The organism is Ruegeria sp. AL3 (assembly GCF_056536065.1).
The window spans coordinates 1-57,671 of sequence record NZ_JBQFJG010000001.1 but is presented as its reverse complement, the minus strand read 5'-3'; the positions used below and the strand labels follow the sequence as shown (position 1 = coordinate 57,671).

Annotated in this window: 48 protein-coding genes and 5 pseudogenes (1 of these 53 running past the window's edge); 35 read left to right on the top strand and 18 right to left on the bottom strand. The window is 59.7% G+C overall.

From position 1 onward, the window contains the following. From pepT to pepN, 5 genes are all read right to left on the bottom strand, one after another. Positions 1–508, bottom strand: partial view of a peptidase T gene (pepT, locus tag ACR3E6_RS00265; RefSeq protein ID WP_480485236.1) — the 5' end (the start) only. The gene continues 749 nt to the left of window position 1, outside the view; 508 of the gene's 1,257 nt are visible here — the first part of the coding sequence; the start codon lies at positions 506–508; the stop codon falls past the left edge of the window. A gap of 147 nt (positions 509–655) precedes the next feature. Continuing rightward, positions 656–2,167, bottom strand: coding sequence for an Asp-tRNA(Asn)/Glu-tRNA(Gln) amidotransferase subunit GatB (gene gatB, locus ACR3E6_RS00260; protein WP_480485234.1), 1,512 nt, complete (start codon positions 2,165–2,167; stop codon positions 656–658). Between the two features lie 81 nt (positions 2,168–2,248). Next, positions 2,249–3,508: a hypothetical protein gene (locus ACR3E6_RS00255; protein ID WP_245217960.1), complete on the bottom strand. Its 1,260-nt coding sequence runs from the start codon at positions 3,506–3,508 to the stop codon at positions 2,249–2,251. Between the two features lie 129 nt (positions 3,509–3,637). After that, the gene (locus ACR3E6_RS00250) at positions 3,638–4,066 is read right to left on the bottom strand and encodes a hypothetical protein (protein WP_171722931.1); all 429 of its coding nucleotides are present in this window, start codon (positions 4,064–4,066) and stop codon (positions 3,638–3,640) included. Beyond that, entirely contained in the window at positions 4,063–6,615 is a 2,553-nt protein-coding gene (gene pepN / locus ACR3E6_RS00245; protein ID WP_480485232.1) for an aminopeptidase N, read from the bottom strand. Before pepN ends, ACR3E6_RS00250 begins: the two co-directional genes overlap by 4 nt. A 206-nt stretch (positions 6,616–6,821) precedes the next feature. Here pepN and ACR3E6_RS00240 point away from each other — a divergent pair, with 206 nt between their 5' ends. The 3 genes from ACR3E6_RS00240 to ACR3E6_RS00230 all read left to right on the top strand — a co-directional run bounded on the left by ACR3E6_RS00240 (position 6,822) and on the right by ACR3E6_RS00230 (position 10,454). Continuing rightward, entirely contained in the window at positions 6,822–8,957 is a 2,136-nt protein-coding gene (locus tag ACR3E6_RS00240) for a malate synthase G (protein WP_480485230.1), read from the top strand. A 71-nt stretch (positions 8,958–9,028) separates the two neighbouring features. Then, positions 9,029–9,454, top strand: a complete 426-nt coding sequence (locus ACR3E6_RS00235; protein ID WP_152458631.1) for a GlcG/HbpS family heme-binding protein — start codon at positions 9,029–9,031, stop codon at positions 9,452–9,454. A gap of 220 nt (positions 9,455–9,674) precedes the next feature. Beyond that, entirely contained in the window at positions 9,675–10,454 is a 780-nt protein-coding gene (locus ACR3E6_RS00230; RefSeq protein ID WP_171631058.1) for a gamma-glutamyl-gamma-aminobutyrate hydrolase family protein, read from the top strand. Between the two features lie 46 nt (positions 10,455–10,500). Here the strand turns inward: ACR3E6_RS00230 and ACR3E6_RS00225 are convergent, their stop codons facing one another. Both ACR3E6_RS00225 and ACR3E6_RS00220 read right to left on the bottom strand, forming a co-directional pair. After that, entirely contained in the window at positions 10,501–12,741 is a 2,241-nt protein-coding gene (locus tag ACR3E6_RS00225) for a xanthine dehydrogenase family protein molybdopterin-binding subunit (protein WP_480485228.1), read from the bottom strand. Between the two features lie 3 nt (positions 12,742–12,744). Next, on the bottom strand, positions 12,745–13,209 hold the full coding sequence (locus ACR3E6_RS00220; RefSeq protein WP_152458626.1) for a (2Fe-2S)-binding protein: 465 nt from the start codon (positions 13,207–13,209) through the stop codon (positions 12,745–12,747). Between the two features lie 99 nt (positions 13,210–13,308). On the opposite strand from ACR3E6_RS00220, the gene ACR3E6_RS00215 reads away from it, so the two are divergent. Continuing rightward, positions 13,309–13,887, top strand: a complete 579-nt coding sequence (locus ACR3E6_RS00215) for a TetR/AcrR family transcriptional regulator (protein ID WP_171631064.1) — start codon at positions 13,309–13,311, stop codon at positions 13,885–13,887. Here the strand turns inward: ACR3E6_RS00215 and kynU are convergent. After that, a complete protein-coding gene (gene kynU / locus ACR3E6_RS00210) occupies positions 13,880–15,073 on the bottom strand; it encodes a kynureninase (protein WP_480485226.1) in 1,194 nt (397 codons plus the stop codon). The two genes, ACR3E6_RS00215 and kynU, sit on opposite strands and share 8 nt — an antisense overlap. 174 nt (positions 15,074–15,247) lie before the next feature. Between kynU and ACR3E6_RS00205 the strand changes: the two genes are divergently transcribed. From ACR3E6_RS00205 to ACR3E6_RS00180, 6 genes are all read left to right on the top strand, one after another. Beyond that, positions 15,248–15,697: a methyltransferase family protein gene (locus ACR3E6_RS00205; RefSeq protein WP_171722937.1), complete on the top strand. Its 450-nt coding sequence runs from the start codon at positions 15,248–15,250 to the stop codon at positions 15,695–15,697. A 129-nt stretch (positions 15,698–15,826) separates the two neighbouring features. After that, positions 15,827–17,398 carry a Re/Si-specific NAD(P)(+) transhydrogenase subunit alpha gene (locus tag ACR3E6_RS00200; RefSeq protein ID WP_171631071.1) on the top strand — a complete coding sequence of 524 codons (1,572 nt, stop codon included), beginning with the start codon at positions 15,827–15,829 and terminating at the stop codon, positions 17,396–17,398. Positions 17,399–17,411: 13 nt separating this feature from the next. Further along, entirely contained in the window at positions 17,412–18,866 is a 1,455-nt protein-coding gene (locus tag ACR3E6_RS00195; protein ID WP_171631073.1) for an NAD(P)(+) transhydrogenase (Re/Si-specific) subunit beta, read from the top strand. Positions 18,867–19,028: 162 nt separating this feature from the next. Beyond that, a complete protein-coding gene (locus tag ACR3E6_RS00190; protein WP_171631075.1) occupies positions 19,029–19,385 on the top strand; it encodes a VOC family protein in 357 nt (118 codons plus the stop codon). A gap of 107 nt (positions 19,386–19,492) precedes the next feature. Next, complete coding sequence (locus tag ACR3E6_RS00185) at positions 19,493–20,770, top strand: DUF3422 family protein (RefSeq protein WP_209832565.1); 1,278 nt, start codon at positions 19,493–19,495, stop codon at positions 20,768–20,770. Positions 20,771–20,838: 68 nt separating this feature from the next. After that, positions 20,839–21,975, top strand: a complete 1,137-nt coding sequence (locus ACR3E6_RS00180; RefSeq protein WP_480485223.1) for an MFS transporter — start codon at positions 20,839–20,841, stop codon at positions 21,973–21,975. A gap of 7 nt (positions 21,976–21,982) precedes the next feature. Here the strand turns inward: ACR3E6_RS00180 and ACR3E6_RS00175 are convergent, their stop codons facing one another. From ACR3E6_RS00175 to ACR3E6_RS00165, 3 genes are all read right to left on the bottom strand, one after another. After that, positions 21,983–22,963: an ABC transporter permease gene (locus ACR3E6_RS00175; RefSeq protein WP_171631083.1), complete on the bottom strand. Its 981-nt coding sequence runs from the start codon at positions 22,961–22,963 to the stop codon at positions 21,983–21,985. Further along, positions 22,956–23,963: an ABC transporter permease gene (locus ACR3E6_RS00170; protein ID WP_171114986.1), complete on the bottom strand. Its 1,008-nt coding sequence runs from the start codon at positions 23,961–23,963 to the stop codon at positions 22,956–22,958. The genes ACR3E6_RS00175 and ACR3E6_RS00170 overlap by 8 nt, the downstream gene beginning before the upstream one ends. A gap of 94 nt (positions 23,964–24,057) precedes the next feature. Further along, positions 24,058–25,764, bottom strand: coding sequence for a peptide ABC transporter substrate-binding protein (locus ACR3E6_RS00165; RefSeq protein ID WP_171631085.1), 1,707 nt, complete (start codon positions 25,762–25,764; stop codon positions 24,058–24,060). A gap of 285 nt (positions 25,765–26,049) precedes the next feature. Between ACR3E6_RS00165 and ACR3E6_RS00160 the strand changes: the two genes are divergently transcribed. From ACR3E6_RS00160 to ACR3E6_RS00140, 5 genes are read left to right on the top strand one after another with little or no spacing between them, the layout of a single operon-like run. After that, entirely contained in the window at positions 26,050–27,870 is a 1,821-nt protein-coding gene (locus ACR3E6_RS00160) for a dipeptide ABC transporter ATP-binding protein (protein ID WP_171631087.1), read from the top strand. A 5-nt stretch (positions 27,871–27,875) separates the two neighbouring features. Then, on the top strand, positions 27,876–29,045 hold the full coding sequence (argE, locus tag ACR3E6_RS00155; RefSeq protein WP_480485220.1) for an acetylornithine deacetylase: 1,170 nt from the start codon (positions 27,876–27,878) through the stop codon (positions 29,043–29,045). Positions 29,046–29,085: 40 nt separating this feature from the next. After that, entirely contained in the window at positions 29,086–30,252 is a 1,167-nt protein-coding gene (locus tag ACR3E6_RS00150) for a M20 aminoacylase family protein (RefSeq protein WP_171722942.1), read from the top strand. A gap of 16 nt (positions 30,253–30,268) precedes the next feature. Then, positions 30,269–31,432, top strand: coding sequence for a M20 aminoacylase family protein (locus ACR3E6_RS00145; protein WP_480485218.1), 1,164 nt, complete (start codon positions 30,269–30,271; stop codon positions 31,430–31,432). A 22-nt stretch (positions 31,433–31,454) separates the two neighbouring features. Next, on the top strand, positions 31,455–32,618 hold the full coding sequence (locus tag ACR3E6_RS00140) for a M20 aminoacylase family protein (protein WP_171631096.1): 1,164 nt from the start codon (positions 31,455–31,457) through the stop codon (positions 32,616–32,618). 71 nt (positions 32,619–32,689) lie between these two features. Here the strand turns inward: ACR3E6_RS00140 and ACR3E6_RS00135 are convergent, their stop codons facing one another. Continuing rightward, positions 32,690–33,988 carry a 3-deoxy-D-manno-octulosonic acid transferase gene (locus ACR3E6_RS00135; RefSeq protein WP_480485216.1) on the bottom strand — a complete coding sequence of 433 codons (1,299 nt, stop codon included), beginning with the start codon at positions 33,986–33,988 and terminating at the stop codon, positions 32,690–32,692. 1 nt (position 33,989) lies between these two features. Continuing rightward, positions 33,990–34,997, bottom strand: a complete 1,008-nt coding sequence (moaA, locus tag ACR3E6_RS00130; protein ID WP_171631101.1) for a GTP 3',8-cyclase MoaA — start codon at positions 34,995–34,997, stop codon at positions 33,990–33,992. Positions 34,998–35,139: 142 nt separating this feature from the next. On the opposite strand from moaA, the gene ACR3E6_RS00125 reads away from it, so the two are divergent. Next, entirely contained in the window at positions 35,140–35,520 is a 381-nt protein-coding gene (locus tag ACR3E6_RS00125) for a hypothetical protein (protein WP_371732209.1), read from the top strand. On the opposite strand, the gene ACR3E6_RS00120 is transcribed toward ACR3E6_RS00125, so the two are convergent. From ACR3E6_RS00120 to glmU, 4 genes are read right to left on the bottom strand one after another with little or no spacing between them, the layout of a single operon-like run. Next, the gene (locus ACR3E6_RS00120; protein WP_480485214.1) at positions 35,508–36,194 is read right to left on the bottom strand and encodes a DNA alkylation repair protein; all 687 of its coding nucleotides are present in this window, start codon (positions 36,192–36,194) and stop codon (positions 35,508–35,510) included. The two genes, ACR3E6_RS00125 and ACR3E6_RS00120, sit on opposite strands and share 13 nt — an antisense overlap. A gap of 5 nt (positions 36,195–36,199) precedes the next feature. After that, a complete protein-coding gene (locus tag ACR3E6_RS00115) occupies positions 36,200–36,742 on the bottom strand; it encodes a pyridoxamine 5'-phosphate oxidase family protein (RefSeq protein ID WP_171631107.1) in 543 nt (180 codons plus the stop codon). Between the two features lie 3 nt (positions 36,743–36,745). Continuing rightward, the gene (gene glmS, locus ACR3E6_RS00110) at positions 36,746–38,569 is read right to left on the bottom strand and encodes a glutamine--fructose-6-phosphate transaminase (isomerizing) (protein WP_171722947.1); all 1,824 of its coding nucleotides are present in this window, start codon (positions 38,567–38,569) and stop codon (positions 36,746–36,748) included. Positions 38,570–38,572: 3 nt separating this feature from the next. Beyond that, the gene (glmU, locus tag ACR3E6_RS00105) at positions 38,573–39,925 is read right to left on the bottom strand and encodes a bifunctional UDP-N-acetylglucosamine diphosphorylase/glucosamine-1-phosphate N-acetyltransferase GlmU (protein WP_480485212.1); all 1,353 of its coding nucleotides are present in this window, start codon (positions 39,923–39,925) and stop codon (positions 38,573–38,575) included. Positions 39,926–40,059: 134 nt separating this feature from the next. On the opposite strand from glmU, the gene ACR3E6_RS00100 reads away from it, so the two are divergent. From ACR3E6_RS00100 to ACR3E6_RS00090, 3 genes are all read left to right on the top strand, one after another. Further along, entirely contained in the window at positions 40,060–40,731 is a 672-nt protein-coding gene (locus ACR3E6_RS00100; protein WP_209832581.1) for an HAD-IA family hydrolase, read from the top strand. 39 nt (positions 40,732–40,770) lie between these two features. Then, a complete protein-coding gene (locus ACR3E6_RS00095) occupies positions 40,771–41,961 on the top strand; it encodes a DegT/DnrJ/EryC1/StrS family aminotransferase (RefSeq protein WP_480485210.1) in 1,191 nt (396 codons plus the stop codon). Positions 41,962–42,125: 164 nt separating this feature from the next. Further along, complete coding sequence (locus tag ACR3E6_RS00090; protein WP_210092591.1) at positions 42,126–43,289, top strand: isovaleryl-CoA dehydrogenase; 1,164 nt, start codon at positions 42,126–42,128, stop codon at positions 43,287–43,289. 52 nt (positions 43,290–43,341) lie between these two features. On the opposite strand, the gene ACR3E6_RS00085 is transcribed toward ACR3E6_RS00090, so the two are convergent. Beyond that, the gene (locus ACR3E6_RS00085) at positions 43,342–43,944 is read right to left on the bottom strand and encodes an OmpW/AlkL family protein (RefSeq protein WP_171227945.1); all 603 of its coding nucleotides are present in this window, start codon (positions 43,942–43,944) and stop codon (positions 43,342–43,344) included. A gap of 136 nt (positions 43,945–44,080) precedes the next feature. On the opposite strand from ACR3E6_RS00085, the pseudogene ACR3E6_RS00080 reads away from it, so the two are divergent. The 16 genes and pseudogenes from ACR3E6_RS00080 to nuoF all read left to right on the top strand — a co-directional run. Next, positions 44,081–45,609, top strand: a pseudogene (locus ACR3E6_RS00080) (AMP-binding protein). Between the two features lie 358 nt (positions 45,610–45,967). Continuing rightward, positions 45,968–47,572 carry a carboxyl transferase domain-containing protein gene (locus ACR3E6_RS00075; RefSeq protein WP_480485208.1) on the top strand — a complete coding sequence of 535 codons (1,605 nt, stop codon included), beginning with the start codon at positions 45,968–45,970 and terminating at the stop codon, positions 47,570–47,572. Between the two features lies 1 nt (position 47,573). Next, the gene (locus ACR3E6_RS00070) at positions 47,574–47,999 is read left to right on the top strand and encodes an ASCH domain-containing protein (protein WP_480485206.1); all 426 of its coding nucleotides are present in this window, start codon (positions 47,574–47,576) and stop codon (positions 47,997–47,999) included. A 5-nt stretch (positions 48,000–48,004) separates the two neighbouring features. Then, positions 48,005–49,939: an acetyl/propionyl/methylcrotonyl-CoA carboxylase subunit alpha gene (locus ACR3E6_RS00065; RefSeq protein ID WP_480485204.1), complete on the top strand. Its 1,935-nt coding sequence runs from the start codon at positions 48,005–48,007 to the stop codon at positions 49,937–49,939. Between the two features lie 78 nt (positions 49,940–50,017). After that, positions 50,018–50,869 (top strand): hydroxymethylglutaryl-CoA lyase, encoded by an 852-nt coding sequence (locus ACR3E6_RS00060; protein WP_480485202.1) that lies wholly within the window; start codon positions 50,018–50,020, stop codon positions 50,867–50,869. Position 50,870: 1 nt separating this feature from the next. Then, positions 50,871–51,653, top strand: a complete 783-nt coding sequence (locus ACR3E6_RS00055) for a crotonase/enoyl-CoA hydratase family protein (RefSeq protein WP_171631133.1) — start codon at positions 50,871–50,873, stop codon at positions 51,651–51,653. Between the two features lie 194 nt (positions 51,654–51,847). After that, positions 51,848–52,212: pseudogene (locus ACR3E6_RS00050) on the top strand (NADH-quinone oxidoreductase subunit A). Beyond that, positions 52,203–52,736, top strand: coding sequence for a NuoB/complex I 20 kDa subunit family protein (locus ACR3E6_RS00045; RefSeq protein WP_010442777.1), 534 nt, complete (start codon positions 52,203–52,205; stop codon positions 52,734–52,736). The pseudogene ACR3E6_RS00050 and the gene ACR3E6_RS00045 overlap by 10 nt, the downstream one beginning before the upstream one ends. Positions 52,737–52,747: 11 nt before the next feature. Continuing rightward, entirely contained in the window at positions 52,748–53,353 is a 606-nt protein-coding gene (locus ACR3E6_RS00040) for an NADH-quinone oxidoreductase subunit C (protein ID WP_171631137.1), read from the top strand. Continuing rightward, positions 53,353–53,526 (top strand): hypothetical protein, encoded by a 174-nt coding sequence (locus ACR3E6_RS00035; protein WP_010442775.1) that lies wholly within the window; start codon positions 53,353–53,355, stop codon positions 53,524–53,526. The genes ACR3E6_RS00040 and ACR3E6_RS00035 overlap by 1 nt, the downstream gene beginning before the upstream one ends. Further along, positions 53,526–53,651, top strand: coding sequence for a hypothetical protein (locus ACR3E6_RS00030; protein WP_256368965.1), 126 nt, complete (start codon positions 53,526–53,528; stop codon positions 53,649–53,651). The genes ACR3E6_RS00035 and ACR3E6_RS00030 overlap by 1 nt, the downstream gene beginning before the upstream one ends. Next, positions 53,651–54,873: pseudogene (locus ACR3E6_RS00025) on the top strand (NADH-quinone oxidoreductase subunit D). Before ACR3E6_RS00030 ends, ACR3E6_RS00025 begins: the two are co-directional and overlap by 1 nt. Beyond that, positions 54,870–55,346, top strand: coding sequence for a hypothetical protein (locus ACR3E6_RS00020; protein WP_480485199.1), 477 nt, complete (start codon positions 54,870–54,872; stop codon positions 55,344–55,346). The pseudogene ACR3E6_RS00025 and the gene ACR3E6_RS00020 overlap by 4 nt, the downstream one beginning before the upstream one ends. Then, positions 55,346–56,502: pseudogene (locus ACR3E6_RS00015) on the top strand (NADH-quinone oxidoreductase subunit E). Before ACR3E6_RS00020 ends, ACR3E6_RS00015 begins: the two are co-directional and overlap by 1 nt. Positions 56,503–56,532: 30 nt before the next feature. After that, positions 56,533–56,754, top strand: coding sequence for a DUF5337 domain-containing protein (locus tag ACR3E6_RS00010; protein WP_480485197.1), 222 nt, complete (start codon positions 56,533–56,535; stop codon positions 56,752–56,754). Positions 56,755–56,766: 12 nt separating this feature from the next. Further along, positions 56,767–57,671, top strand: a pseudogene (gene nuoF / locus ACR3E6_RS00005) (NADH-quinone oxidoreductase subunit NuoF); the annotation flags it as partial.

The window sequence follows — 57,671 nt, the reverse complement described above, 5'->3', positions numbered from 1 at the left end:
TCGGACCATGTGGAACATCCTGATTTTCGATCAGGTGCCGCGCCATCGTCATCAGAATCGATACACCGGCCTTGTCGTCCGCGCCCAGCAGGGTTGTGCCCGACGCAGTGATCAGGTCGTGGCCGATCTTTTCGGCCAGATAGGGGTGGTCTTCCGGAGAAAGAACCAGATCCGGGTTGTCGGGGAAGGTGATGTCGCCACCGTTGTAGCCCTTGATCACCCGCGGCTTGACGCCGGTTGCGTTGAACTGAGGGGCTGTATCGACATGGGCCAGAAAGCCCACGGTCGGCCCCGGCACCGTTCCGGGAATGGTTGCGACGACAACACTGTCGCCCGTCATCTCAACATCCTGCGCGCCGATCTGGATCAGCTCATCGCGCAACAGGTTCAGCATGTCGAACTGAATCTGAGTGCTCGGGGTCGTCGGGGATGTCTCGTCACTTTGACTGTCGATGGCGGCATAGCGCACCAGCCGGTCTTCGAGTTCCTGATCAAATCTGCTTTGCATAATACCTCACCTCTCTGTTGCGGAGGAAAGGGCCCAAACAGCAGGAAGTCAAGCCGATGGCTTGACCCCAAGTCTTAAGATTTTGTGAGAAACCGGATAGTACAAACCCGCCAAAGATTGCCGGCAGGCTTGTACAAAACGAAAGGTTTACGAGCCCAGCTTCTTGCTGACCAGTTCGTTGACGGCTTTCGGGTTCGCCTTGCCGCCGGTGGCTTTCATGACCTGACCCACGAACCAGCCCGCCAGTTTCGGGTTCACCTTGGCCTTCTCGACCTGCGCCGGGTTGGCGGCGATGATCTCGTCCAGCGCGGCCTCGATCGCGCCGGTGTCGGTCACCTGTTTCATGCCGCGATCCTCGACGATCTGCGCCGGGTCGCCGCCTTCGGTATAGACGATCTCGAACAGCTCTTTGGCGATCTTGCCCGAAATCGCGTCCGAGGCGATCAGGTCGATGATCCCGCCCAGCTGCGCGGGCGAAACCGGCGAGTCGGTGATGTCGCGGTCGTCTTTCTTCAGGCGGCCGAACAGCTCGTTGATGACCCAGTTCGCCGCCAGTTTTCCGTTACGGCCCTTGGCCACTTCCTGGAAATAGGCGGCGGATTCGACCTCGGAGGTCAGCACTGATGCGTCATAGTCGGTCAGGCCGAACTCATTGATGAAGCGCGCCTTTTTCTCGTCCGGCAGCTCGGGCAGCCTGGCGGCGATATCATCGACCCATGCTTGTTCGATCTCCAGCGGCAGCAGGTCGGGGTCGGGGAAATAGCGGTAATCATGCGCTTCTTCCTTGGACCGCATCGAACGGGTTTCACCCTTGTCCGGATCGTACAGGCGGGTTTCCTGCTCGACCTTGCCACCACCTTCGACGATGGCGATCTGACGGCGGGCTTCGACCTCGATCGCTTGCTGGATGAAGCGCATCGAGTTCATGTTCTTGATCTCGCAGCGCGTGCCCAGATGCGAAAAATCCTGTGTTTCCTGATACTTCTCATAAGCACCCGGCAAACAGATCGAGACGTTCACATCGGCCCGCAGGTTGCCGTTCTGCATGTTGCCGTCGCAGGTGCCCAGGTAACGCATGATCTGACGCAGCTTGGCGATATAGGCCGCGGCCTCTTCCGGCCCGCGGATGTCGGGGCGGCTCACGATCTCCATTAGGCAGACACCGGTGCGGTTCAGGTCGACGAAGGACATATGCGGATCCATGTCGTGAATCGACTTGCCCGCGTCTTGTTCCATGTGGATACGCTCGATCCGCACCTTGCGCGCGGTACCGTCGCCCAGTTCGACCAGCACTTCGCCTTCGCCCACGATCGGGTGATACAACTGGGAAATCTGATACCCTTGCGGCAGGTCGGGGTAGAAATAATTCTTGCGGTCAAAGGCCGATTTCAGATTGATATCCGCCTTCAGGCCCAGCCCTGTGCGCACAGCTTGCTCAACGCAGTATTCGTTGATCACCGGCAGCATCCCCGGCATCGCCGCGTCCACGAAAGCCACGTTTGAATTCGGTTCCGCCCCGAATTGGGTGGATGCACCCGAAAACAGCTTGGCATTGGATGAGACCTGAGCATGCACCTCCATCCCGATCACCAGTTCCCAATCGTGCTTGGCCCCGGCAATGGTTTTGGGTTTGGGCATTTCGTATGTCAGATCGAGCATGGCGCGCCTCATTTCCGCAGAAGTCTAAGCCTGCGTATTAGGCCCGGCAGGGCTTAGGGGCAAGGGGGAATCCTGTCGTGTTCAGTTCTGGGAAAACCGCAGGCCCGACGGTGTGAATGTCACATCCATACCGCTGCGCAGTTCTTCCCGGAACAGATCCGAGATGGCGCGCAAGGCATCGCGCTGACCGCGCGCTGCAAATCGTTCGGGCGAGTTTATGCGGACGGAATTGTTGAAACCGTTGGCCGCATGCGCCCAGATCAACGGGTGCAATTCAGTCAGGTGATCGCGGATAAGCCGGTTTGCCGTGTCACGCATCTGCGAACGGACAAGGTCGGCCTGATCGTTCAGGCCAAATCCGTTCTGGACAGTGATCGCGCAGTAGGATGACAGCATGTTGATCATCTGCTGATCAGGCCGCAGGCGCAGGATATCGCGCAGGCCTTCAAGGAAATACTCGATATCGACGCGGGCACAGGCCTCTTCGTCCAATGCGATGGCGTCGAACTGAACCCATGTGTATCCGCCCGCGCCCCAGATATCCTGTGTCCTGGCGGCTGTACGCAAGGCTTGCAGCTCCAGCTCTTCGTAGCTGCCGAACCACCGGGGCAGAAGATGGCTGCCCATCGCGCGCATGTGGCGCTGATTGCATGGATCCAGCGTGATCAGCCGTTCATATTCTTCGGCCACCCGCGCGTTGGATTTGCGCTGGCCAGCCAGCAGCGCACATCCGGTCGCTGCAATCAGGGGGCTGTCGGGGGCATCCTTCCTGCATTTGGGCAGGATTGCCGCGGCCCGGTCGAAATGCGCGGCGCAGCGTGACCGGTGCAAAGGTGGCAGCGTCGCGTCCGAGGCCGTTCCGCGCCATGCCCACGCCAGATCGATATGGGCAAGGGCAACAACGGTGGCGATCATCGGGTCATAGGGGTTGTCCGCCATCTCGCCTTCAAGTTCCGAGATGCCCCCCAACAGGTCGTAATCCGAGATGGCCGCGCCATCCGAGAGCGCATGTTCAGCGGCCAGAACAACGTCAGACCTTGCACCGAACGCCAGCAGATCGGCCACCGGCATACCATCCGCAACGGCGGCGCGATCCTGATCAGCTACGCGCATTTCCTGCGACAGCTCTGCCCAGCGGTCCTGCCGGGCGAGATAGCGGCCATGTTCGATCGTGGAATGTCCGATCAGATCATCGCGGTCGGATTTTGCGACGGGAATATTCAGCTGACCCTGCTCGGGCAAGGCAGCCGCAAGCGCGGATTTTGTCGCGCACAGATCTGCTGAAACATTTGTAGGAGTAGCTGTGGATGGGGCGAACAGTGCCCTTAGCGACCGAAACATGGCGATACTCAAAACTGTAAAAACGTATAACTGACACCGAAGTCTGGCGGGATATCGGGTTCAAATCAAGTAAATTGCCGATTAATTTCTTCTTTTCGTGTCCAATTCACCATTCAAGGGTCCAGTGTTTCAGAAAACAGTGAAATGATGCCGTTCTACGCGAAATCCGGCTTGTTTCAGAAGGGTTTCCAAATCCAGATGCGCCGGCAGCGACTCATCCGGCAGACGGATTCGTTTGCCGGAATGCAAAACGATCGACACTCGAACCGAGAAATCCCAACGGGTGTCAAAGCGGAAATGGTCGATGTCGCGCAGCGCGACCTCTGCCTGCCGGTTCCCCGTGAACCAGCTTAGCGCATCCTGATCCAATTGCATGCCTGCGCTGGTGTTCTGAACCACGTCCCAAAGTGCGGGCAGGGTGGCCAAAGACAGCAGCCCCGTGATCCACCAGGCCGCGTCAAACAGGACAACCAGCGTCAGCAACGCCGCATAAACGCCGGCCAGGATGGCCAGCGTTCGCAAATTCCGGTTGCTGCGGGCAAAGCTGTAAGGCGTCATGCGCCGAGGATGCGGGACACCATTTCGGTCGTGTCCCGCGACAGGTTCGGTGTTTCCGCGATGCGGGAAAGCTGCGCACGCATCAGGGCCTGACGATCCGGATCATACCGTTTCCAGGTCTGGAACGCCGAGCACATTCGGGCCGTGGTCTGTGGGTTTACCGGGTCCAGACGGATCAGCCAGTCGGCCAGCAGGGCGTATCCGGCGCCATCCGGCTGGTGGAACCCTGCGTGGTTCATCGCCAAGGCCCCCATGACGGCGCGGAACCTGTTCGGGTTTTTCCAGTTGAAATCGGAATGCTCGGTCAGGGTCGCGGCAATTGCGGGTGTCGCCTCGGGTGCTGCCATCGCGACTTGCAGGCCAAACCACTTGTCCATGACCAACCGGTCATGCTGCCACTGGTCGTAGAAGGCATCCAACTGCGCCTCACCCTTGCGGGCGCGTAAAAGGCAAGACAGCGCCGTCAGTTGCAATGTCATGTTGTCTGCCTTGTCGTACACCTCGGCCGCCATCGCCCCGCCGTCCAGGCGAGAGGTCAGCGCCAGCGCGGCGCTGCCAAGTGCCCGTTTGCCGGACTGCTCGGCGTTCGGGCTGTAGGGGCCGTCCACCAAAGCCTCACTGTGCAGGCGGGGCAGCAAATCCTGTACGGTCTGGGCTGTTGCCTGCCGCAACGTTTCCACTGCGGTCCAGATCGCCATAGGGTCGGGCGGGTGGCCACGGTCGTGCAGGGCCGCTGCCAATTCCGATTGTGTCGGCAATCCCAGCATCAACGCACGATAGGCCGGGTCCAGTTCGTCATTGCGCAGCACAGTCAACACGCCGTCAAGGTAATCGGTATCCGGTGCCGCATCCTTAAGGATCATCCGCATCAGGGTGTCCTGCGCCAGATCCCGTCCTGCCTGCCAACGGTTAAACGGGTCCGTGTCATGCGCCAGAAGAAATGCACGTTCTGCGTTCGACTGGTCATGCTCCAGAATAACAGGTGCCGAGAAATCGCGCAGGATCGAGGGCGTGGGTTTCGCCGCCAGGCCGGTGAATTCGAAGCTCTGTTCGGCCTGTGTCAGTTCCAGCACTTCGGTCGCGCGAACCTCATCGCCGTTGGGCCCAAGCAGGCCAACTGCAACCGGGATGACCTGCGGCAGTTTCTGATCCTGTCCCGGCGTGGGGTCGGTTCGCTGTTTCAGCGTAAGTGTATAGGTGCCGTCGGCCCAGTCTTCCTTAACCCTGACGCGCGGTGTGCCCGACTGGCTGTACCATCGTTTGAATTGTGTCAGATCGCGTCCGGTGGTGTCTTCGAAAACCTTCAGCCAGTCCTCGATCGTGCAGGCCTGACCGTCATGGCGTTCAAAATACAGATCAAGCGCCTTGGCATAGGCCGCATCCCCGACCAACCGTTTCAGCATGCCGATGACCTCGGCGCCCTTCTCATAGACAGTGGCGGTGTAGAAGTTGTTGATTTCCTGAAAGCTTTCGGGGCGCACAGGATGCGACAACGGACCGTTGTCCTCGGGGAACTGCCGGGCACGCAGGTCTATCGCGTCGTGGATGCGTTTCACCGGGGCCGAGCGCATGTCCGAGGTAAACTGCGCATCCCGGAATACTGTCAGACCTTCCTTGAGGCACAGTTGGAACCAGTCGCGGCAGGTGATGCGGTTGCCGGTCCAGTTGTGAAAATACTCATGCGCGATGATCGCCTCGATCCGTTCGAAATTGGCGTCGGTCGAAGTTTCCGGGCTGGCCAGAACGGCGGACGAGTTGAAGATGTTCAGCCCCTTGTTCTCCATCGCGCCCATGTTGAAGTCATCGACGGCCACGATGTTGAAGACGTCCAGATCGTATTCACGGCCATAGACGTCCTCGTCCCACTTCATCGACTTCTTCAACGCCTCCATTCCAAAAGCGCATTTCCCCTCGTCTCCGGGACGGACCCAGAGGTTCAGATCGACGTTGCGACCTGACTTGGTGGTGAACTGGCCGGGATGTGCGATCAGGTCTCCGGCGACCAGGGCGAACAGATAGGCGGGTTTGGGCCATGGATCGACCCATTCCGCCCATCCTTCACCCTTGCCCGATGGGTTGCCGTTCGACAGCAGAACCGGCAAGTCGCCATTGATGCGCACGGTAAAGGTGGACATCACGTCCGGCCGGTCGGGATAGAAGGTGATCTTGCGGAACCCCTCGGCCTCGCACTGGGTGCAGTACATGCCGTTTGACATGTACAGACCTTCCAGCGCTGTGTTGTTGCCGGGGTCGATTTCAACCTCGGCTTCCCACAGGAACGGCGCGTCGGGGACATCCGCGGTTAGCCCCTTGTCGGTCACGTCTGGTGTGATCTCGGCCCCGTCAATGGCGGCGCGGATCAATTTCAGTTCTTCCCCGTGCAGAAAGAATGTGCGGTCAGTGGCGTCAGGATTGGGCCGGAACGCAATGCGCGAGGTGACGCGCGTGGCGTGCGCGTCCAGATCAAAAGTCAGGTGCACGCTGTCCACCAGATAGCCAAACGGTGTGTAGTCTTTCAGGTAGATCGTGGTGGGGGCAGCGTCGCGCATCTTGGGCCTCGTATCTGTTCGGGACTGGCGCGACGTTAGGGGCTTCGTTCGGGCGCTGCAACCGGCCCTGCCATTGCCTTGAGGTTTTTGAAACAGCTTCAAGCCAAAGCGAATGCCCCAAATGACGGGATGAAAGTTGCCTATCGGAAACTTTCCGCCTAAGTCACAGTGCATACAATGGCGCACAATCGCAGGAGAGCAGGAATATGACGGACAGACAAACCCTGAGCGGACTGCAGATCGATCCGGTATTGGCTGAGTTCATCGAGACGCAGGCGCTGCCGGGCACGGGCGTCTCTTCGCAGAAGTTCTGGGACGGCATGGCGCGGATGGTGGACGAACTGGGGCCGAAAAACCGTGAGCTGCTGGCCAAACGGGTCGAGATCCAAAGCCGCATCGATGGGTGGCACATGTCCCGAAAGGAGCAGAACACCGATGCCGCTGAATATGAGGCTTTCCTGAAAGAGATCGGGTATCTGGTCGAAGAAGGCGACGCGTTCCAGATTGAAACGGCCAATGTCGACCCCGAGATCGCCCAGACCCCGGGCCCGCAACTGGTTGTTCCGATTACCAATGCACGCTTTGCCCTGAACGCGGCCAACGCGCGCTGGGGCAGCCTGTATGATGCGCTGTACGGAACCGATGCAATGGGGGATCTGCCGGCAAGCGGTGGCTATGATGCGGCGCGCGGCGCACGGGTGATCGCATGGGCCAAGGCGTTTCTGGATGATGCCGTGCCTCTGGCGTCGGGATCATGGGCGGATGTCACCGAACTGGGCATCACCGACGGTGCGTTGACCCCTGCGCTGGGCGATCCCGCTCAATTTGCCGGGTTTGGCGGTTCGGCGGACACGCCCGACTTTGTGCTGTTGAAAAACAACGGCCTGCACATCCAGATCATGATCGACTCCACAAGCAACATAGGCGCGACCGATCCCGCAGGCATTGCAGATGTCCAGTTGGAATCCGCACTGTCCACCATCATGGATTGCGAAGACTCGGTTGCCTGTGTCGATGCCGCCGACAAGGTTGTGGCCTATGGCAACTGGTTGGGCCTCATGAAAGGCGACCTGACCGAAGAGGTCACCAAGGGCGGCACAACGTTCACTCGGAAACTGGCCGAGGACCTGAGCTTTACCACTCCGTCGGGTGATCAGGCCAGGCTGAAAGGCCGGTCCCTGATGCTGGTGCGCAACGTGGGTCACCTGATGACCAACCCGGCCGTGCTTGACGCAGAAGGGCGCGAGATCGGCGAAGGCTTGATGGATGCTCTGTGCACCACCCTGATCGCCATGCACGACCTGAAGCAGGACGGGGGCAATTCTGTCGAGGGCTCTGTCTATGTGGTGAAGCCCAAGATGCACGGGCCCGAGGAAGTTGCGTTCTCGGTCGAGATATTCGACATGGTCGAAGACATTCTGGGCCTGCCGCGCAACACGGTGAAGCTGGGCATCATGGATGAGGAACGCCGCACCTCGGTCAACCTCAAAGAGTGCATTCGCGCCGCAAAATCACGCGTCGCCTTTATCAATACGGGTTTCCTGGACCGGACCGGCGACGAAATTCATACCTCGATGGAGGCCGGTCCGATGCTGCCCAAGGGCGACATCAAGAATACGCCATGGATTGCGGCCTATGAAGATCGCAATGTCGATATTGGTCTGGCCTGTGGCCTGAAGGGCAAGGCGCAGATCGGCAAGGGCATGTGGGCCATGCCGGATCGCATGGGCGATATGCTTGAGGCCAAGATCGGCCACCCCATGGCCGGAGCGACATGTGCCTGGGTGCCGTCGCCCACGGCCGCGACCCTGCACGCAACGCATTACCACAAGGTCGATGTGCTGGCCCGTCAGGACGAGCTGGCCGCAGGCGGCGCACGTGGTACGTTGAAGGATCTGTTGACCATCCCCTTGCTGGCTGGACGCAATCTGAGTGACGAGGAAATCACGCGTGAACTTGAAAACAATGCGCAGGGTATCCTCGGCTATGTCGTGCGTTGGGTCGATCAGGGCGTGGGCTGTTCTAAGGTGCCCGACATCAACGATGTCGGCCTGATGGAAGACCGCGCGACGTGTCGGATTTCGTCGCAGGCACTGGCCAACTGGCTGCATCACAGCATCGTGGATGAAGCTCAGGTCATGGCCGCACTGCAAAAGATGGCCGCCGTCGTGGATCGCCAGAATGAAGACGATCCGAATTACACACCGATGGCGCCGGGATTTGACGGTATCGCCTTTCAGGCCGCATGCGATCTGGTGTTCAAGGGCCGGGTTCAGCCCTCGGGCTATACCGAGCCGGTCCTGCATGCGCGCCGTCTGGAATTGAAAGCCAGCCAAAGATAACACCGACAAAAGCCCACAGACCAATCGTTTGCGGGCTTCGTCGAACTTCAATCTGACGAGAGGACCTTCAGATGTCAGTTTCCCTACGCAAGGCCCGCACCATCATCCGCAAAACCCTGGAAAAGGGCCGAGAGATGGAGTTGAAGCCGCTCTCAGTCGTGGTTCTGGACGCCGGTGGGCATGTCATTGCGTTCGAGCGCGAGGATGGTGCAGCACCGGGCCGGTTCGGGATTGCACAGGGCAAGGCCTATGGGTCGGTCATGCTGGGAATGGCGGGCACCGCGCAGATGCAGCGCGCTGAAACACAGGCCTATTTCATGGCCTCTGTAAATGGCGTCTATGGTGGTCAGGTCGTGCCTGTTCCGGGTGGCGTGCTGTTGCGTGATCGCAAGGGGGCCGTGATCGGCGCCGTTGGGGTTACCGGAGACACATCAGACAATGATGCGCTGGCCGCAATGGCGGGGATCGAGGCAGCCGGCCTGATCGGCGAGATTTAACAAGAGCGTTGTATTTATACGTCTTTCCCGCTGAGTGGGGAAATTTTTTCCATCGCGCAGATGTTCGTTGGAAAATTTTTCCAATTAAGCGGGGCGGGCCAGAACGTACAGTGCGTCTTCGAACACGTCCCTGCGCTTTCATGCAGGGCGTGTATTCTTGCACGTTAAAACCGCTGCCGCTAGCTTCCTTGACAGGCACAACAACAGCAGGGAAAGTGGAATGTCTCGGCCTGTCGTCGGTATCATCGGCAACTCGTACCTCATGAACGATCAATACCCCACACATGCTGGGGGAACGATGAATTCGGATGCCGTGGCCAACGTGTCAGGATGTCTTCCGTTGTTGATACCCGCAGATCCGCGTTACGTGTCAGTCGATGAGTTGCTGGAGGTCTGTGACGGCTTTTTGCTGACGGGCGGTCGCCCGAACGTGCACCCGGAAGAATACGGGGAACCTGCAACCGATGCACATGGCGAATTCGACCGGGCACGTGACGCCATAACTCTGCCGTTGGTTCGCGCCTGCGTTGAAAGGGGACAGCCGTTTTTGGGCATCTGCCGGGGGTTTCAGGAAGTCAACGTTGCCATGGGCGGAACGCTTTATCCCGAGATACGCGATCTGCCGGGGCGGATGAACCACCGGATGCCGCCCGATGGAACCCTGGAGGAAAAGTTTGCCCTGCGTCATGTGGTGACACTGGAAAACGGCGGCGTTTTCCACAAACTGTTCGGCGCAACCGAGGTCATGACCAACACCTTGCACGGTCAGGGCATCAAAACGATTGGGCAGCGCGTGGTCATTGATGGCCATGCACCGGACGGGACGCCCGAAGCGATCTACATAAAGGATGCGCCCGGCTTTACCCTGTCGGTTCAATGGCATCCGGAATGGGACGCGATCAATGACCCGGTCTCGCGCCCCCTGTTCGAAGCCTTCGGTGATGCGGTGCGTGGATGGGCCGCCGGAACGGTTCATCAGGCAGTTCAAAAATCTGCCTGAATGACACCGGCCCCGACGAGGGGGAAATCGGGCCGGTGCCGTGCGATCAGACCAGCAGGTTGAACTGATTGATCAGCGGAAGCGAGCGGGCGCGCTTGCCCGTCAGGTCGAAAAGCGCATTGCCAAGTGCCGGCATCGAAGGCGGTGTTCCGGGCTCGCCCGCACCACCCATATGCTGATTGGTTTCCAGCACGCGCACCTCGACCTGCGGGGCTGTGTGCATCCGCATCGCGTCATAGTCGGGGAAGTTGAACTGCTCGACTTCGCCTTCCGCAAAGGTGATCTCACCGAAATACGCGGCAGACAGGCCGTACATCATGCCGCCGAACATCTGCGCCTTGACGTTTTCCGGGTCCAGCGCCAGCCCCATGTCGCAGGCAATCCAGGCCTTGCTGATGCGGATGGTGCCGTCTTCGTCGACCACTTCGATGACCTGGGCCACCGGAGTGCCGAAGCTGTATGTGAAAGCCACGCCCCGACCGACGCCTTCGGTCGTCTGACCCGTCCAGCCTGACATTTCCTTCACCGCTTCCAAACATCCCGCCGACGGCGCGTGTTCGTTCCTCATCAGCTCCAGCCGGAACTCCAGCGGATCACGGCCTGCGGCATGAGCCATCTCATCCATGAATGTTTCATGAAAAAAGCCGTTATGGCTGTTGCCGACCGAGCGCCAGAACCCCACGGGAACAGCCAAATCAGCAATGTGGCCGTTCATGCGGTAATTCGGTACCGCGTAGGGCTGGTTGAAGAAGCCCTCGACCAGCACTTTGTCGGGCCCTCCGCCGGGGAACCCGGTGTAGCGCTCGACCGCCTGTTGGGTCGGAGATTGGGCCGCGACCTTCCCGTCAATGAGCACGGCCTTGCCGTCCTGAACCGCGCCGCGCATCCGGGCGATGGCGCCGGGGCGGAAATAGTCGTGACGCATGTCCTCTTCGCGGCTCCAGGTCGTCTGAACCGGTGTGCCGGGCATGGCCATGGCAACCTTGGTTGCGATTTCGCCGAAATCCAGTTCGCCCCTGCGACCAAACCCGCCACCCAGATAGGTGGTGTGGATTTGGACGGCTTCGGTATCCAGTCCGGCAGTGTTGGCAACGCGGAACTGAATAAGTGTGGGGGCCTGGTTGCCGCACCAGAGTTCCAACGCATTTCCCGTGTAGAGCGCGGTGGCATTCATTGGCTCCATCGTTGCATGGGCCAGATAGGGCACGCGATACTCGGCGGTGATTTCAATGGCGTTTTCCGGGCTCGCGCTGACATCGCCGTCGTCGCGCATGGTCGAGTTCGGTGCGTCGTCAAACGCCTCGGCGATCCTGGCAAAGATGTCTTCGGTTTCCGGCGGATAGGGCGCGTCGCCCCAATCGACATCAATGGCCTCGACTGCCTGATTGGCCAACCATGTGTTGCTTGCGATCACGGCCACGCCTGTGCCCAGATCGACGACCTTCTCAACCCCGGGCATGGATCTTGCGTCGCTGTCGTCAAAGCCGTTCATCGCGCCGCCCAGTTTGGGGTTCATTCGCACGCTGGCGAATTTCATGCCCGGCAGGCGGACATCGACGCCGAATTCAGCGGTGCCTGTCGCCTTGCCCACCATGTCGAGACGCGGTTGGCTTCGGCCCAGATAGCGCCATTCGGACGGGTCGCGCAACGGCACCTCAACGGGTTCCAGCCCGGCGGCATCCTCGGCAAGCATTGAATAGGCGATCTTGTCGCCGTTGGGGGCAATGACATGGCCTGACGCCGTTTTCAGATCCGAGGGGTCGACGCCCAACCGGTCTGCGGCAGCGCGTTTGAGTGTTTCACGGGCCGAAGCACCGGCTTGCCGCATCCGGTCGAACCCATCTTTCATCGAGGTCGAGCCACCCGTGACTTGCAGGCTGAGCGTCTTGCCCAGAACACCCAGTGCCTCGCCCAGATTGTGCTGGAAATTCGAGATATCGTACCCCTTGTTCGGCAATCCTTCGCCTACAAGGGCCGAGTTGTAATAGGCCGCCGCAGCGGGGCCGTGCAGAACGGTGATCTGATCCAGATCGACATCCAGTTCCTCGGCGATCAGCGCGGCCCATGTGGTTCGGACGCCCTGACCCATTTCCGCGCGGGGCGCGAACAATGTGACGCCGTTCTGGTCAATCAGCACAAACGGGTTCAGTGCTGCCTCTCCTTCCCGGGGTTTCAAGGGGTTGGCCGCGGGGCGGGTAACGTAATAGGCCCCGAAGGCCACGCCGCCAACGATCGCGGCAGAGCCGATCAGGAACGTACGGCGGAGGATTTTTCCAACGGAAGCCATTGCTTACGCCTCCTTCAGCTTGGATGCCGCGTCATGGATTGCTGCGCGGATAAGGGGATAGGTGCCGCAGCGGCACAGGTTGCCCTGCATCGCCTCGTCGATGTCTGCGTCAGTGGGGTCCGGGTTTTCCGCCAGCAATGCCGCGGCCTGCATGATCTGGCCGGACTGGCAGTATCCGCACTGCGCGACCTGATGATCAATCCAGGCCTGTTGGATCGTGGCCAGCGCGTCCGGCGAGCCGAGCCCTTCGATCGTGGTCACGTCACCCCAGACATCCGACAGCGCCACCTGACACGAGCGCACGGCCTCGCCATCGATATGCACGGTGCAGGCCCCGCATGCGGCCACGCCGCAGCCGAACTTGGTGCCGGTCAGCCCGACCTCATCCCGCAGAACCCAAAGCAGGGGGACGTCATCAGGCAGATCCACCTGATGTTGCTTGCCGTTGATCTTCAGGGTCGTCGCCATGGCGCACCTCGTGTTGCTGTGGCTGGTTTCTGACATAATTGGACGAAAGTGTCAGGATGTCAATTGACAAATTGAACAAAAAATGTCAGGGCTTCGTATATGAAAGACAATGGTGACGGCTCACGGCAACAGGCGATCCTGAACTCGGCGTTTCAGGCGTTTTCCACTTATGGATATAGAAAGACCTCGATGGACGATATCGCGCGCGGTGCGGGGATGTCCCGGCCGGCGGTGTATCTGCATTACAAGAACAAAGAGGCGATCGTCAGCAAGCTGACCGAGCTGTACTATGCCGAAAAGAGCGTTGCGGTGGCCGAAGCGCTGGCGACGCAGGGGTCGGTGCCCGAGGTTCTGACCCGCGCAATTCAGGCGCAGACCGAGGGGATGACAAAAATTCTGGCCTCGCCCCACGGGCTTGAAATCCTCGACAACACAAAATCGCTGTCTGGGGAAATCATCGCGGCGGGTGAGGCCAGGCTGGCCGCGCTCTATGCGGACTGGCTGACGCAACAGGAAAAGGCGGGCCGGGTTCGCCTGCTGGCTGACGCGGCAGAGACCGGTCGGACGATCACGGCCACGCTCAAAGGGCTGAAGCTGATTGGCGCCGGCGCCGAGGTCTATGAACAGCAGGTCGCACAGGTCGCGGCCCTTTTCGGCGCCGGACTCGAAGTCAGGTAACGCGCTGACGGATCCTGTATTCGGGCGTGTCCCACAGGCGATTCTGCATGATATCGGCCATAATCCCGACGGCGCGTTCGACATCGCCTTCGTCGATATACAAAGGTGTAAAGCCGAACCGCATTATGTCGGGTGCTCGAAAATCTCCGATCACGCCTCGGGCGATCAGGGCCTGCATGGCGGCATACCCTTCCTTGAAACGGAACGAGATCTGGCTGCCACGCTGCTGCGGATCACGGGGGCTGGCCAGTTGCAGATCCGGGCAGGTTGCCTCGACGCGTTCTATGAAAAGCTCGGTCAGTTCAATCGATTTGGCCCGGACGTCGGTCATGTCCGCCAGATCCCAGATATCCATCGCAGCCGACAAGGCCGTCATCTGGATGATGGGGGGCGTTCCCACCCGCATCCGTTCAATGCCGCTGCCGGGGCGGTAGTCGAGATCGAAGGCAAACGGCGCTTCGTGCCCCAGCCATCCGGACAGGGCGGGGCGTGCGTGTTCCGCCAACCTCGGCGCGACATAGATGAAGGCCGGCGCGCCGGGGCCGCCGTTGAGGTATTTGTACGTGCACCCGACTGCGAAATCGGCGTTGCACCCTGAAAGGTCCACCGGGATGGCCCCCGCGGAATGGGCCAGATCCCAGACTGTTATCACGCCGTTGGCATGCGCCAGTTCGGTCAGTGCCTTCATGTCGTGCATCCGACCCGAGCGATAATCCACCTCGGTCAACATAAGAACAGCGACCTCTTCGGTGATTGCACCGGCCACGGCTTCGGGATCAACGACGCGCAACTCATACGCGTCCCCAAGCGAGCGCAGCAAGCCATCCGCCATATACAGGTCCGAAGGAAAGTTGCCGTTGTCGGACAGAACCACTTTGCGACCCGGATTCAGTTCAAGGGCCGAGGCCACCGCCTGATAGACCTTGATCGACAAGGTGTCTCCGGTCACCACACTGCCGGGCTCAGCTCCGATCAGGCGGCCAATCCGGTCACCAAGCGCGGTGGGCAGGGCCATCCAACCAGCCCTGTTCCATCCGGTGATCAGCATCTGGCCCCATTCATCCGTCAGCATTCGTTGCACTCGGGCACCGGCCGATTTCGGCAGGGGGCCCAGAGAATTGCCATCCAGATAGATGACGCCCTCTGGCAGGTCGAACATGGCTTTGGTTGCCGCAAAATCAGTCATGAAGGCTCGCTAACTCGTGTGAACGTCGGTGATTGCTATTGAGGTAGTCGATCCGCGATAATGAGTCCATGCGATGCGACATACTGGTCTTTTGCCATCTTGGCTCAAAAGCGGTAGGACATCGCGCAGAAGCGACATGTGCTTGATCTTGTCGTCATTCAATGAGGGCTTTGCATGCGCTGGATGGACGTTCCGCCGGTTTGGTTGGTTGCTTTTGCGGCTCTTGCCTGGTTGCAGGCCAGGTATCTGAAGCTGGGCCTGTCGCTTGAGGGCGGTTTGACGGATCTTCTGAGCGGGGTGTTGATCGGAGGTGGAATCCTGATGGCTGTTCTGGCAGTGGTCGAATTCCGCCGTCACAAGACAACCGTCATCCCACATGAAACCCCGTCGTCGATGGTGCAGTCCGGCATTTACAAGCGCAGTCGCAATCCGATCTATGTGGGCGACGTTCTGATTCTTGCGGGTCTTATCCTTCGGTTTGATGCCGTGCTGTCCCTGGTTCTTTTGCCAGTCTTTGTCTGGGTGTTGGAGCGTCGGTTCATCCTGCCGGAAGAAGACCGCCTGCGTCGTACCTTTCGCGCTGATTACGCTCGCTACGAACGCAAGACACGGCGCTGGATCTAGTGTGGATGCTGCAATGACATCACGTCAAAAATGCTGCGCTTGCGAAATAATGTTGCGCAGGATACATCTTTGCTTAACAAAGAATACCGATCACCCGCTCAGAACGAGTAAGAATTAGGGGGACTGCCAGTGAAGATAGGCACGCCAAAGGAAATACTGGACGGCGAGAACCGGGTCGCGATGACACCGGACTCGGCCGTGCAACTGCAAAAACTGGGCTATGAGTGCCTGATCGAAAAAGGCGCAGGTGCTGCCGCCGGTTTTTCGGACGCGGCGTATGAGGCCGTGGGCGTTGAAGTTGTCAAGACCGCAGCATCGCTGTGGAAGGCCGCAGATATCATCGCCAAGGTTCGAATCCCGACCGAGACGGAACTGAAGCGTCTGACCAAGGGCAAGACGCTGATTTCCTTCTTCAACCCTGCCGGAAACGAAGAAGGAATGGACCTTGCCAAGTCCAAGGGCGCAAACGTGATCGCCATGGAAATGGTGCCGCGTATTTCTCGCGCGCAGAAGATGGACGCATTGTCGTCGATGGCCAACATTGCCGGCTACCGCGCCGTTATCGAGGCGGGCAACAACTTTGGTCGTTTCTTCACCGGTCAGGTGACTGCGGCTGGCAAGGTGCCGCCTGCAAAGGTTCTGATCGTCGGGGCCGGTGTTGCCGGGCTTGCCGCGATCGGTACATCGACCTCGCTGGGTGCAATCACCTACGCGTTCGACGTGCGCCCCGAGGTGGCCGAGCAGGTCGAATCGATGGGGGCAGAGTTCGTCTATCTGGACTTCGAAGAAGAACAGCAGGATGGTGCGGCCACCGGCGGGTATGCTTCCGTCCAGTCAGAAGAGTTCCGCAATGCGCAGCTGGCCAAGTTTCGAGAGCTGGCCCCGGAAATAGATATCGTCATCACCACGGCACTGATCCCCAACCGTCCGGCGCCAAAGCTGTGGCTGGAAGACATGGTCAAGGCCATGAAGCCGGGCTCGGTCATCGTTGACCTTGCGGCCGAACGCGGCGGGAACGTCGAAGGTACCGTGCCGGACGAAAAGGTGGTGACCGACAATGGCGTGACCATCATCGGCTATACCGACTTCCCCAGCCGGATGGCGGCGCAGTCTTCGTCTTTGTACGCGACCAATATCCGTCACATGATGACCGATCTGACGCCTGAAAAGGACGGCCAGATCAATCACGACATGGAAGATGACGTGATCCGCGGCGCGACCGTGACCTATGAGGGTGAGATCACCTTCCCGCCGCCACCACCCAAGGTGCAGGCAATCGCGGCGCAGAAAAAGCCCGAGGTCAAGGAACTGACCCCGGAAGAAAAGAAGGCGCAGGAAATTGCGGCCTTCAAGGCGCAGACCAAGCAGCAGTTCACCCTGCTGGGTGTTGGTGGCGTGCTGATGCTGCTGGTGGGGCTGATCGCTCCGGCCAGTTTCATGCAGCACTTCATCGTCTTCGTGCTGGCCATCTTTGTGGGCTTCCAGGTGATCTGGAACGTCGCACACAGCCTGCACACTCCGCTGATGGCGATCACCAACGCGATCTCGTCGATCATCATCGTCGGGGCCCTGATGCAGATCGGATCGGGGTCGTTCCTGGTCATTCTGTTGGCGGCACTGTCCGTCTTCATGGCCGGGATCAACATCTTCGGCGGTTTCCTCGTAACCCGGCGCATGCTCGCCATGTTCCAGAAATCTTAAGGAGGCCGGGCACATGGATTATGGCTTCACCACTGCCGCCTATGTTGTTGCGGCTGTCCTTTTCATCCTTTCGCTCGGCGGTTTGTCGAACCAGGAAAGCGCCAAGCGCGCGGTCTGGTATGGCATCGTCGGTATGGCGCTGGCGGTTTTCGCCACGCTGGTTGGCCCGGGCTCGGGTCTGTGGCTTCTGTCGCTGCTGCTGATCGCGGGCGGTGGTTTCATCGGCCAGTATGTTGCGCAGCGCGTGCAGATGACCGAGATGCCGCAGCTTGTTGCGGCGATGCACTCGCTGGTCGGTCTTGCGGCCGTGTTCGTCGGCTTCAACGCGCATTTCGAGATCGGCAACGTGGCGCAGGTCATGGCCATTGTGGACAGTGCCAGCCAGGCGGATCTGTCCGATCTGGGGTCTTTTGCCAAGTTGATTGCCAAGAAAACCCCGGCCGAGCTGGCAATCCTGCACGTGGAACTGTTCCTGGGCATCTTCATTGGTGCGATCACCTTTACCGGGTCGGTCGTCGCCTATGGCAAGCTGGCGGGCAAGGTGACCTCGGCAGCGACAAAGCTGCCCGGTGGCCATGCGCTGAACGCGGCGGCGGCGGGTCTCTCGCTGATCTGCCTGATCTGGTACACATCGACAGGGGGTCTGTTCCCGCTGATCCTGATGACGCTGGCAGCGTTGTTCATCGGCTATCACCTGATCATGGGTATTGGCGGCGCCGACATGCCGGTGGTTGTGTCCATGCTGAACAGCTATTCGGGTTGGGCGGCTGCGGCGATCGGTTTCTCGCTGGGCAACGACCTACTGATCGTGGTGGGTGCGCTGGTGGGCTCGTCTGGTGCGATCCTGTCCTACATCATGTGCAAGGCGATGAACCGCCACTTTGTCAGCGTGATACTTGGCGGTTTTGGCGGCCCGCAGGGCGAACAGATGGCCGTTGAAGGCGAACAGATCGCAATCGAGGCCGATGGCGTTGCTGCAGCCTTGAACGACGCGGACAGCGTGATCATCATTCCGGGCTATGGCATGGCTGTGGCACAGGCGCAGCAATCGGTTTCCGAACTGGTGCGCAAGCTGCGGGCCAAGGGCAAGAACGTTCGTTTCGCAATCCACCCTGTGGCGGGTCGCTTGCCGGGCCACATGAATGTTCTGCTGGCCGAAGCGAAGGTGCCGTATGATATCGTTCTGGAAATGGACGAGATCAACGACGACTTTCCGGACACGGATGTGGCAATCGTCATCGGCTCGAACGACATCGTGAACCCTGCGGCACAGGAAGATCCCAACAGTCCCATCGCCGGCATGCCGGTTCTGGAATGCTGGAAAGCCAAGCAGGTCTTTGTGTCGAAACGTGGTCAGGGCACCGGGTATTCTGGCATCGAAAACCCGCTGTTCTTCAAAGAGAACACCCGCATGTTCTACGGCGACGCCAAGGAGTCGCTGGACAAGTTGCTGCCGATGATCGATTGATCGTCGCGTTTGATCCGATTGCAAAGGGCGCCTTTGGGCGCCCTTTTCTTTTTCGAGTTTGTATGGGGGCGTTGCCCCCAAACCCCCAGGATATTTCCAGCCAGATGAAGCAGGCGGAGTGTGGTAGTCTGGGGTGGCGGCACAGATGGCAGGAGGTCGAGGATGGAGAAAGTGAATGGTATTGGCGGAGTGTTCTTTCGCGCCCGCGACCCTAAAGCGCTGAGCGCCTGGTATGAGAAGCACCTGGGCGTCAATCATTATGACCCCGTGCCTTGGAAGCAGCGTGAAGGCTATACGGTCTTTGCGCCATTCGCGGAGGACACCGCGTATTTCGGGCGGGCCGATCAGCAGTGGATGATCAATTTTCGTGTCGATGATCTGGGCGCGCTGACGGCGCAGCTTGAGCAGGCTGGAATCACGGTGGAAACCAATCCTGACTGGGACAGCGAAGTTGGAAAATTTGCCCGCATCCATGATCCTGAAGGCAACCCCATCGAGCTGTGGCAGCCAAATCAATGAGATAGCAGGGTTGTATACCGTTGTACCCCTGTAAGTACGTGAAATAAAAAGAGAATTGATGTGTCAATTATGTGCCGTATAGTGCGCGTGACGATGCGGAGCCTCACATGACACCGATAGATGACCATCCCCTTCGCTATGCGCTAGCCAATGAACTGCATGCTCGACCGTTTCCGGTCGCGTCAATGCCCTGTACGGTGGTCTTTCTTGCGATCAAAAAGCCTGAGGCCGCCGTGGCGCGCGATCGACGTGAGGATTTGGCTCATTTGATCGACCTGCTGGATCGCCACGGTGCGCAGCACCCTCGGCCGGACGCCACGCACTACGCGGGCCAGATTGGACGCCACTGGTTGAAGTGGGAGCAGCATACCGAATTCGTGACCTATACGGCGATCGCGCAGAATGTGAGTGAACGCGCCTTTGACCCGGCTGACTTTGAGGTCTTTCCGCCCGATTGGTTGATGGCCAGTCCGGGTCAAAGGGTTACGTCGGTTCTGGTGCGCGTGGTTGAACGCGCAAGTGACGACGTGGTGAAATCGAAACTGCTGGATTGGTTCGAGCCGGAAAGCCTGGCCGTGTCCAGGGTGTTGGACGATGCAGCGGTTTGTGCCAGTGATTTTCGGATCGATCCGGCAGGTCACATGCGCTTTGCCTTGTTCGTGGCCGAGGGCACCGGACGGCGTCGGACGGGACGGATTATTCAGCGCCTTTGCGAAATTGAAACGTATAAGGCGATGTCGATGCTGGGTTTTGCGCGCGTCAAGCAGCTGATGCCGCGTATCGGAGAGCTGGATGGGCAACTCACCCGATTGATGGGGCAGATGACAGGCAACTCGGCGCAGCCTGACGCGTTGTTGCAGGATTTGCTGGCAACGTCGATCGAGCTCGAAACACTGTCGGCACGGTGTTCTTTCCGGTTCGGAGCCACCGGGGCGTATGAGGCCATCGTCAACCAGCGGATCGAAGTGTTGCGAGAAGAACGTTTCGAGGGTGGTCAGAATTTCGCCGATTTTATGATGCGCCGATATGACCCTGCAATTCGCACCGTGAAATCCACGGAACGCCGCCTTGAGGCCTTGTCGGACCGGGCGATCCGCGCGGGTGAGTTGCTGCGGACAAGAGTGGATGTGGAAAGAAGCGCGCAAAATCAGGCGTTGCTGGAAAGCATGGACCGTCGGGCTGATCTGGCGCTGCGCTTGCAACATACGGTCGAGGGGCTTTCCGTGGTTGCCATCAGCTATTACGCGGTTTCGCTGGTCAGCTATCTTTTGTATCCGCTGACGGCCTCTGGCATCAGCAAGGGCATGCTGACGGCGGCGGTTACGATCCCGGTTGTCGCCGCGGTGTGGTACTCGGTGCGACGCATTCGCAAACGGCTCGGTTGAGCAGCAATTGCCAAGTTTTTTCTGACCTGTAGAACGGTGGCATTGGGTAAGCTGAGCGAGGGCATGGGATGGCAAGCATAGTTGCAGCATGGCGCGCTGTCGCCGCCATGTTCATTCTGAATGGTGCCCTGTTCGGAATCTGGGCGTCGCGCATTCCCGCCTTACGCGACCGCTTGGAACTGTCCCATGATGCGCTCGGGTTCGGCCTGTTGTTCATGGCTGCTGGGGCTGTCTGCTCTTTCCCGATAACCGGGCGGCTTACGGATCGTTTCGGCGCTGTTGCAATCACCCGGATCATTGCGATTCTGTATACGGGGTCGCTGATCTTGCTGGCCATGGCGGATGGGCTTTGGGGGCTGGCAGTGTTCCTGTTTGTCTTTGGCGCCTTCCACGGGTCGATGGATGTTGCGATGAATGCATGGGCCGCCGAGGTAGAGCAGGCATATGACAAACCCGTTATGTCCTCGTTCCATGCAATGTGGAGCCTTGGTGCAGGTCTTGGCGCGCTCAGCGGTTATGCCGCGGTTCAGATGGGGCTGACGGTTCTTGTGCACTTCCTGTTGGCGGGTGGCGTGGTTGTTGGCCTTGCGCTTGCGTCATCCTGGGTAAGCTGGACCTCGCGCCAATCCCAAGAGCCTCAGAGTACGGTCTTCGCCTTGCCATCCGGCGCGTTGATACTGGTTGGCATAGCCGCCTTGTGCGGAGCGTTGGGCGAAGGGGCCGTGGCAGACTGGAGCGCGATATATCTGCGTGACATTACGGGGGCGTCGGAAAGCGTCGCTGCCTTGGGCTATGCGGTGTTTTCAGTAACCATGGTGGCGTTTCGACTTGCAGGCGCGCTTGTTATTATCCGGTTCGGTCCAGTCGTTTCCGCCCGGTTCGGCGGTATTTGCGCGGCGTTTGGTGTTTTTATGGTGGTTTCAACAGCAACGATCCTGCCCGTGCTGGCCGGCTTTGCATTGATGGGAATAGGTTATGCCGTGATCATGCCACTGGCATTCAGCCGGGCGGCCAGCGATCCGAATGTGCCGCCGGGGCAAGCCATCGCAAGTGTTGCGACATTGGGGTATGGGGGGCTGTTGATCGGTCCGCCGTTGATCGGCTTTTTGGCGGAAGTGTTCGGCCTGCGTCTGGCATTCGCCGTGCTGTTGCCATTGGCCGTTCTGATCGTGCTGTTGGCCGGCGCGCTGAGGCGCGCCGGCTGAACTTGTCTCAGCGTCCGCGAATGCGGGGATCCAGTGCGTCGCGCAGACCGTCACCCAGATAGTTGACGCTCAGGACAGTCAGCGAGATTGCCAGACCAGGCCAGAACACACGCTCGGGGTATTGCTGTAGGTAATCGACTCCGTCGAACAGCAGGCGGCCCCATGTCGGGAAGTCGGGCGGAAAGCCCAGACCCAGGAAGGAAAGCGCGCTTTCGGTAATGATCGCCGTGGCAATCCCCAGCGTCGCGGACACCATGATCGGTGAAAGCACGTTGGGCAGAATGTGCCGCGTGATGATCTGACTGTTACTGGTGCCGATGGAGCGTGCCGCCAGAACGAATTCGCGTTCCTTGATGGCCAGCACATCACCGCGCACGATCCGTGCGGTCGGCATCCATGAGGTGATGCCGATGGCGCAGACGATCAGGATGAAGATCCCTCGCTCCAACCCGAACGCGGCCGACAGGGGCTCGCGGAACAGCAGCATCATGACCAGCAGCAAGGGCAGCAGGGGCAGGGCCAGAAACAGGTCTGTCAGACGCATGAGCGGACCATCCAGCCGTTTGAAGAACCCGGCCAGAACGCCGATGAACGATCCCAGGAACAGTGCCAGCAGCATCGCGGTGATGCCCACCGATACCGAGGTTTGACCGCCCGACATCATGCGCGCCAGAATATCCCGGCCCAACTGGTCGGTGCCGAAGGGATGCGCCCAGCTTGGCCCCTGATTGCGGGCCCGGATATCGATCTGCGTTGGATCGATGCTCCAGAGATAGGGGCCCAGATAGACGCCCGCCACGATCAGGATGAACAGCACCGCACCCACCATGGCGCCCTTGTGCGTCTTGAACTGATCCCAGACGTCGCGCCATTGGCTGCGCGGCGGGGTCGTGAGTTCCTCCATCACATCAGCGGTTGGCAGCGCGGTGGATGCCGGGGCCAGACCTTCGTCGGGGATCAGCGTGTCTGATTTGTCGTGATCAGTCATAGCGAATCCTCGGGTCCAGAATGCCATACAGGACGTCGGCGATCAGGTTGAACAACACGATCAGCACGGCAAAGATGAAGGTCAGGGTTTGCACCATTGGCAGGTCATTGGCCTGAATGGCGCCAATCAGCAACTGGCCGATGCCATTCACCTTGAATACCTGCTCGGTGATGATGGCGCCGCCGAAGATGGCCGGAATGCCCAGTGCAATGACCGTGACCACGGGGATCATCGAGTTCCGCAGGACGTGGACCATGACGACCGTGTATTCGCTGAGCCCCTTGGCGCGGGCGGTGCGAACGTAATCCTGGTTGAGATTGTCCAGCATCGAGGCGCGCATGAAACGGCTGAGCTGTGCCGTGATCTGCAACGCCAGCACCATGACCGGCATGATCATCTGCTTCAGCTGCACGACGAAGCTGTCCCAGCTGTTGACCACATGGGTCGTGTCATAGATCGACGGGAACCAGCCCAACTGGACCGAGAAGATCACGATCACCAGAACGCCCGAGAAAAACGGAGGGACCGAGAAGCCGACCATCGACACGAAGGTGCCCATCTGGTCGAACCAGGAATACTGGCGATAGGCCGAATAGATGCCGATGGGCAGCGCGATCAGGATGGCGACAACATAGGCGGTGCCGACAACCCACAGGGTCTGCGGGATACGCTGAACGACGATGTCCATGACGGGCGAGCGGGTCTGCCAGGATATTACACGCAGGTCGCCTGCGGAAAAACTGGTGCCGAAGATGTGGTCTATCAGAACCTGCGGTTCGATCCAGAAGAATTGCACGATCCACTTCCAGAACCGGATATGCATCGGCTGGCCAAGGCCAAGCGCCTCGCGCATCTTTTCCTTGACTTCGGGGGGAACGGTGAGCGGAACCTGCGCCATCGGATCGCCGGGTGCGAGTTCGAGGAGCAGGAAGATGACGAGGCTGATGAACAGCAGCGTTGGAACGGCCAGCACCAGTCGTCTGATTGTGAAATTAAGCATTAAGAGGCGCCTTTATATGCGTCTTCTTGTTGGGGTGGGATGCAAATGACCGCGCCCCGATAACGATCGGGGCGCGGTTTTGCAAGGTCAGTGCTTAGGAACCGGTCTTGCGGTACCAGTCCGCAATGTTCCACAGCTCGCTGTCCCAAACGTTCAGGACAACGCCACCCAGGGTGTTTGCATGCGCCGACAGGCGACCACGGTGAACCAGCGGGATCATACCACCATTCTGAACCATGATGTCATTCAGCTGCTTGGCGATTTCCGCACGCGCTTCCAGACCAGCGGTTTCGGCCAATTGAGCGTGCAGCTTGTCGAACTCTTCGTTGCAGAAGCGGCTGATGTTTTCGCCCTGCCACTGCGAGTCAGGACGCGGAGCTTTGTCGCACAGGCCGTTGCCCAGATATGACTGCGGGTCGGTGCCGTTGAAGGTGTTGGCGTACATTTCAACGTCGGCATAGAACTTCTGGAACGTGTCGGGCGAGCCCGGGTCACCACCGAAGAAGACCGATGCGTTGATGTTGCGCAGTTCGGTTTCGATGCCGATCTGGCTCCACCATTCCTTGATCAGCGCCTGGAAGTCCTGACGGACGGCGTTGGTCGAGGTCTGATAGACGATCTTCAGCGGAACGCCATCCTTCTCGCGGACGCCGTCGCCATCGGTGTCGACGATGCCGGCATCATCCAGCAGTTTCTTGGCGCCTTCGATATCCTGGGTGTCACAGGTCATCGAGGTCGAGTTGAACGCAGCAGGGGCCGGAACCCAGTTGCAGGTCACTTTACCAGCCTGACCATAGCCGATTTCCACCAACAGCGGACGGTCGATGGCCATGGACATGGCTTTGTAAACGGCCGGGTCCTTCAGGAACGGATGCGGATGCTTTGCTGTCGAACGCTCGCCTTCAGGCAGCTCGGGCGACGGGTTGGTCTGGTTCAGCATGATGCGCTCGACCAGCGGGCCGAAGCCTGCAACCGGCGTACCTTTGCCACCTTCCTGCATCTGAGCGATCACTTCCGGAGCCAGTTGCAGGTTCCAGGCATAGTCAAACTCACCAGTTTCCATGACAGCACGACCAGCAGCTGTCGCGTCACCGCCGCCTTTGAAGGTCACGGTCGCAAAGGCAGGTTTTGCCGGATCACGATAGTTGTCGTTGGCCTTGAAGGTGATCACGTCGTTCGGCTTGAACTCGGTGACGACAAAGGGGCCGGTGCCGATCGGGTTGAAGTTCTGCTCGGTGCATTCGGGGGCTTTGGCGCCCATGCAGTTTTCGAACTGGGCCTTTTGCAGGATCGGGCTTTCACCGCCGACGAACGGGCCATAGGGGAAGGGGGTCGGTGCGTCGAATGTGACCTTGACGGTCAGGTCATCAACAGCTTCGACCGAGGTGACGCCTTCGAACTTGGTGACCTGTGCGCAGCCACCTTCCGGGTGCATGCAGTAATCAGCGGTGAACTTCACGTCAGCAGCGGTGAACGGAGAGCCGTCAGACCACGTGATTCCCGGCGCGATTTTCCATGTGATCGACGTCAGGTCTTCGCTGACACCGCCATTTTCCACGGTCGGGATTTCAGACGCCAGAAATGGCACCATGTTGCCGTCCTGGTCGTAGCGTGCAAGTGGCTCGATCACCAGCGAGGCTGATTCCACGTCTTTCGTACCGCCGGACAGGAACGGGTTCAGGATCGACGGAGCCTGCCAATAGATGATGCTGACATTGCCGTCCGAACCGCGCTCGGCAAAGGCCATCGGGGCCATTGCCGTGCTTGCGATCGCACCAAGCAAAAGGGTTTTGATTTTCATAAGTCACTCCCGAATTGGACACGTTCGTGTCTCGATTATCTCCGCAAGGCCTGCGGGTTTGGCGTTGCCGCTTCGGGGTAAGGTTTTGATCATTCACGATAATAGCGCTAACGGATTCCGTCGGCGCTGCTTCCCCAAGGCGGTTACGTTGGGTATCGAAACAGAACTTGAGAAAAATGCAAGTGGTGCCGTCGCGAAAATGTGTAATGGGTTTGACTTTTCCCGGTGGCCCGCCGTAGCGTTCGGCACTCAGAACAAGAATTACCTCGTCAAGGGAGCGCGCACGTGCTGGATCAGCCTATTGCTCAAATCAAAAAACTGCGGGTGGAGTTTCAGACAAAGGACGGTCCCGTTGTTGGTGTTGAGGACGTCTCGTTCGAGGTCAAACCAGGCGAAACCGTTTGTATCGTTGGCGAATCGGGCTCGGGGAAGTCGGTTTCATCTTTGTCTTTGATGCGTCTGGTCGAGTTTGGTGGCGGCGAAATCGCGGGCGGCGAACTGCTGTTTGATCGCCGCGATGGCGAAAAAATGAACCTGGCCAAGGCTGATCAGGATCTGATGAAACAGATTCGCGGCAACGAGATCGGGATGATCTTTCAAGAGCCGATGACCGCGCTGAACCCCGTTTTCACCGTGGGCCGGCAGTTAACCGAAGGTCTGCGCATCCACAAGGACATGACGAAGGCGCAGGCCGAGCAACGGGCGCTGGAACTGCTGCGTCAGGTCCGTATCCCAGAGCCCGAGCGCCGTCTGAAACAATACCCTCACGAGTTGTCGGGCGGGATGCGCCAACGTGTTGTCATTGCGATGGCGATGGCCTGTGAGCCGCGCCTGTTGATCGCCGACGAACCCACCACGGCGCTGGATGTGACCATTCAGGCCGAGATCCTGGCCTTGATGGACCGCCTCAAGCGAGAAACCGGAACTGCGGTGATGTTCATCACCCACGACATGGCCGTGGTTGCCCAGATGGCTGACCGCGTGGTGGTGATGTTCCGCGGCAACAAGGTCGAAGAAGGCACGGTCAAGGAAATCTTTGAAAACCCGCAGCACGACTATACCAAGGCGCTTCTGGCCGCGGTGCCGAAACTGGGCGAGATGCAGGGTAAATCTGCGCCCGAGCCGATGAAGCTGCTGGGGGTCGAAGGGCAGAAAATTGCACCAATTCCGGGTACGGAAGAGGTTCTGCTGACCGTCAAGAACCTGACAACACGGTTCCCGGTCAAAGGCGGGCTTTTGCGGCGCACGATTTCGAACGTTCATGCGGTCGAGGATGTCTCGTTCACTCTGAACAAAGGTCAGACGCTCAGTCTTGTCGGGGAATCCGGGTGCGGCAAGTCTTCGGCTGGGCGCTCGATCCTGCGGCTGGTTGAGCCTTTGGCGGGCGAGATTGATCTGGACGGTGTCGATATCATGAAGCTTGATCCATCTGGTTTGCGCAAGGCGCGGCTGGACATGCAGATGATTTTCCAGGACCCGTTCGCGTCGCTAAACCCGCAGATGCAGCTGGTCGACCAAGTGGCCGAGCCGATGCGCAATTATGGTGTGGCATCGGGATCCGAACTTCAGGATCGCGTGGCACAATTGTTCGACAAGGTGCAATTGCCGCGCAGCTTCATGCGTCGCTTCCCGCATGAAATGTCGGGCGGTCAGCGTCAGCGGATTGCAATTGCTCGCGCTTTGGCCCTGAACCCCAAGCTGATCATTGCGGATGAGGCGGTCTCGGCCCTTGACGTGTCGGTGCAGGCGCAGGTTCTGAACCTGATGATGGAATTGCAGTCCGAGCTGGGCCTGTCATACCTGTTCATCAGCCACGACATGGCCGTTGTCGAACGCGTCAGCCACTATGTCGGGGTCATGTATCTGGGGCGCATTGTCGAACTCGGGCCCCGGGCGCGGGTGTTCGAGAACCCGCAGCATCCCTATACGCAGGCGCTGATGAAGGCGGTTCCGATCGCAGACCCGAACAAGCGGAAATCGGAAAAGGATCTGAATTTCAAACCGATCCCTTCTCCTATTCATCCCACCAACTACACGCCGGAACCTTCGCAATATCAAGAGGTTGAGGCAGGGCACTTCATTCTGACCACGGACAGCGGGTATTGACCCAAATGGCGAAACGCCTGACTCCGCTTGAGATCATGACACAGCTGATCTCATTTCCGACCGTAAGCCGTGATACCAATCTGCCGCTGGTGGATTGGGTTCAGGACTACTTGCAAGGCCACGGAATCGAAAGCCACCGCTGGCCAGATCCGGACCAACCGCACAAGGCCGCGATCTTTGCGCATGTTGGTCCATTGGAAGAAGGTGCGGTGGTTCTGTCCGGTCACACGGATGTCGTGCCGGTGGACGGTCAGCCGTGGGACACTGATCCTTTCACGGTGACCGAGAAAGACGGCAAGTACTTCGGTCGCGGCACCTGCGACATGAAGGGGTTTGACGCCCTGGCCATCTGGGCTCTGGTCGAAGCACACTATGCCAATATCAGCCGGCCGCTTCAGCTGGCGCTCAGCTTTGACGAAGAGGTCGGATGCACCGGTGCGCCGCCGATGATTGAAGCAATGCAACAGGTTCTGCCCAAGGGATCGGCAGTGATAGTGGGTGAGCCGTCGATGATGCAGGCGGTGACGGGGCATAAGGGCGGGTTCGGCATTGATACACATATCGTCGGGTTCGAAGTGCACAGCTCGATCATGCACACTGGCGTGAACGCGATCATGGCGGCGGCGCCTTTGATTGATTGGGCAAATCACCGAAATGCCGAAAGCATGGCTGCTGAGCCGAGCGAAATCGCAGCCGTATTTGACCCGCCGTGGACAACCTGTCATGTCGGCATGATTGAAGGCGGGACAGCCCATAACATCACCGCCAAAGACTGCACTTTCATGATGGATTTCCGCACGGTGCCGGACGAAACGCAGGCTGAATGGCGCGATGCCTATATCGAACAGGTCCGCCAGGTCGAAGCACGGATGCAGGCCGTTCACCCCGATGCGCGCATCGAACTGTCTGAACATTTCGCGATCCCGGGGCTGGTGCCCGAACAGGATGGAGAGGCCGAAGCTTTGGTGCGCGCCCTGACCGGGGACAACGCAAGTCACGTCGTCAGCTATGGGACCGAGGCGGGGCAGTTTCAGGCGGCCGGGTATTCAGCCGTGATTTGCGGCCCCGGCGATATCGCGCAGGCTCATCAGCCGAACGAGTTCATATCGATCGCGCAATTCGAAGCTGGGCATGGGTTCATGCAACGATTGGTTAAAAGGCTGAGCGCGCCGTAACATTCAACGTGGCCTCAGTGGTTCAGGGGAGGGTCTTGAGATGCCAGTCAAAAACAGACTTGCAGAGATGCATGGCGACATTACCAAGTGGCGCCGCCACCTGCACGCACATCCTGAACTGATGTATGACGTGCATGAAACGGCTGCTTTCGTTGTCGAGCGTCTCAGGGAATTTGGTGTGGATGAGATCACGCCGGGAATTGGCCGGACGGGTGTCGTGGCTGTGATCCGGGGACGGCAGGATACGACCGGGCGCGTGATCGGATTGCGCGCTGACATGGACGCATTGCCGATCGAAGAAGCGACGGGGTTGGACTATGCCTCGACCGTATCGGGCAAGATGCACGCCTGCGGGCATGACGGGCATACCTCGATGCTGCTTGGGGCCGCCCAGTACCTGGCTGAAACCCGAAACTTCGATGGCACCGTTGTTCTGATTTTTCAGCCCGCTGAAGAAGGTGGCGCAGGCGGTCTGGCCATGTGTCAGGACGGCCTGATGGACCGCTGGGGCATTGATGAGGTCTATGGCATGCACAATATGCCGGGGTTGCCGGTGGGCGAATTCGCGATCCGACCCGGCGCATTGCTGGCTTCATCTGATGAATTCGAAATCACGATCACCGGCAAGGGCGGACACGCGGCTGCACCGCATGACGCGGTAGACACCACGCTGGTGGCCTCGCATATCGTCGTGTCGTTGCAATCCGTCGTGGCGCGCACCGTGGATCCGATCAAACGCGTGGTGCTGACCGTGGGTACGTTTGAAACGGACAGTGTCGCGTCAAACGTGATCGCGCATACCGTCCGCTTGCAGGGGACCGTCCGGACGCTCGACCCCGAATACCGCGCCATTGCAGAAGAGCGCGTTCGCAGGATCGCCGAGGATACGGCCTCGGCCTTCGGCGCAAAGGCAGATGTCGTCTGGTCGCCCGGCTATCCTGTGACTGTGAATTCCGAGGCTGAGACGGCATACGCTGCCGAGGCGGCCGAGGCCGTGGCGGGCAAGGTCAATGACAGCACTGATCCGATCATGCCGTCGGAAGATTTCGCCTACATGCTTGAAGAACGGCCCGGAGCTTACATCTTTATCGGGAACGGGGACACGGCCATGTGCCATCACCCGGAATACAATTTTGACGACAATGCGATTCCCGCCGGTTGCAGTTGGTTTGCCGAGATCGTGGAACGACGATTGCCCGTGGCATAATTTGAGGGAGAGTGACATGCCGATCAAAAACCGCCTTGCAGAGATGCACGAAGAGATCACAGGCTGGCGGCGTGACATTCACCAACATCCGGAAATTCTGTACGACACGCACCGCACCAGCGCGCTGGTGGCGAAAAAGCTGAAGGAATTCGGCTGTGATGAGGTCGTTACAGGCATCGGTCGCACCGGCGTGGTCGGGGTCATTCGGGGAAAGAGCGACACGCAGGGCCGGGTGATTGGCCTGCGCGCCGACATGGATGCGCTGCCGATGCAGGAACAGACCGGGCTGGACTATGCCTCGAAGACATCAGGCGCGATGCATGCCTGCGGGCATGACGGGCATACCGCCATGGTTTTGGGGGCGGCAAAGTACCTCTCTGAGACGCGCAATTTCGATGGCACTGCAATCGTGATCTTTCAGCCTGCTGAAGAGGGCGGGAATGGCGCCGAGGCCATGTGCAAGGACGGTCTGATGGACCGGTTCGGTATTCAGGAAGTCTATGCGATGCACAACGTACCGGGCCTGCCGACCGGGCAGTTCGCGATCCGTTCGGGCCCTTTGCTGGCCGCAGCGGACGAGTTTGATATCCATCTTGAAGGGCGCGGCGGTCACGCTGCAAAACCCCATGAAACGGTCGATACGACGGTGATGCTGTCACAACTGATCGTGGCATTGCAGACGATCGTGTCGCGCAATGCCGATCCGATCCTGCAAGCCGTGCTTTCGGTGACGTCTGTCGAGACGTCATCGAAAGCGTTCAACGTGATCCCGCAATCGGCGCAGATACGCGGCACGGTCCGAACCCATTCCAACCAGATGCGAGATCTGATCGAACAGCGCCTCAAAGAGGTCGCCGAAGGGATTGCAGCAACATTCGGTGGTTCCGTGAACGTCAATTACTCGCGCGGCGTTCCGGTGACGATCAATGCCGAAACCCAAACCGGATATGCGGCAGAGGCCGCAGTCTCGGTCGGGGGCAGCTGCATCGAGGCGCCGATGGTGATGGGGGGCGAGGATTTCTCGTTCATGCTGGAGGAACGGCCCGGAGCTTTCATCGTTCTGGGCAACGGAGACAGCGCCGGGTTGCACCACCCTGAATACGATTTCAACGACGAGATCATCCCGATCGGATGTTCGTGGTTCGCAGAAATGGTCGAGCGCCGAATGCCGGCGGCTTGAACTGAATTAGGAGAGAATAGACATGCCAGTCAAAAACCGCTTTGCCGAATTGCAGAATGAAATCACGGAATGGAGAAGGGATCTGCACGAAAATCCAGAGATCCTGTTTGAGACCCACCGCACCAGCGCGAAGGTGGCCGAGAAGCTGAAGGAGTTCGGCTGCGATGAGGTGGTGACCGGTATCGGACGTACCGGTGTCGTGGGGGTGATCAAAGGCAAGTCGGACAGCAAGGGAAAGGTGATCGGCCTGCGCGCAGATATGGATGCGCTGCCGATCCATGAGGCGACGGGGTTGGACTATGCCTCGAAAACGCCGGGCGCAATGCATGCCTGCGGCCACGATGGCCATACGGCGATGCTGCTTGGTGCGGCGAAGTACCTGTCTGAAACCCGCAATTTCGATGGCACGGTTGTTGTAATCTTCCAGCCTGCCGAAGAGGGCGGCGGCGGTGGTCGTGAAATGTGTGAAGATGGCATGATGGACCGCTGGAATATTCAGGAAGTCTACGGCATGCACAATTGGCCGGGTCAACCTGTGGGCAAGTTCGCCATCCGTCCCGGTTCTTTCTTTGCCGCAACCGATCAGTTCGACATCACTTTTGAAGGGCGCGGCGGTCATGCTGCCAAGCCGCATGAAACAGTAGATACCACGGTACTGGCCGCGCAGGCGGTGTTGGCGCTTCAGACGATTTCCTCGCGCAATGCCGATCCGATCGATCAGGTCGTGGTGTCGGTGACGTCGTTCGAGACCTCGTCGAAAGCGTTCAACGTGATCCCGCAGACTGTTCAGATCAAGGGTACCGTGCGCACCATGAGCAAGGATATGCGGGATCTGGCCGAAAAGCGGATCAATGAGATCTGCAATGGTGTGGCGGCAACGTTCGGAGGCACCGCCGATGTGACCTACATCCGTGGGTATCCGGTGATGGTGAACAGTGAAGAGCAGACTGAGTTTGCCGCAGCTGTTGCCCGGTCGGTATCCGGCGATTGCGACGATGCGCCTTTGGTCATGGGCGGCGAGGATTTTGCCTTTATGCTGGAGGAGCGCCCTGGCGCCTATATTCTCGTGGGTAACGGCGATACGGCCATGGTTCACCACCCGGAATACAACTTCAACGATGAGGCGATTCCCGCCGGGTGCAGCTGGTGGGCAGAGATCGTCGAGCAGCGGATGCCGGCGGCCTGATGGGGCGGGTGGGGGCTCTGCCCCCACACCCCCGGGATACTTTTGGCCAGATGAAGAAAGATCCCGCCTGATCACGTCAGGTTGAGTGAACAGCAAAGCGTTTCCACGACGGAGTCCAGTGCGTTGCTTTGCGTCTGGACGCAGGATTGGGCGGCGCTGCGGGCCCGGGTCAGGGCTTGATCGTCTGAAAGCCAAAGGTCGACCGCCGCAGAGAGATCTGTTTCGGTTCGAACCTCGATGGCGCCACCGGCTTTGATCATCGGCGCGAAAGTTTCAGCAAAATTGAAGTATCCAGGGCCGGTTATCACGGCGGCTCCGGCCTGGGCCGGTTCGAAAGGGTTGTGGCCGCCGATGTTTTTCAGGGAACCGCCCAGGAACACGATGGGAGACAGAGCGTACCATGTGCCGGTCTCGCCCAATGTATCGGCGACATATACCTGGGTTTCGGTTTCGATCGGGGAACTTTCTGATCGGAACGCGGCGCTAAGATCGGAGGCGTCCAGTAGTTTTGCGATATCGCAACGGCGCTCTGGGTGGCGGGGGATCAGCAGCAGCAGCAGATCGGGCCAGCGTTCCAGAAGTGATTGATGCGCGGCCAGAACGATTTCCTCTTCACCGGCATGGGTTGAACTGGCGATCCACACAGGTCTGCCAGAAATCCGAGAACCGATGTCATCCAGCGTGCCGTGGTCTATGGGAAGAGGGTCTGACATGGCCTTGAGATTGGTGCCGGGCCGGACGCGGCCGGCAGGGGCACCCATGGCTGTCAGGTTGGCTGCGGTTTTGTCGTTTTGCGTCAGGAACAGGTTGAACTTGTTCAAAACGAACCGCGCTGTTCTGGGGCGTTTTTTCCAACCGGCAACGGACTTGTCCGACAGTCGTGCATTCAGAAGGGCCAGCGGAACGCCGTGTCTGGCGCTTTCGACGATCAAACGCGGCCAAATCTCACTTTCGACGAAAACCCCGCCCTCTGGTTGCCAATGGTTCAGAAAGCGCCGGACCGGGCCTGCCGTGTCAAGCGGCGGGAATTGATGCCGTGTACGGGGCGGCAGGCGTTTTCCGATCAGTGCCGCTGAAGTCGGGGTGCCGGAGGTGATCAGAAACTCGGCCTCGGGCAGGCGGTCTGCCAGCCGTCTGATCAGGCTGAGGACCGAAAGGCTTTCACCGACGCTGGCGGCGTGGAACCAGATCAAACGCCCATTTGGTCTGGGCAGGCTGGCATGGCCAAGGCGTTCTTGTTGCCGCTTATCAGGTACGTTTGCTGCACGCAGCTTGTTCCGAACGACCCGCCATATCAGAGGCGCGGCCAGAGACGTTAGGGCGCAGTACACATGGTACAACGCCGTGGGGCGGCCGTCATGATCCGGCATATCAGCCGCCTGTATGGCTCATGTGACGGCTCATCCGGCCATCGACGGCTTGGCGGGAATAGTCGAAGTCATGCCCTTTGGGTTTGAGATTGATCGCAGATCGGATTGCGTCTTCAAGTGGCTGTTCGGTATCGGGATGATCGCGCAGGGCGCCGCGCAGGTCGGCCATGTCTTCCTGACCCAGGCACATGTAAAGCTCGCCCGTGCAAGTCAGGCGAACCCTGTTGCAGCTTTCACAGAAATTGTGCGACAGCGGCGTTATGAAGCCAATTTTCTGGCCGGTTTCCTCGAGCCGCACGTAACGGGCCGGGCCACCGCTGCGTTCGGCCAGATCGGTGACCGAATAGTGGTTTTCGTATTCTTTCCGGACGTCCTTGAGCGACCAGTATTGATCCAGGCGGTCTTCGTTGCCAATATCACCCATGGGCATGACTTCGATCCAGGTCAGATCCATATCCCGCTGGGCGCACCATTCCGTGATTTTGGGAAGTTCGGGCTCGTTGAACCCTTTCAGGGCAACGGCGTTTATCTTGATCCGCAGGCCAGCTTTTTGCGCGGCGTCGATTCCGTTTAAAACCTGTTTCAGGCGACCCCAGCGCGTCACCTTGGCGAACTTGTCATCATCCAGAGTGTCCAGCGAGACATTCACCCGACGCACACCGGCCGCATACAGATCATCGGAAAATCGGTGCAGTTGCGATCCGTTGGTTGTCAGCGTCAGCTCCTTCAATGCACCGCTGTCCAGATGACGTGTCATCGAATTGAAGAACGTCATGATGTTGCGACGCACCAAAGGCTCACCACCCGTAATGCGCAGCTTTTCGACCCCCATTCTGACGAAGGTCGAACACATCCGGTCCAGTTCCTCCAAAGTCAGCAGGTCTTTCTTGGGCAGAAAGGTCATGTTCTCGGACATGCAATACACGCAGCGGAAGTCGCAGCGGTCCGTGACGGAGACGCGGAGATACGTGATGGCGCGGGCAAACGGGTCGATTAGCGGAGCTGTCATGCCATTATAGGTAAAGCTGGAACATGCTCGCGACAAGGGCGAACTGTGCTTTGCGCTGGAACAGCTGGGCGCAGGGTTGTAGGTTTCCGGCATGAAGAAAATACTTGTTTTGACATGCGTAATGACGGCCGGATGCGATGCCGTGCAGTCAACGACTGACCGAGTGTTCGGCGGGGGCGACGCGCCCGCCCAAACGGTGCCTGACACGGAAGCCGGCACCGCAGTTGCCGAAGAGGTGTTGCAGCCCGAACCGGTTTCCGCGCGCCCGAACTGGGTTGGGGCGAAAACCACCATCGCCGGGCTTGGGGATCCGACCACTCCGGGGCGTTGGATGCAGACACCGCTGGTGGACAGCGAAGTTACGGCACGTGTCGTCGTGCCACGAACCGGGGCGCAGGCCTATATTACGTTGGTCCCGGTTCCCGGTCCGGACAGCAGCGGCAGCCGCTTGTCACTGGACGCCATGAGGGCCCTGTTGGTGCCCTTCGACGAACTTGTCGAGCTTGAGGTCTATGTGGACTGATTTTTCAGGTATTTGCCTGCTTCACGGCGGGCAAACGGCTTCATGGCATCACCGTTCTGGTTCAGAAAGGCGATCACGCGTTCTGGGTCATGTTTGGACAGTTCGCGCAGCCACCAGGCTATGGATTTCTGGATGAACCAGTTGCGGTCCGAAACATATCCCGCAGCCCAGCCAAGGATGCGGTCACGGCGGTGCAGATCGTCAGGCTTGGGGTGGTTCTGTTTGGTCCAGGGCAGGGTTGCGACCAAGGCCGCGCGCCGGGTCCACATGTGATCGGACCGGGTCCACAGTTCAACCTCGTCCAACCGTTCGGATTCTGCTGAAAGCCGTTTTTGCATCGCCATGCACGCATGGTCCGCAACGGCCCAGGCATCGAAATCCGGCAGCCAGCTTTGAAGCAAATTCCAAACGGCCCCATCCGGTCGGATGCGTGCCTGAGTCAAAAGCTTGGATGCAGCAAGTCGCCCTTCGTGGATGTTGCTTTGCCATAGCCCGTCCGCCAATGCGACCCGCGCCGGTACGTCCAGTTCTTTCCTCCACGCCTTGGTCAGGTCGTTGAGAACCGGGTTCGCGACGCCCAGATATATGCGATCCGCCTTGTGGTAGCTGGCCATCTGGGTCGCCCGCTCGGGGTCACCATGCGCTTTGATCTGATCTAGATATCCACTCAGCATCGGGCTCACATCGGTACGCCGGTTGGCTTTCCATCAATCGTATGGCTGTTCCTTTCCACCCAATACGAGCGGATGTCCTCGTCTGATTTTCCATCCACCCATTTCTGCATCGTATCGCGGTCGGATTGGAATTCCATGAAAGGCACGGCATAGCCGCAAGAGGTCTGCACCATGTCGATCGTCTGGTCATAGATCTGCCGTGCGCTTCGGTGATTTGGGAACAGGCCGGCAAAGTCGTCCCATCCATCATCCCCGACATGCAGGCAACGTGCCGTGCCGTAGGTGCGCAGGATCATCGGGCGCGTGGTGAAGGAACACCACATCAGCGTCATCCTGTTGACCTGCAAAAGATGCCCCGCCGTTTCATTGCCACTGCCGGTCAGGTTCATCCAGACGATGCGGTTCGGCCCCAATATCCGCAGCGAATCCATTCCCTTGGGGGAAATATTGACACGACCTTCGGCCCCGGCGGTGCCGACGAAGAACATATGCTGATCTTCGATGAACTTTTGATGCGCTTCCTCAAGCTGCGGGAACTGCTTGGCCATAATTCACTCCACCGTGACCGACTTGGCCAGATTGCGCGGCTGATCCACATCGGTGCCCTTGGCAACCGCCGTGTGATAGGCCAACAATTGCGCGGGAACCGAATACAGGATCGGTGCAAGACTGGTGTGAACATGCGGCATGCGGATGGTGCTCCAGACTCCGTCGCCGGCCTCGTCAATGCCGTCATCATCAGAGACCAGGATCACCTTGCCCTTGCGCGCCATCACTTCCTGCATGTTCGACACGGTCTTGTCGAACACGGTGTCACGGGGTGCCATGACGACCACGGGCATATGCTTGTCGATCAGGGCGATGGGGCCGTGTTTCAACTCTCCTGACGCATAACCTTCGGCGTGGATATAGCTGATTTCCTTGAGCTTAAGCGCGCCTTCCATTGCCAGCGGATACATCAGGCCACGGCCCAGAAACAGGACGTCGCGCGCCTCGGACAGGCGTTGGGCGGCTTTGCGGATCGCCCGGTTCTGATCGAGCGCGGCGTTCAACACGGTCGGCAACCCGCGCAGAGCGGCGGCATGATCGGCGATGTCCTCACCCGTCATCGTGCCCCGGTCTGCTGCGGCCTTGAGCGCCAGCATCAGCAGCACGCTCAGCTGACAGGTGAAGGCTTTGGTCGAAGCCACGCCGATTTCGACACCGGCATGGATCGGCAAGGCGATATCGCTTTCCCTTGCAATCGAGCTTTCGGGGACATTGACGACCGAAACGATCTTGTCTGCCTTGCCCTCACAGTACCGCAACGCGGCCAGCGTGTCGGCGGTTTCGCCCGACTGGCTGACGAAAAGCGCCAGTGTTCGATCCGTGATAGGAGGCTCGCGATAGCGGAACTCGCTGGCGATATCGACCTCGACCGGCATCTTGGCCAGTTGCTCGAACCAGTATTTCGCGGTCAGGCAGGCGTAAAACGCGGTGCCGCAGGCCACCATGGTCAGACGGTCCAGCTTGCTGAAATCCAGATCGGCATCGGGCAGTGCCACGCGGTCACCACCCGTGGGCAGGTAGGACCGGATCGCCTCTGCCACAACGATGGGCTGTTCAGCGATTTCCTTGGCCATGAAATGCTTGTGCTCGCCCTTGTCCGCGCGCGTATGATCCAGCTTGATCTTGCGCTTTTCCCGGTTGGCCAACTCACCGGCTTCGTTGCGGATTTCAAGCGATGTTCGCGTCAGAACCGCGCGGTCGCCTTCTTCCAGATATGTGATCTGGTTGGTCAGAGGCGCCAGGGCGATGGCGTCAGAGCCCACATACATCTCACCATCCCCATGTCCGATGGCCAGCGGTGATCCCTTGCGGGCCGCCACGATCAGGTCGTCCTCTCCGTCGAACAGAAAGGCCAGCGCAAAGGCGCCTTCCAACTGGTCGATCGTCTTGAACGCGGCCTCAACCGGGGACAGGCCCGAGTTCAGGTGGTGTTCCGTCATGAGGGCGACCGTTTCCGTGTCGGTTTCGGTTTGGAAATCAACACCATGTTCGGCCAGTTCGGCCCTCAGGTCGCGATAGTTTTCGACGATGCCGTTATGAACGACGGCCACCGGTCCCGCCTTGTGCGGATGTGCATTGTTGACCGACGGGGCGCCATGCGTGGCCCAGCGGGTATGGCCGATGCCGGATTTTCCGGGAAGAGGATCATGCACCAGAAGATCGCTGAGGTTGACCAGCTTGCCAACCGCGCGCCGCCGGCCCAATGCGCCGTCGTTGACGGTTGCAATCCCGGCGCTGTCATAGCCGCGATATTCAAGCCGTTTCAGGGCTTCTACCAGAATAGGGGCGGCCTCGTGCTGCCCCAAAACACCTACTATTCCACACATATCTCAGGCCTTTTTATCGCGGCGAGCCTTTTTCGCCTTCAACATATCAAACAATTTACGTGCATATCCGGGCTTGTTTTCCTGCTTGGCCCGCGCAACAGCCAGCGCATCAGGGTCCACATCCCTGGTCACGACAGTGCCCGTCGCGGTCATCGCGCCGTCGCCCACTGTGACCGGCGCCACCAGCATGGTGTTCGAGCCGACAAAGACATTCTCCCCAATCGTGGTCTTGTGCTTCATCACGCCGTCATAGTTGCAGGTGATCGTGCCTGCGCCGATGTTGGTCGCAGCGCCAACCGAAGCGTCCCCGATATAGCTGAGGTGATTGACCTTCGCGCCTTCGGCGATTTCGGCATTCTTGATCTCGACAAAGTTGCCGACCCGCGTGTTTTCGGCCAGTTCGGCACCAGGGCGCAGGCGCGCGTAGGGGCCGACGACAGCGCCCCGGCTGACATGGCAGCCCTCAAGATGCGAAAAGGCGCGGATCGTTGCGCCGCTTTCGACCGTGACGCCCGGTCCGAACACCACATTTGGCTCGATCACCGTATCGCGCCCGACCACCGTATCCGCGGCCAGATACACCGTGTCAGGCGCCATCAAGGTGACACCCAGGTCAAGCAGCTCGGCACGGGCGCGCGTCTGAAATACGGCATCGGCGGCCGCCAGATCAGCGCGAGAGTTCACGCCCAGCGTCTGCGCCTCGTCGCACGCGACTGCGGTCACGTTCATCCCACGGCGGCGCGCAATTTCAACCACGTCGGTCAAATAGTATTCGCCCGAAGCGTTGTCGTTTCCGACCTCGTCGATCAGCGAAAACAGCAGCTGCGCATTGCAGGCCAAAAGCCCTGAGTTGCAGAATGTTATGGATCGTTCTTCATCCGACGCATCCTTGAATTCGACAATGCGTTCCAGCACGTCGCCATTCATGACCAGCCGGCCATAACGGGCAGGATCGGCTGCTTCAAAGCCAAGAATAACAAGGTCATTCCCGGACCGTGCCTCGATCATCCTTTCCAGCGTGTCGGGCTGCAGGAACGGGGTGTCGCCGTAAAGAACAACCACATCACCTTCGAACCCGCTCAATGCGCTTCGGGCCTGGGCGACCGCATGGGCCGTACCCAACTGGTCTTCCTGCACGGCGATCTGCGCCCCTTCATCCTCGGCCCGTGCAACCTTTGCCACAGCTTCGGACCCGTGGCCGGTGACGATCACGGTATGTTCGGGCGACAGGACAGATCCGGCGCGCATCGCATGGATCAGCATCGGAACCTGAGCGATGGGATGCAGAACTTTGGGAAGGTCCGAATTCATCCTGGTGCCTTTTCCGGCGGCAAGGATGACAAGGGCAGTGGTCATGAATTCGTTTTCTCTTTGTGTTTTGTTGCGGTCCGTTTTATCCGCTGAGGTCAAAGGCGCAAGCCGTTCGGCCATCAAACAAGATTGCCGATTGAAACAGGACACGGCGAAAACCTGCCGAGCAAGGGGGCGAAATGCGCACCGTCATCTTCGATCTGGACGGCACTTTGGCGGATACATCCGGCGATTTGCTGGCGGCCGCGAACCATTGTTTCCGCAAGATGGGGCACGGGGATGTACTGGTCCACGGGCCGGATTCCGGTGTGGCGCTGCGAGGTGGACGCATGATGCTGACCCACGGGCTGAAACGAGTCGGGGCCTATGACGAGGATACGGTGCAGGCCTATTACCCGGTTCTTCTTGAGGCCTACGCGCAGGACATCGACACCCACACCAGTTTCTATCCCGGCGCACTACAGGCGGTCGAGATGCTGAGTGACGCGGGTTACGGTGTGGGCATTTGCACGAACAAACCGGAACATCTGGCCGAATTGTTGCTGACACGCATGGGGGTGCGGGACCGTTTTGCATCTTTGGTCGGGGCAGATACGCTGCCGGTCCGCAAACCGGACCCGGCGCCGTTGCGTGAAGCCGCGCGCCGTGCCGGGGGCGATCCGGACTTGTGCGTGCTGGTCGGAGACTCGGATACCGACCGCAACACCGCCAGGGCGGCGGGCGTTCCTTCGGTGCTGGTTACCTTCGGGCCATCGGGGGATGACATGGCGGCGCTGGAACCCGAAGCCCTTCTGCATCATTTTGATGACTTGCCCGGCCTCGTGCCTGATCTGATCGGTGCGGCAGCCTGAAACCTTGACCGGACCCTTTCGGAGCCTCAGAACAAGACCATGACCGACGTATTCTCTGGCAGCTTTACGCAGCAGGAACCCCTTCCGGAAGAAGCAATCGAAGCGGCACTGGCCGTTCTGCGCCATGGGCGTCTGCATCGATACAATGTCGTCCCCGGAGAGTTGGGGGAAACGGCCCTGCTGGAGCAGGAATTTGCGGCGCAGATGGGGGCCAAATACTGTCTGGCGGTTTCGTCTGGCGGTTACGCTCTGGCCACGGCCCTGCGTGCGGTTGACGTGCAGCCGGGCGACCCGGTTTTGACCAATGCGTTTACGCTGGCGCCGGTGCCGGGGTCGATTGCCTCGGTCGGAGGGCGGGCAATTTTTGTCGGAGTGACGGAAGAGCTGACCATCGATCTGGATGATCTAGAGGGCAAGCTGGATCAAGCGCGTGTTCTGATGCTCAGCCATATGCGTGGGCATCTGTGTGATATGGACCGGCTGATGCAGATGTGTGACGCGGCCGGGGTGATCGTGATCGAGGATTGCGCACACACGATGGGTGCAGCCTGGCGCGGTCAGTTGTCAGGACGGCAGGGCGCGATCGGGTGTTATTCCTGCCAGACCTACAAGCATGTCAATTCGGGCGAAGGGGGCTTGCTGGTCACCGATGACGAGGAACTGGCGGCCAAGGCTACGATGTTGTCGGGGTCCTACATGCTGTACGAACGCCATCTTGCGGCGCCGGGGCCGGACGTGTTCGAACGGATCAAATACACCACGCCCAACGTCTCGGGCCGGATGGACAATTTGCGCGCCGCCATCCTGCGCCCGCAATTGCGGGATCTGGACCGGCAGGTGGAACGGTGGAACGAACGTTATCGCGAGATCGAAGCCGGGTTGCGGGGCACGCCGGGTCTGACGATCGTCGAACGGCCCGAAGAAGAAACCTATGTCGGGTCTTCGATTCAGTTCTTGCTGCTGGATTGGGTGCCTGAACGGATAGCCGAAGTCATCAGCCGTTGCGCCGCGCGTGGGGTTGAGCTGAAGTGGTTCGGCGGTGCCGAACCGACAGGTTTCACGTCGCGCTATGACAGTTGGCGATATTTCGATAGCGAGCGGATGCCTGAAAGTGACCGCGTTCTGGCCGGCATTATGGATATGCGCGTGCCTTTGACGTTTTCCCGGGAGGATTGTCGATTGATCGCCCGGATCATCCGGGCTGAGGTGAGCGCGGTTTATCAGTCTTGACCAAGCGGAGTGCGCCTGCGGCGCACGCTCGATCTTTTGAAACGCCGCCCTTTTCGGGGCGGCGTTTTCTGTTTCGGACGCGCTGCCACAAAGATTGACCGGCGGCAGATTCGCTGCTAGAGATTTATTGAACACTTGTTCATTAAAGCGGAGGGAAGACGCAGATGTTCATGGCCACGATGAAATTCGATCTGGGTGAGGATGTGAATGCCCTGCGCGAGATGGTGCATCGCTGGGCGCAGGAGCGAGTCAAGCCGATGGCGGCCGAGATCGACGCCACCAATGCCTTTCCGAATGAGCTGTGGAAAGAGATGGGAGACCTTGGTCTGCTGGGTGTTACCGTGCCGGAAGAGTACGGCGGTGCAGGCATGTCTTATCTGGCGCATACGATCGCCGTCGAAGAGGTCGCGCGCGCTTCAGCTTCGGTTTCTTTGTCATACGGGGCGCATTCGAACCTGTGCGTGAACCAGATCAAGCTGAACGGCAATGAAGAACAGAAGCAAAAGTACCTGCCGAGGCTTATCTCGGGCGAGCATGTGGGGGCGCTGGCCATGTCGGAACCTTCGGCCGGGTCGGATGTGGTGTCGATGAAGCTGCGCGCCGAAAAGCGGAACGACCATTACCGTCTGAACGGCAACAAATACTGGATCACCAACGGGCCGGATGCGGATACTCTGGTGGTTTATGCCAAGACGGACCCCGATGCCGGATCAAAGGGTATTACCGCATTTCTGATCGAAAAAGAGATGAAGGGTTTTTCAACCTCGCCCCATTTCGACAAGCTGGGTATGCGCGGGTCGAACACGGCTGAGCTGATCTTTGAAGATGTAGAGGTTCCGTTCGAGAACGTGTTGGGCGAAGAGGGCAAGGGTGTTGCCGTGCTCATGTCGGGGCTGGATTATGAACGGGTCGTGCTGGCAGGCATCGGGACCGGCATCATGGCCGCCTGTCTGGACGAAGTGATGCCTTATCTGGCTGAACGCAAGCAGTTCGGCAAACCCATCGGCAGCTTTCAGTTGATGCAGGGCAAGATTGCCGACATGTACACCGCGATGAACTCGGCGCGGGCCTATGTTTACGAAGTCGCCAAGGCGTGTGACCGCGGTGACGTGACCCGGCAGGATGCGGCAGCGTGTTGCCTTTACGCGTCGGAACAGGCGATGGTTCAGGCCCATCAGGCGGTTCAGGCGCTGGGCGGGGCGGGCTTCCTGTCGGATGCGCCGGTCAGCCGGATTTTCCGGGATGCCAAGCTGATGGAGATCGGTGCAGGCACCAGCGAGATTCGCCGGATGCTGATCGGCCGCGAAATGATGAATGAAATGCTCTGAAAGAAAAAACACCCTGCGGACGAGGTAACCGCAGGGCGCTTTGGAAACGGGATCAGAACCGATGGACGTAGGAAACACCGACCAGCCAGGGATCGATTTCCGCGGTGCCGATGGGGGCGCCGTTGAGCGAGACGTCCGAGTCAATGTCGAACCAGCGCACGTTCAGGCGGATCGCCCCGTTGTCGGTGACCATGTAATCCAGACCGGCCTGCAACGAGACGCCGAAGGAGTCATCGACCTTGATGTTGCCCAGGGGCGATTGCTCGTCGAAGAAGATCGTATAGTTGAGACCGGCGCCGACATAGGGTTTCCAGGCGCTGTTGGTCGGGAAGTGATAATTCAGCGACAGGGTGGGCGGCAGGTGCTTGACCGTGGCCGCGTCCGTACCGCCAAGGGCCACGGTGTGTTTGAACGGGGTCGCCGCCAGAAGCTCAATGCCCAGGTTGTCGCGAATAAAGTATTCGGCGGTGAAAATCGGGCGGGTGTCCGCGTCGATCGTCGCTGCCGCACCGGCCAGCGTGCCGTTGTCGGATTTCGGATCCAGATAGCCAACACCGATACCCAGCGTCCAGTCCCCTTGCGACTGGGCCAAAGCCGGAGCCGCCAGGGCGACCAGCGCGGTAGACAGTGTCAAAGCGGCGAGTTTCTTTGTCATATTCTTGCCTTTGGTTATGTTGATGCTCTTGGTTTCGCAAAGGCGGTGTCCGGCCACTCTGATCTGCATCAAGTTTGTGTGATGTGTCCGCCCAAGGTCAGGTCGCGAAGCATCAGGAAAACAAGGGGAATTCGCGTTGTTGCACGCTGAGCGCATACCGGGTTTGCGCTCAGGAGGAGGCTGGGACATACCGGACCGGCTGAACATGGCGCAGCAATGTCTGAACCATCCGGGTGATCAGGTGGCGCTTATTGATCTGACCGGATCAGGGCAGCGGCTGACAACCTATGGGCAACTGGCGCAAATGGCTGATGGGATTGCCCGCGCCCTGCTGGCCCGCGTCCGGCCCGGTGATCGGGTCGGAGTGCTGCTGAGCCAGTCACCCTGGTGTGCGGCAGCTCATCTGGCGATCTGGAAGATCGGCGCGATTTCGGTGCCCTTGTTCAAGTTATTCAAACGGGATGCGCTGCGGTCGCGGGCGGGCGATGCAGGCGTTCAGATCGTGCTGACTGATGCTGAAGGGGTGGATTTGCTGGGCGATCTGGCTGAACCTCTGATCGCATCCGAAATTGGCGTGGCCGGTCCTGCGCTGCCCTATGCCGCGACAGGGCCCGAGGATCCTGCCGTATTGATCTACACCTCTGGTACAACCGGCAGCCCCAAAGGCGCACTGCACGGGCACCGGGTTCTGACCGGGCATGTGCCGGGTGTCTCGATCAGCCACAATCACCTGCGCGAAGGAGACTGCCTGTGGACCCCGGCGGATTGGGCGTGGATCGGCGGGTTGTTCGATGTGCTGATGCCGGGCCTTGCGCTGGGCATTCCGGTTGTCGCGGCACGGCTTGAAAAGTTCACTCCCGAAGCCTGCGCCGAGATCATTGCGCGGGGCGGGGTGCGGAATGTGTTCTTTCCGCCGACCGCCCTGCGGATGCTCAAGGCGGCGGATCAGGCGATCCCGGGTTTGCGCTCGGTTGCGTCCGGGGTGAACCGCTGGGGGCCGAGATGCTGGCCTGGGGCCACGGTGCGTTTGGTCTGACGATCAACGAATTCTACGGCCAGACCGAATGCAATATGGTCGTATCCTCCTGCGCCGAGGATTTCCCTGTTCAACCCGGCTGTATCGGAAAGCCGGTGCCTGGGCATGAAGTCGCGGTGATCGACGAGGATGGCATCCCGACCAGCGAGGAAGGCGATGTTGCCATCCGGCGGGGTTCGGCCTCGATGCTGCTGGAATACTGGAACAATCCGCAAGCGACGGCCGAGAAGTTCCGGGGTGACTGGCTGATCACCGGAGACCGCGGCGTGTGGGAAGGCGACTATCTGCGCTTTGTCGGTCGGGATGATGACGTGATCACCTCGGCCGGTTACCGCATCGGTCCGGCCGAGATCGAGGATTGCCTGCTGACCCATCCGGCTGTGGCCACCGTGGGCGTGGTCGGCAAGCCCGACCCGCTGCGGACCGAGATCGTCAAGGCCTACGTGGTGTTGAAACCGGGGGCCGAGGCCACGGGTGCCGAGTTGCAGGGTTGGGTCAAGGACCGTCTGGCGCATTATTCGTACCCGCGCGAAGTGGCATTTCTGGAGGAACTGCCGATGACCGTGACCGGGAAGGTGATCCGCAAGGAGTTGAAGGCGCGGGCGGCGGGGGAAGATGTAGGGGAATGAAAGTACTCGATAGAATTAGTGGGCTCCGATGTCCTTGTTGCGACGCACCTGTCACGTGGAATATCGCAAATACAGCGAAGGGCAGTGAGGGCTACATACCTTTCGTCGAATGTGGAAAATGCAATGAGAAGCTCAGAGTCGCGAGCGGTTCTGGTCTCATCCACGCAATAATAGCTTGCACTCGTGACCGTTTTTGGTTCGCCTTTGGAATGATGGGCTTGTTCGGCGTCGACGGCGTGTCACTGTTCCCAAGTTGGGTGCCGATTGGACTATTAGGAAAATCAATATTGTTTGGCATTGCTGTGGTTTTCATAGCTCTTCCAATTGCCAATCGGTCTTTGAAAATAGAGGTATGCAAATGAAACTCACATCCAAAGCTATGCCCGCCTCTGAGGGCTTCAAAGCCAACCGCGCAGCCCATCTCGACGCGCTGGCGCAGATATCTGCCGCCGCCGAGGCAGCCCGCATGGGGGGCGGCGAGAAATCCCGCGCGCGGCATGAATCCCGCGGCAAGATGCTCCCCCGCCGAAGGGTGGCGAACCTGCTGGATCCGGGGTCTCCGTTCCTCGAAATCGGGGCAACAGCGGCGCATGGGATGTATGGCGGTGCCGCGCCCTGTGCTGGGGTGATTGCGGGCATTGGCCTTGTGCAGGGGCAGCAGGTTATGGTTGTGTGCAATGATGCCACCGTGAAAGGCGGCACCTACTATCCGATGACGGTCAAAAAACACCTGCGGGCGCAGGAGATTGCCGAGGAAAACCATCTGCCCTGTATCTATCTGGTCGACAGCGGTGGCGCGAACCTGCCCAATCAGGATGAGGTCTTTCCCGACCGCGATCACTTTGGCCGCATTTTCTACAATCAGGCGCGGATGAGCGCGAAGGGGATCGCTCAGATCGCCGTGGTCATGGGGTCATGCACGGCCGGTGGCGCCTATGTGCCGGCGATGTCGGATGTGACGATCATCGTCAAGGAACAGGGCACGATCTTTCTGGCCGGCCCGCCGCTGGTCAAGGCAGCAACGGGAGAGGTCGTCAGCGCCGAAGATCTGGGCGGCGGCGATGTGCACACGCGCCTGTCCGGCGTGGCCGATTATCTGGCCGAGGATGATGCGCACGCGCTGGCCTTGGCCCGTCGGGCGGTTGGGTCACTCAATCGCCGCAAGCCGCAGACGGTGGACTGGGCCAGCCCCGAAGATCCGGCCTATGACCCCGAGGAAATCCTGGGCGTTGTCCCTGCTGATCTGCGCACGCCCTATGACATCCGTGAAGTGATTGCGCGTCTGGTCGATGGGTCTCGGTTCGACGAATTCAAACCGCGCTTCGGCGAAACGCTGGTCACGGGGTTTGCCCATGTCAAAGGCTGCCCGGTTGGGATCATCGCCAACAACGGCGTGCTGTTTTCCGAGGCGGCGCAGAAGGGTGCCCATTTCGTCGAGCTGTGTTCGCAACGCAAAATCCCGCTTGTGTTCCTGCAAAACATCACCGGGTTCATGGTCGGTCGCAAATACGAGAACGAAGGCATCGCGCGGCATGGGGCCAAGATGGTGACGGCGGTGGCCACGACGTCGGTGCCCAAGATCACGATGCTGGTCGGCGGCTCGTTCGGGGCCGGGAACTATGGCATGGCCGGTCGTGCCTATCAGCCGCGCTTTCTGTGGACCTGGCCGAACTCGCGGATTTCGGTGATGGGTGGAGAGCAGGCCGCTGGCGTTCTGGCCACCGTCAAACGCGACGGGATAGAACGGCAGGGCGGCACGTGGTCCGCCGAAGAAGAGGCCGAGTTCAAACGCCCGACGCTGGAAATGTTCGAGGAACAGTCGCATCCGCTCTATGCCTCGGCGCGACTGTGGGATGACGGCATCATCGACCCGCGCAAAAGCCGCGACGTGCTGGCGCTGTCGTTGAACGCCGCGCTGAACGCTCCAATCGAGGAGACACGCTTCGGCGTGTTCAGGATGTAAAATGAGCGTGACTTTGAAAGACCTTATGGCCCGCTATCCAGGTGCGCAAACCTTCAAATTCGGCGACAACCCGGTGCTGAGTGCAGAGCTTCTGGCTTTGGTCCGTTCTGGCCGTAAAACAGCGACCTGCGATGCGCTCGGCAACTATCCGGACGGCAGCCTTGAAATGCCGAAGCCCGGTCGACGCGATATTGCGCTGAACTGGGATGACACACCGGCTTTGGTCATTGAAACCGTCGGTGTCTCGATCCAGCGCTATTGTGATGTGACCGAGGAATTCGCTTTGGCTGAAGGTGAGAATGAAACGCTTGAAGGATGGCGGGAAGATCATCGCCGTTATTTCCAACGAAACGGCGGCTTTGATCCTGAGATGAAACTCGTGTGCGAACGGTTCCGTCTCGTCGAAGATCTGGCAGTGGAAGGGTGAAAGACATGTTCAACAAAATCCTGATTGCCAACCGGGGCGAGATCGCCTGCCGCGTCATGGAAACGGCCCAGTCCATGGGCGTGTCCTGCGTTGCTGTCTATTCCGATGCGGACGCGGCGGCCAAACACGTTCAGATGGCGGACGAGGCGGTTCATATTGGCGGCCCCGCCCCGGCGGACAGCTATTTGAAGGGCGACGTCATCATTCAGGCCGCGCTGGATACCGGTGCACAGGCGATCCATCCGGGGTATGGCTTTCTGTCCGAGAACCCCGGTTTCGTGGATGCCGTGCAGGCGGCGGGGCTGACGTTCATCGGCCCTTCGGCGGATGCGATCCGCAAGATGGGCCTCAAGGACGCGGCGAAGGTTCTGATGGAGAAGGCCGGCGTTCCGGTCGTACCCGGCTATCACGGCGACAATCAGGACCCCGAGCATCTGGCCGGTGCGGCGGATGCGATCGGCTATCCGGTTCTGATCAAGGCCGTTGCGGGCGGCGGCGGCAAGGGGATGCGCCTAGTCGAACGCCCCGAGGATTTCGCGACCGCGCTCGACAGCGCGCGGGGCGAGGCCCGGACCGCCTTCGGCAATGATGCCGTACTGGTCGAAAAATTCGTGACCAAACCCCGCCATATCGAAGTGCAGGTGTTCGGCGATGGTACTCATGCCGTGCATCTGTTCGAACGCGACTGCTCGTTGCAGCGCCGCCATCAGAAGGTGATCGAAGAAGCCCCCGCCCCGGGCATGACGTCTGAGATGCGCGAGGCCATGGGTCAGGCCGGCGTGCGCGCCGCCGAGGCGATCGGCTATAAGGGCGCGGGCACGGTCGAGTTCATCGTCGATGCCTCTGACGGGCTGCGCCCCGACAGGTTCTGGTTCATGGAAATGAACACGCGCCTTCAGGTAGAGCACCCGGTGACAGAGGCCATCACGGGGATCGATCTGGTCGAGTGGCAGCTTCGCGTGGCCGCAGGCGAGAGCCTTCCCAAGAAGCAGGATGATCTTGCGATCTCGGGCCATGCGTTTGAGGCCCGGCTTTACGCCGAGGACGTTCCGAAAGGGTTCCTGCCCGCGACGGGAACGCTGACTCATCTGGTTTTCCCAGCCAATTGTCGCGCCGATAGCGGCGTTCGCGCCGGGGACACGATCAGCCCGTGGTACGACCCCATGATCGCCAAGGTGGTGGTGCATGGTTCGACACGTGCCGTTGCACTTGAGACGTTGAACCGGGTGCTGCAACAGACCGAAGTTGCGGGTACCGTTACCAATCTGGCCTTTCTGGGCGCGTTGACGCGTCACAAAGGATTTGCCTCGGGCGATGTCGATACGGGTCTGATCGGGCGGGACCTTGAAACGTTGGTACAGGAAGCCGAGCCGTCGGATGTTACCGCGGTTGCGGCGGCGATGACGGCACTGGACCTGGTGGATGTCGATCCGGAAACCGGGTTTTCGCTGTGGGCGCCGCTGCATCGCGCCGTGCAATTGTCCCGTCGTGACGACGTGCTGGATCTGGACGTGCAGGTCGACGGGCCGGATCGCCAGATTTGGCAGATTGGCGAAAACCGCGTCGTTGCGGAACGCACCGCCGGGCGCTGGATGTTGAACGGCGCGCCGATGCCTCGCGTTGCCGCACATAACGGGACCCTGACGGTTTTCACCGATTACGGTCAGAGCTTTGACGTCATCGATCCGCTGGACCGCGATACCAGCGCGACCGGCAACACCAATGTGATCGAGGCGCCTATGCCCGGTCTGGTCAAAGCCGTCTTTGCCACAGCGGGACAAACCGTACAGAAAGGCGATCGTCTGGCAATTTTGGAAGCGATGAAGATGGAGCATTCGCTGCTTGCGGCGCGGGACGGGATCGTTGCCGAAGTGCTGGTCGGGGATGGTTCGCAGGTCGAAGCCGGGGCTGCCTTGGTGAGGTTGGAGGAAGAAGCTTGATCTGTACCCGCGCAACGCGGCGTGCCAAGGTCAGACGATATTTGCTTGAAACGACGACAATCCAGAAGGGGGGCGGACATGGGTGAGCTGGTCGAAATCTATGAGGTCGGGCCGCGCGACGGGCTGCAAAACGAAAAACGCGAAATACCGGTCGCGGACAAGATCGCCTTGATCGACTGTCTCAGCCGGGCGGGGTTTCGCCGGATCGAAGTTGCAAGCTTCGTGTCCCCGAAATGGGTGCCGCAGATGGCGGGTTCCGCTCAGGTGCTGGGGGGGATCACGCGTGCGAATGGGGTGCGCTATGCCGCGCTGACGCCGAACATGCATGGCTATGGCGACGCGCTGGCGGCCAGGGCGGACGAGATTGCCGTGTTCGCCTCGGCCTCCGAAGGATTCTCGAAGGCCAATATCAATGCCTCCATCGCCGAGTCGATCGAGCGGTTCACGCCGATTCTGGAGGCGGCGCGCCATATCGACCTGCCGGTTCGTGGCTATGTCTCATGCGTTACGGATTGCCCATATGACGGTCCGACGCCGCCCGAAAAAGTGGCTGAGGTTGCTGATCGGCTTTTCGCGCTGGGCTGTTACGAGGTTTCGCTGGGCGACACGATAGGGCAGGGAACTCCGGACAAGGTTGCACATATGCTTCTGGCAGTGCGCGAGTGGGTTCCAGTGACGCGGCTGGCGGGGCATTTCCATGACACCAACGGGCGCGCGATCGACAACATCGATGCGGCATTGGCGCTGGGCGTGCGGGTGTTCGATGCAGCAGTGGGAGGGTTGGGCGGTTGCCCCTACGCCCCGGGTGCGGCCGGTAACGTGGCGACCGAGGAGGTTGCGGCACATTTGCATCGGCTGGGATACGAAACTGGCCTGGATATCGACGTTGTTGAAGAGGCCGCGCAGATGGCCAGGGCTTTGAGGGGCTGACATGTTTGAAACGATCACGATCTCGACGGATAGGCGTGGTGTCGCGACGCTCACCCTGAACCGGCCGGAAAAACACAATGCCATGTCGGGGCAGATGATCACGGAATTGACCGACGCCGCATCGCAACTTGGTCAGGATGACGCGGTCCGGGCGGTCGTTCTGGCCGCGGCGGGCAGGACGTTTTGTGCCGGCGGTGATCTGGGGTGGATGCAGGACCAGATGGCGGCTGACAAAAAGACGCGTTTTGTCGAGGCGCGCAAACTGGCCGAGATGTTGCAGGCTCTGAACACGATGCCAAAGCCTCTGATCGGGGCGTTGCAGGGCAATGCCTTTGGGGGCGGGGTGGGCATGGCGGCCGTGTGCGATGTCGCGATCGGGGTCGACGGTCTGATGATGGGGTTGACCGAAACGCGCCTGGGGCTGATCCCCGCAACAATTGGCCCCTATGTCATCGCCCGCATGGGCGAAGCCCGCGCGCGCCGGGTCTTCATGTCGGCCCGTCTGTTCGATGCGTCCGAGGCCGTTGATCTGGGCCTGCTGGCGAAAACCGTGTCGGCAGATCGGCTTTCGGAGGCCGTTGAGGACGAAATTCGCCCCTATTTGTCTTGCGCGCCCGGGGCGGTTGCCTCTGCCAAGGCGCTGGTGCGCGCTTTGGGGCCGCGCATCGACGATGCCGTGATCGATCAGACCATAGGCGAGTTGGTCGAGCGGTGGGAAACACACGAGGCACGCGAAGGGATCGCGGCGTTTTTTGAAAAACGAAAACCTGCATGGAATAAGTAGGTTTTACAAGGTTCCGCCATGCCAATGCCAAACGCGGGTGCTGCGATTCTATGCCGCGCTGTCAAGCGCAGGTTTGATCGCGAAGGGGGCTGTGTTCGGTTGACCCTCTGACCCCGCGGGGATAGAGAATGTCCAGTCAACACGCCAATTGACGGCGCACCCGGATCGGGGCATGCGCAGGAAAGGAGCTATTCGTGGAAGACCTGCTGCGGGAGTACCTCCCGATTCTGGTGTTTCTGGCCGTTGCCGTTGGCCTTGGGATCGTCTTGATTCTGGCCGCCGTCGTACTGGCCGTCCGCAATCCCGACCCCGAAAAGGTCAGCGCATATGAATGTGGTTTCAATGCCTTCGACGATGCGCGGATGAAATTCGACGTCCGATTCTATCTGGTTTCGATTCTGTTCATCATCTTCGATCTTGAAATTGCCTTCCTGTTTCCCTGGGCCGTCGGCTTCAAGGACATCAGCGATGTCGGGTTCTGGTCCATGATGGTGTTCCGGGTGTTCTGACCATCGGCTTTGCCTATGAATGGAAGAAAGGGGCGCTGGAATGGGAGTGATGACAGGTGCAAACACCGCTGGCGTCGACAAAGAAGTCGCCACCCAGGCCCTGAATGCCGAGCTGCAGGACAAAGGGTTCCTGCTGACCTCGACCGAAGACATCATCAACTGGGCCCGTACCGGCTCGCTGCACTGGATGACGTTTGGTCTGGCCTGCTGCGCAGTTGAGATGATGCATACCTCGATGCCGCGTTATGATGCGGAACGGTTTGGCATTGCCCCCCGAGCGTCTCCGCGTCAGTCGGATGTGATGATCGTGGCCGGAACCCTGACCAACAAGATGGCGCCCGCGCTGCGCAAGGTCTATGACCAGATGCCCGAGCCGCGCTATGTGATCTCGATGGGGTCTTGCGCGAATGGCGGTGGGTATTACCACTATTCCTATTCCGTCGTACGTGGCTGTGACCGGGTTGTTCCGGTGGACATCTACGTGCCCGGATGCCCTCCGACTGCTGAGGCACTGCTTTACGGTCTGATGCAGTTGCAACGCAAAATCCGCCGTACCGGCACAATTGTCCGCTGAGGAGAGAGCTGATGAGCGAAGCACTCAAGGAACTCGGCGCGCAGCTGGAAATCAAACGATCTGATTGCGTTCTGTCATGGGACGTGACCCATGGCGAACTGAACGTGGATGTGGCGCCGTCAAACCTTGTGGAATTCGTCGAATTCCTGAAATCCGACCAGAGCTGCAAATTCTCGTCGCTGGTGGATATCACCGGTGTGGATTACCCCGAACGCGCCAAACGGTTCGATGTGGTCTATCACTTCCTGTCGATGTACCAGAACCAGCGCATCCGGCTGCGGGTGTCGATCCGCGAGGATGACATGGTGCCCTCGATCGTCGATGTTCACCCCTCGGCCAACTGGTTCGAGCGTGAGGTGTACGACATGTTCGGCATCCTGTTCTCGGGCCACCCAGATCTGCGCCGCATCCTGACCGACTACGGCTTTCGCGGTCATCCGCTGCGCAAGGATTTTCCGACCACTGGCTATACCGAGGTCCGCTATGACGAGGCGCAGAAACGCGTCGTCTACGAGCCGGTCAGTCTCGTGCAGGAGTACCGTCAGTTTGATTTCATGTCCCCATGGGAAGGTGCGAACTACATTCTGCCGGGGGATGAGAAACAGGAGACCGAATAATGGGTGGCATCTGGTGGCTGATCCTGTCTGCGCTGACCATCATTCCGATGGTGAAGATATTGCCGTTCTTCGGGATCAACAAATACTGGTGCCTGCTGTGTCTGGTTCCCTTTGGCACGATCGCCCTGCTGTGGTGGGTCGGGCTTAAACTGCAAGAGCTGGAGCGCCGCTGATGGGTCTGGGGGAACTGATCGCGTTGGGGGCGCTGGGGGTTCTGCTGGCCGGGGCTGCTGCCAAAGCGGCCGAGGCGGAAAAGGTTCGGGTTCGGGCCGATGCGAAAAAGAAACGAGGGCGTTGATGGACGGCTCAAGATACGATGACGGCAGCACGGACGCGCTGAGCGGAGAACAGAAGATCCGCAACTTTAACATTAACTTCGGCCCGCAACACCCTGCGGCGCACGGGGTTCTGCGTTTGGTGCTTGAACTGGACGGCGAGATTGTCGAGCGCTGCGACCCGCATATCGGCCTGCTGCACCGCGGCACCGAAAAGCTGATGGAAAGCCGAACGTATCTGCAAAACCTGCCCTATTTCGACCGTCTGGATTACGTGGCGCCGATGAACCAGGAACATGCCTGGTGTCTGGCCATCGAAAAGCTGACCGGGGTTGAAGTACCGCGTAGGGGTTCGCTGATCCGGGTTCTGTATTCCGAGATCGGTCGCATCCTCAACCACCTGCTGAACGTGACCACGCAGGCGATGGATGTGGGCGCGTTGACCCCGCCGCTCTGGGGCTTTGAAGAGCGCGAAAAGCTGATGGTGTTCTATGAGCGTGCCTGCGGGGCCCGCCTTCACGCGGCTTATTTCCGACCCGGCGGTGTGCATCAGGACCTGCCGCCGGAACTGCTGGACGATATCGAGGCCTGGAGTCACGAGTTCCCAAGCGTCCTTGATGACATTGACGGGCTGCTGACCGAAAACCGCATCTTCAAGCAGCGCAACGCCGATATCGGCGTGGTGACCGAAGATGACATCCAGAAATACGGCTTCTCGGGCGTGATGGTGCGTGGATCGGGTCTGGCCTGGACCTGCGTCGCGCGCAGCCCTACGAGTGCTACGACGAGTTCGAATTCCAGATCCCCGTCGGCAAGAACGGCGACTGCTATGACCGCTACCTTGTCCGCATGGCGGAAATGCGCCAGTCGCTGCTGATCATCCGTCAGGCCATCGCCAAAATCCGCGAGTGCCCCGGTGACGTTCTGGCGCGCGGCAAGATCACCCCGCCAAAACGCTCGGACATGAAGACCTCGATGGAAAGCCTGATCCATCACTTCAAACTGTATACCGAAGGCTTCCACGTGCCGGCTGGTGAGGTCTATGCCGCCGTCGAGGCCCCCAAGGGCGAGTTCGGCGTCTATCTGGTCGCCGACGGCACCAACAAGCCTTATCGCGCCAAACTGCGCGCGCCGGGTTTCCTGCACCTGCAAGCCATGGACCACGTTGCCAAAGGCCACCAACTGGCCGACGTCGCCGCCATCATCGGCACCATGGACGTTGTGTTTGGGGAGATTGATCGGTGAGATGCTTTGCCCTGATTCTGGCCCTCGTGGCTGCCCTACCGGCGCAGGCCGCATCGACTCACCCGACGGCAAAAGTGCTGGAGGTTATGCGGGAAAACGGCTGTCGGCTGGATATTTCGCAAACCGAGGAGGCTTTTTCTGCGCGTGACCTGCGCCCCGAGGATGTCAGCGCCGTGATCAATTCCTGGGCCGAACGGGGGTTGGCTGGTCTGGACGGTCCCGTATTCGAGATTGCGCCTGCGATTTGCGGTGCGCATGGACTTGTGCCCGAGGATACGGCAAGGCGTGCCGACGCCTTATTTGACTTCGTGCGTTTGAATGGGTGCCGTATGGTCGAAGAAGAAGCCGAGATAAAATTGCGCCCCGCCGGTTTTACACAGGCCGAAACGCCTGATCTGATTGCCTTCCTTGTCGAACAAGGTCGCGCGCATCAGAACGCCCCCTATATCATCGTGATCGGAGATGCCTGCTAATGCTGCGCCGTCTGCACCCCGAACAACCCGAAAGCTTTGCCTTCACCGCTGCCAACCAGCAATGGGCCAAAGCGCAGATTACCAAATACCCCGAGGGGCGTCAGGCCAGCGCGGTCATTCCGCTGCTGTGGCGCGCGCAGGAGCAGGAGGGCTGGCTGAGCCGTCCGGCGATTGAATCGGTCGCGGATATGCTGGGCATGGCCTATATCCGCGTGCTCGAGGTCGCCTCGTTCTACTTCATGTTCCAGCTGCAACCAGTAGGATCTGTGGCGCATATTCAGGTCTGCGGCACGACGTCCTGCATGATCTGCGGGGCCGAGGATCTGATCGCGGTCTGCAAGGAAAAGATCGCTGCCAAGCCGCATGAACTTTCTGCCGATGGCAAGCTGAGCTGGGAAGAGGTCGAGTGCCTGGGATCGTGCACCAATGCGCCGATGGCGCAGATCGGCAAGGATTACTATGAGGACCTGACCGCCGAGAGCTTTGGCAGGATCCTCGACGATCTGGTGGCGGGCAAGGTGCCGACGCCCGGTCCTCAGAATGGGCGTTACGCGGCCGAGCCGTTGAAAGGGCTTTCCAGCCTGTCCGAATATGAAGCCAGCAAGCCGAAATACAACGCGAGTGTTGAACTGGCGACAGAGCTTGGGGACACGGTCAAGCGTATCGACGGAACCGAAGTTCCGATCCTGACCCTTGGCTTGGTAAGGATGGCAAAGCCGAAGCTTCCGGTTCCGCTCCTCAACCGCCGAAAAAGCCGGAGCCCGGCAAGACGGCGGCACAACAGAGTGCAACCAAAAAATCTACCCATACCGAACCGGCATCTCCCGAGGGCGCTGCAGCAAAGACGGATGGCCCGGACGTTCAGGAGACCCAGCCTAACACTCTAACCGCGGCACGTGACGGCAAGGCGGATGACCTTAAATTGTTGAAAGGCGTCGGCCCCAAGCTGGAAGAAACGCTAAACGAGCTGGGTTTCTATCACTATGACCAGATCGCGGCCTGGACGCCCGAACATGTGGCCTGGGTCGATGCGCGATTGAAATTCAAAGGCCGGATCGAACGCGATGGCTGGATCGAGCAGGCGACCAAGCTTGCTGCCGGTGAGGAAACCGAATTCGCCAAACGTGCCAAAGAAGACGGCACATACGAAGACTAGACGGATGCCCGTTCCGGGCTTCGGGGGAAGATGGACAAGCACAAGGAACAGGCCATAGCCCGCAAGGGCCGACATATCGGGGTGGTCATCGCCGTGACCATGCTGATCTGGCTTGCGATGAACCTGTTCATTGGCCCCGCGCTGGGTTTGACAACCCGGCATGCGCTGCTGTTTGATTTCGCCGCTCTGGCGGGATTCATCTATGCGGGCGTCAACATTTTTCAACTCTGGCGCATGCGTCAGGACAGCTGAAGGTAACACGCGATGCTGAAGGATCAGGACCGGATCTTTACCAACATCTACGGGATGCATGAACGCACGCTGAAAGGTGCGCAGGCCCGCGGGCATTGGGACGGCACTGCTGGCCTGATTGATAAAGGGCGCGACTGGATCATCCAGACGATGAAGGATTCCGGGCTGCGCGGACGCGGCGGCGCGGGTTTCCCGACCGGTCTCAAATGGTCGTTCATGCCCAAGGAAAGCGACGGGCGCCCGTCCTATCTGGTGGTCAACGCGGACGAATCCGAACCCGGCACCTGCAAAGACCGCGAGATCATGCGCCATGATCCGCATACGCTGATCGAGGGCTGCCTGATCGCGTCTTTCGCCATGAATGCCCACACCTGCTACATCTACCTGCGTGGTGAGTACATCCGCGAACGCGAGGCGTTGCAGGCCGCGATTGACGAGGCCTATGACGCGGGTCTTCTGGGCAAGAATGCCGCGGGCTCTGGGATTTCGACCTGTTTCTGCACCACGGGGCGGGCGCCTATATCTGTGGCGAGGAAACGGCGCTGATTGAAAGCCTCGAAGGTAAAAAGGGCATGCCGCGGATGATGAAGCGTTCCCGGCAGGTGCGGGTTTGTATGGCTGCCCGACGACCGTGAACAACGTCGAATCCATCGCCGTCGTACCTACGATCCTGCGCCGTGGGGCGGATTGGTTCGCAGGTTTCGGCCGCCAGAACAACGCGGGCACCAAGCTGTTTGCGATCTCGGGTCACGTCAACAACCCCTGCGTCGTGGAAGAGGCGATGTCAATTTCCTTCGAGGAGCTGATCGAGACCCATTGCGGCGGCATTCGCGGTGGCTGGGACAATCTGCTGGCCGTGATCCCCGGAGGATCCTCGGTTCCGTGTGTGCGCGGTGAGAACATGCGCGACGCGATCA

Excerpts from the sequence above, each read along its gene's own strand:
- ACR3E6_RS00115 (WP_171631107.1), bottom strand. The coding sequence starts at position 36,742 with ATGGCCAAGCAGTTCCCGCAGCTTGAGGAAGCGCATCAAAAGTTCATC.
- gatB (WP_480485234.1), bottom strand. The coding sequence starts at position 2,167 with ATGCTCGATCTGACATACGAAATGCCCAAACCCAAAACCATTGCCGGG.
- ACR3E6_RS00030 (WP_256368965.1), top strand. The coding sequence starts at position 53,526 with ATGGGTCTGGGGGAACTGATCGCGTTGGGGGCGCTGGGGGTTCTGCTG.
- ACR3E6_RS00045 (WP_010442777.1), top strand. The coding sequence starts at position 52,203 with ATGGGAGTGATGACAGGTGCAAACACCGCTGGCGTCGACAAAGAAGTC.
- ACR3E6_RS00215 (WP_171631064.1), top strand. The coding sequence starts at position 13,309 with ATGAAAGACAATGGTGACGGCTCACGGCAACAGGCGATCCTGAACTCG.
- moaA (WP_171631101.1), bottom strand. The coding sequence starts at position 34,997 with ATGACAGCTCCGCTAATCGACCCGTTTGCCCGCGCCATCACGTATCTC.
- ACR3E6_RS00225 (WP_480485228.1), bottom strand. The coding sequence starts at position 12,741 with ATGGCTTCCGTTGGAAAAATCCTCCGCCGTACGTTCCTGATCGGCTCT.
- ACR3E6_RS00120 (WP_480485214.1), bottom strand. The coding sequence starts at position 36,194 with ATGCTGAGTGGATATCTAGATCAGATCAAAGCGCATGGTGACCCCGAG.
- ACR3E6_RS00085 (WP_171227945.1), bottom strand. The coding sequence starts at position 43,944 with ATGACAAAGAAACTCGCCGCTTTGACACTGTCTACCGCGCTGGTCGCC.
- ACR3E6_RS00065 (WP_480485204.1), top strand. The coding sequence starts at position 48,005 with ATGTTCAACAAAATCCTGATTGCCAACCGGGGCGAGATCGCCTGCCGC.
- ACR3E6_RS00205 (WP_171722937.1), top strand. The coding sequence starts at position 15,248 with ATGCGCTGGATGGACGTTCCGCCGGTTTGGTTGGTTGCTTTTGCGGCT.
- ACR3E6_RS00235 (WP_152458631.1), top strand. The coding sequence starts at position 9,029 with ATGTCAGTTTCCCTACGCAAGGCCCGCACCATCATCCGCAAAACCCTG.
- ACR3E6_RS00250 (WP_171722931.1), bottom strand. The coding sequence starts at position 4,066 with ATGACGCCTTACAGCTTTGCCCGCAGCAACCGGAATTTGCGAACGCTG.
- ACR3E6_RS00070 (WP_480485206.1), top strand. The coding sequence starts at position 47,574 with ATGAGCGTGACTTTGAAAGACCTTATGGCCCGCTATCCAGGTGCGCAA.
- ACR3E6_RS00095 (WP_480485210.1), top strand. The coding sequence starts at position 40,771 with ATGACCGACGTATTCTCTGGCAGCTTTACGCAGCAGGAACCCCTTCCG.
- ACR3E6_RS00040 (WP_171631137.1), top strand. The coding sequence starts at position 52,748 with ATGAGCGAAGCACTCAAGGAACTCGGCGCGCAGCTGGAAATCAAACGA.
- ACR3E6_RS00170 (WP_171114986.1), bottom strand. The coding sequence starts at position 23,963 with ATGCTTAATTTCACAATCAGACGACTGGTGCTGGCCGTTCCAACGCTG.
- argE (WP_480485220.1), top strand. The coding sequence starts at position 27,876 with ATGGCGAAACGCCTGACTCCGCTTGAGATCATGACACAGCTGATCTCA.
- ACR3E6_RS00035 (WP_010442775.1), top strand. The coding sequence starts at position 53,353 with ATGGGTGGCATCTGGTGGCTGATCCTGTCTGCGCTGACCATCATTCCG.
- ACR3E6_RS00135 (WP_480485216.1), bottom strand. The coding sequence starts at position 33,988 with ATGCCGGATCATGACGGCCGCCCCACGGCGTTGTACCATGTGTACTGC.
- pepN (WP_480485232.1), bottom strand. The coding sequence starts at position 6,615 with ATGCGCGACGCTGCCCCCACCACGATCTACCTGAAAGACTACACACCG.
- ACR3E6_RS00165 (WP_171631085.1), bottom strand. The coding sequence starts at position 25,764 with ATGAAAATCAAAACCCTTTTGCTTGGTGCGATCGCAAGCACGGCAATG.
- ACR3E6_RS00090 (WP_210092591.1), top strand. The coding sequence starts at position 42,126 with ATGTTCATGGCCACGATGAAATTCGATCTGGGTGAGGATGTGAATGCC.
- ACR3E6_RS00175 (WP_171631083.1), bottom strand. The coding sequence starts at position 22,963 with ATGACTGATCACGACAAATCAGACACGCTGATCCCCGACGAAGGTCTG.
- ACR3E6_RS00240 (WP_480485230.1), top strand. The coding sequence starts at position 6,822 with ATGACGGACAGACAAACCCTGAGCGGACTGCAGATCGATCCGGTATTG.
- ACR3E6_RS00055 (WP_171631133.1), top strand. The coding sequence starts at position 50,871 with ATGTTTGAAACGATCACGATCTCGACGGATAGGCGTGGTGTCGCGACG.
- ACR3E6_RS00255 (WP_245217960.1), bottom strand. The coding sequence starts at position 3,508 with ATGTTTCGGTCGCTAAGGGCACTGTTCGCCCCATCCACAGCTACTCCT.
- ACR3E6_RS00060 (WP_480485202.1), top strand. The coding sequence starts at position 50,018 with ATGGGTGAGCTGGTCGAAATCTATGAGGTCGGGCCGCGCGACGGGCTG.
- glmU (WP_480485212.1), bottom strand. The coding sequence starts at position 39,925 with ATGACCACTGCCCTTGTCATCCTTGCCGCCGGAAAAGGCACCAGGATG.
- ACR3E6_RS00010 (WP_480485197.1), top strand. The coding sequence starts at position 56,533 with ATGGACAAGCACAAGGAACAGGCCATAGCCCGCAAGGGCCGACATATC.
- ACR3E6_RS00150 (WP_171722942.1), top strand. The coding sequence starts at position 29,086 with ATGCCAGTCAAAAACAGACTTGCAGAGATGCATGGCGACATTACCAAG.
- kynU (WP_480485226.1), bottom strand. The coding sequence starts at position 15,073 with ATGACTGATTTTGCGGCAACCAAAGCCATGTTCGACCTGCCAGAGGGC.
- glmS (WP_171722947.1), bottom strand. The coding sequence starts at position 38,569 with ATGTGTGGAATAGTAGGTGTTTTGGGGCAGCACGAGGCCGCCCCTATT.
- ACR3E6_RS00185 (WP_209832565.1), top strand. The coding sequence starts at position 19,493 with ATGACACCGATAGATGACCATCCCCTTCGCTATGCGCTAGCCAATGAA.
- ACR3E6_RS00180 (WP_480485223.1), top strand. The coding sequence starts at position 20,839 with ATGGCAAGCATAGTTGCAGCATGGCGCGCTGTCGCCGCCATGTTCATT.
- ACR3E6_RS00195 (WP_171631073.1), top strand. The coding sequence starts at position 17,412 with ATGGATTATGGCTTCACCACTGCCGCCTATGTTGTTGCGGCTGTCCTT.
- ACR3E6_RS00190 (WP_171631075.1), top strand. The coding sequence starts at position 19,029 with ATGGAGAAAGTGAATGGTATTGGCGGAGTGTTCTTTCGCGCCCGCGAC.
- ACR3E6_RS00075 (WP_480485208.1), top strand. The coding sequence starts at position 45,968 with ATGAAACTCACATCCAAAGCTATGCCCGCCTCTGAGGGCTTCAAAGCC.
- ACR3E6_RS00230 (WP_171631058.1), top strand. The coding sequence starts at position 9,675 with ATGTCTCGGCCTGTCGTCGGTATCATCGGCAACTCGTACCTCATGAAC.
- ACR3E6_RS00220 (WP_152458626.1), bottom strand. The coding sequence starts at position 13,209 with ATGGCGACGACCCTGAAGATCAACGGCAAGCAACATCAGGTGGATCTG.
- ACR3E6_RS00145 (WP_480485218.1), top strand. The coding sequence starts at position 30,269 with ATGCCGATCAAAAACCGCCTTGCAGAGATGCACGAAGAGATCACAGGC.
- ACR3E6_RS00100 (WP_209832581.1), top strand. The coding sequence starts at position 40,060 with ATGCGCACCGTCATCTTCGATCTGGACGGCACTTTGGCGGATACATCC.
- ACR3E6_RS00140 (WP_171631096.1), top strand. The coding sequence starts at position 31,455 with ATGCCAGTCAAAAACCGCTTTGCCGAATTGCAGAATGAAATCACGGAA.